General features: G+C 36.3%; 44 protein-coding genes, 2 tRNA genes and 2 pseudogenes. 24 read left to right on the top strand and 24 right to left on the bottom strand.

Annotated features, from left to right (window positions below; translation table 11 throughout):
- Window positions 1-227, bottom strand: a pseudogene (locus tag CRT24_RS09690) (transposase); the annotation flags it as partial.
- A gap of 149 nt (window positions 228-376) precedes the next feature.
- Window positions 377-450 (bottom strand) — tRNA-Arg (locus CRT24_RS09685).
- Window positions 451-735: 285 nt separating this feature from the next.
- On the opposite strand from CRT24_RS09685, the gene CRT24_RS09680 reads away from it, so the two are divergent.
- The 4 genes from CRT24_RS09680 (at window position 736) to CRT24_RS09665 (ending at window position 2,974) form a co-directional block, all read left to right on the top strand.
- Window positions 736-823: transfer RNA gene (locus tag CRT24_RS09680), tRNA-Ser, on the top strand.
- A gap of 191 nt (window positions 824-1,014) precedes the next feature.
- Entirely contained in the window at window positions 1,015-1,797 is a 783-nt protein-coding gene (locus CRT24_RS09675; RefSeq protein WP_099371039.1) for a helix-turn-helix domain-containing protein, read from the top strand.
- Between the two features lie 73 nt (window positions 1,798-1,870).
- Window positions 1,871-2,233, top strand: a complete 363-nt coding sequence (locus CRT24_RS09670; RefSeq protein ID WP_099371038.1) for a VOC family protein — start codon at window positions 1,871-1,873, stop codon at window positions 2,231-2,233.
- A 144-nt stretch (window positions 2,234-2,377) separates the two neighbouring features.
- Complete coding sequence (locus CRT24_RS09665) at window positions 2,378-2,974, top strand: hypothetical protein (RefSeq protein WP_099371037.1); 597 nt, start codon at window positions 2,378-2,380, stop codon at window positions 2,972-2,974.
- Window positions 2,975-2,990: 16 nt separating this feature from the next.
- Here the strand turns inward: CRT24_RS09665 and CRT24_RS09660 are convergent, their stop codons facing one another.
- Together CRT24_RS09660 and CRT24_RS09655 are read right to left on the bottom strand one after the other, a co-directional pair.
- Window positions 2,991-3,383 (bottom strand): VOC family protein, encoded by a 393-nt coding sequence (locus CRT24_RS09660; RefSeq protein ID WP_099371036.1) that lies wholly within the window; start codon window positions 3,381-3,383, stop codon window positions 2,991-2,993.
- 75 nt (window positions 3,384-3,458) lie between these two features.
- On the bottom strand, window positions 3,459-3,860 hold the full coding sequence (locus CRT24_RS09655) for a nuclear transport factor 2 family protein (RefSeq protein WP_099371035.1): 402 nt from the start codon (window positions 3,858-3,860) through the stop codon (window positions 3,459-3,461).
- A 126-nt stretch (window positions 3,861-3,986) separates the two neighbouring features.
- Between CRT24_RS09655 and CRT24_RS09650 the strand changes: the two genes are divergently transcribed.
- The 3 genes from CRT24_RS09650 to CRT24_RS09640 all read left to right on the top strand — a co-directional run bounded on the left by CRT24_RS09650 (window position 3,987) and on the right by CRT24_RS09640 (window position 5,772).
- On the top strand, window positions 3,987-4,304 hold the full coding sequence (locus CRT24_RS09650) for a helix-turn-helix domain-containing protein (protein WP_099371034.1): 318 nt from the start codon (window positions 3,987-3,989) through the stop codon (window positions 4,302-4,304).
- A gap of 3 nt (window positions 4,305-4,307) precedes the next feature.
- On the top strand, window positions 4,308-5,252 hold the full coding sequence (locus CRT24_RS09645) for an alpha/beta fold hydrolase (protein WP_099371033.1): 945 nt from the start codon (window positions 4,308-4,310) through the stop codon (window positions 5,250-5,252).
- A gap of 64 nt (window positions 5,253-5,316) precedes the next feature.
- Window positions 5,317-5,772, top strand: coding sequence for a GyrI-like domain-containing protein (locus CRT24_RS09640; RefSeq protein WP_099371032.1), 456 nt, complete (start codon window positions 5,317-5,319; stop codon window positions 5,770-5,772).
- A 53-nt stretch (window positions 5,773-5,825) separates the two neighbouring features.
- Here the strand turns inward: CRT24_RS09640 and CRT24_RS09635 are convergent, their stop codons facing one another.
- Window positions 5,826-6,452: a hypothetical protein gene (locus CRT24_RS09635; protein ID WP_099371031.1), complete on the bottom strand. Its 627-nt coding sequence runs from the start codon at window positions 6,450-6,452 to the stop codon at window positions 5,826-5,828.
- Window positions 6,453-6,834: 382 nt separating this feature from the next.
- Here CRT24_RS09635 and CRT24_RS09630 point away from each other — a divergent pair, with 382 nt between their 5' ends.
- From CRT24_RS09630 to CRT24_RS09610, 5 genes are all read left to right on the top strand, one after another.
- Window positions 6,835-7,830 carry an NAD(P)H-dependent glycerol-3-phosphate dehydrogenase gene (locus CRT24_RS09630; RefSeq protein WP_373604703.1) on the top strand — a complete coding sequence of 332 codons (996 nt, stop codon included), beginning with the start codon at window positions 6,835-6,837 and terminating at the stop codon, window positions 7,828-7,830.
- Window positions 7,830-8,726, top strand: a complete 897-nt coding sequence (gene hemF / locus CRT24_RS09625; protein ID WP_099371030.1) for an oxygen-dependent coproporphyrinogen oxidase — start codon at window positions 7,830-7,832, stop codon at window positions 8,724-8,726. Before CRT24_RS09630 ends, hemF begins: the two co-directional genes overlap by 1 nt.
- A gap of 13 nt (window positions 8,727-8,739) precedes the next feature.
- On the top strand, window positions 8,740-9,999 hold the full coding sequence (locus CRT24_RS09620; RefSeq protein ID WP_099371029.1) for a pitrilysin family protein: 1,260 nt from the start codon (window positions 8,740-8,742) through the stop codon (window positions 9,997-9,999).
- Entirely contained in the window at window positions 9,989-11,278 is a 1,290-nt protein-coding gene (locus tag CRT24_RS09615) for a pitrilysin family protein (RefSeq protein WP_099371040.1), read from the top strand. The genes CRT24_RS09620 and CRT24_RS09615 overlap by 11 nt, the downstream gene beginning before the upstream one ends.
- A gap of 181 nt (window positions 11,279-11,459) precedes the next feature.
- On the top strand, window positions 11,460-11,747 hold the full coding sequence (locus CRT24_RS09610; protein WP_099371028.1) for a hypothetical protein: 288 nt from the start codon (window positions 11,460-11,462) through the stop codon (window positions 11,745-11,747).
- Window positions 11,748-11,776: 29 nt separating this feature from the next.
- On the opposite strand, the gene CRT24_RS09605 is transcribed toward CRT24_RS09610, so the two are convergent.
- From CRT24_RS09605 to CRT24_RS20880, 4 genes are all read right to left on the bottom strand, one after another.
- Window positions 11,777-12,496 carry a ThiF family adenylyltransferase gene (locus CRT24_RS09605; protein ID WP_099371027.1) on the bottom strand — a complete coding sequence of 240 codons (720 nt, stop codon included), beginning with the start codon at window positions 12,494-12,496 and terminating at the stop codon, window positions 11,777-11,779.
- A 2-nt stretch (window positions 12,497-12,498) separates the two neighbouring features.
- A complete protein-coding gene (locus CRT24_RS09600) occupies window positions 12,499-13,146 on the bottom strand; it encodes a TatD family hydrolase (protein WP_099371026.1) in 648 nt (215 codons plus the stop codon).
- 43 nt (window positions 13,147-13,189) lie between these two features.
- Window positions 13,190-13,516, bottom strand: coding sequence for a hypothetical protein (locus tag CRT24_RS09595; protein WP_099371025.1), 327 nt, complete (start codon window positions 13,514-13,516; stop codon window positions 13,190-13,192).
- A gap of 67 nt (window positions 13,517-13,583) precedes the next feature.
- Window positions 13,584-13,754 (bottom strand): hypothetical protein, encoded by a 171-nt coding sequence (locus tag CRT24_RS20880; protein ID WP_180269105.1) that lies wholly within the window; start codon window positions 13,752-13,754, stop codon window positions 13,584-13,586.
- 178 nt (window positions 13,755-13,932) lie between these two features.
- Here CRT24_RS20880 and CRT24_RS09585 point away from each other — a divergent pair, with 178 nt between their 5' ends.
- The 3 genes from CRT24_RS09585 to CRT24_RS09575 all read left to right on the top strand — a co-directional run bounded on the left by CRT24_RS09585 (window position 13,933) and on the right by CRT24_RS09575 (window position 16,976).
- The gene (locus CRT24_RS09585) at window positions 13,933-14,700 is read left to right on the top strand and encodes a histone deacetylase (RefSeq protein ID WP_306473160.1); all 768 of its coding nucleotides are present in this window, start codon (window positions 13,933-13,935) and stop codon (window positions 14,698-14,700) included.
- A gap of 145 nt (window positions 14,701-14,845) precedes the next feature.
- On the top strand, window positions 14,846-15,901 hold the full coding sequence (locus tag CRT24_RS09580; protein ID WP_099371023.1) for a nucleoid-associated protein: 1,056 nt from the start codon (window positions 14,846-14,848) through the stop codon (window positions 15,899-15,901).
- 1 nt (window position 15,902) lies between these two features.
- Window positions 15,903-16,976: a DUF3810 domain-containing protein gene (locus CRT24_RS09575; RefSeq protein ID WP_099371022.1), complete on the top strand. Its 1,074-nt coding sequence runs from the start codon at window positions 15,903-15,905 to the stop codon at window positions 16,974-16,976.
- A gap of 29 nt (window positions 16,977-17,005) precedes the next feature.
- On the opposite strand, the gene CRT24_RS09570 is transcribed toward CRT24_RS09575, so the two are convergent.
- The gene (locus CRT24_RS09570; protein WP_099371021.1) at window positions 17,006-17,332 is read right to left on the bottom strand and encodes an iron-sulfur cluster assembly accessory protein; all 327 of its coding nucleotides are present in this window, start codon (window positions 17,330-17,332) and stop codon (window positions 17,006-17,008) included.
- Window positions 17,333-17,405: 73 nt separating this feature from the next.
- Window positions 17,406-18,575, bottom strand: coding sequence for a cysteine desulfurase family protein (locus tag CRT24_RS09565; RefSeq protein ID WP_099371020.1), 1,170 nt, complete (start codon window positions 18,573-18,575; stop codon window positions 17,406-17,408).
- A gap of 86 nt (window positions 18,576-18,661) precedes the next feature.
- Here CRT24_RS09565 and CRT24_RS09560 point away from each other — a divergent pair, with 86 nt between their 5' ends.
- On the top strand, window positions 18,662-19,516 hold the full coding sequence (locus CRT24_RS09560) for a mechanosensitive ion channel family protein (RefSeq protein WP_099371019.1): 855 nt from the start codon (window positions 18,662-18,664) through the stop codon (window positions 19,514-19,516).
- Window positions 19,517-19,664: 148 nt separating this feature from the next.
- Here the strand turns inward: CRT24_RS09560 and CRT24_RS09555 are convergent, their stop codons facing one another.
- Genes CRT24_RS09555 through CRT24_RS09545 form a run of 3 tightly spaced genes read right to left on the bottom strand, consistent with a single transcriptional unit; the run spans window position 19,665 to window position 23,502 of the window.
- A complete protein-coding gene (locus CRT24_RS09555) occupies window positions 19,665-20,417 on the bottom strand; it encodes an MIP/aquaporin family protein (protein WP_257214011.1) in 753 nt (250 codons plus the stop codon).
- Window positions 20,414-21,907 carry a glycerol kinase GlpK gene (gene glpK, locus CRT24_RS09550; RefSeq protein ID WP_099371017.1) on the bottom strand — a complete coding sequence of 498 codons (1,494 nt, stop codon included), beginning with the start codon at window positions 21,905-21,907 and terminating at the stop codon, window positions 20,414-20,416. The genes CRT24_RS09555 and glpK overlap by 4 nt, the downstream gene beginning before the upstream one ends.
- A 26-nt stretch (window positions 21,908-21,933) precedes the next feature.
- Complete coding sequence (locus CRT24_RS09545; protein WP_099371016.1) at window positions 21,934-23,502, bottom strand: glycerol-3-phosphate dehydrogenase/oxidase; 1,569 nt, start codon at window positions 23,500-23,502, stop codon at window positions 21,934-21,936.
- A gap of 509 nt (window positions 23,503-24,011) precedes the next feature.
- Here CRT24_RS09545 and CRT24_RS09540 point away from each other — a divergent pair.
- The 5 genes from CRT24_RS09540 (at window position 24,012) to CRT24_RS20875 (ending at window position 31,390) form a co-directional block, all read left to right on the top strand.
- Complete coding sequence (locus CRT24_RS09540) at window positions 24,012-25,280, top strand: Gfo/Idh/MocA family oxidoreductase (RefSeq protein WP_099371015.1); 1,269 nt, start codon at window positions 24,012-24,014, stop codon at window positions 25,278-25,280.
- 11 nt (window positions 25,281-25,291) lie between these two features.
- Entirely contained in the window at window positions 25,292-28,690 is a 3,399-nt protein-coding gene (locus tag CRT24_RS09535) for a family 16 glycoside hydrolase (protein WP_099371014.1), read from the top strand.
- Between the two features lie 90 nt (window positions 28,691-28,780).
- Window positions 28,781-30,364 (top strand): DPP IV N-terminal domain-containing protein, encoded by a 1,584-nt coding sequence (locus tag CRT24_RS21240; protein WP_257214010.1) that lies wholly within the window; start codon window positions 28,781-28,783, stop codon window positions 30,362-30,364.
- Between the two features lie 33 nt (window positions 30,365-30,397).
- On the top strand, window positions 30,398-31,159 hold the full coding sequence (locus tag CRT24_RS21235; RefSeq protein ID WP_257214009.1) for a S9 family peptidase: 762 nt from the start codon (window positions 30,398-30,400) through the stop codon (window positions 31,157-31,159).
- Window positions 31,160-31,216: 57 nt separating this feature from the next.
- On the top strand, window positions 31,217-31,390 hold the full coding sequence (locus tag CRT24_RS20875; protein ID WP_180269104.1) for a hypothetical protein: 174 nt from the start codon (window positions 31,217-31,219) through the stop codon (window positions 31,388-31,390).
- Between the two features lie 327 nt (window positions 31,391-31,717).
- Here CRT24_RS20875 and smc read toward each other — a convergent pair whose 3' ends face one another.
- From smc to CRT24_RS09510, 4 genes are all read right to left on the bottom strand, one after another.
- Window positions 31,718-35,260 carry a chromosome segregation protein SMC gene (gene smc / locus CRT24_RS09525; RefSeq protein ID WP_099371013.1) on the bottom strand — a complete coding sequence of 1,181 codons (3,543 nt, stop codon included), beginning with the start codon at window positions 35,258-35,260 and terminating at the stop codon, window positions 31,718-31,720.
- Between the two features lie 96 nt (window positions 35,261-35,356).
- Window positions 35,357-35,830: a DUF6882 domain-containing protein gene (locus CRT24_RS09520; protein ID WP_099371012.1), complete on the bottom strand. Its 474-nt coding sequence runs from the start codon at window positions 35,828-35,830 to the stop codon at window positions 35,357-35,359.
- A 101-nt stretch (window positions 35,831-35,931) separates the two neighbouring features.
- Entirely contained in the window at window positions 35,932-36,633 is a 702-nt protein-coding gene (locus CRT24_RS09515; RefSeq protein ID WP_099371011.1) for a DUF4397 domain-containing protein, read from the bottom strand.
- 94 nt (window positions 36,634-36,727) lie between these two features.
- The gene (locus CRT24_RS09510) at window positions 36,728-37,297 is read right to left on the bottom strand and encodes a suppressor of fused domain protein (protein ID WP_099371010.1); all 570 of its coding nucleotides are present in this window, start codon (window positions 37,295-37,297) and stop codon (window positions 36,728-36,730) included.
- A gap of 148 nt (window positions 37,298-37,445) precedes the next feature.
- Here CRT24_RS09510 and htpG point away from each other — a divergent pair, with 148 nt between their 5' ends.
- Entirely contained in the window at window positions 37,446-39,335 is a 1,890-nt protein-coding gene (htpG, locus tag CRT24_RS09505; RefSeq protein WP_099371009.1) for a molecular chaperone HtpG, read from the top strand.
- A 212-nt stretch (window positions 39,336-39,547) separates the two neighbouring features.
- Here the strand turns inward: htpG and CRT24_RS09500 are convergent, their stop codons facing one another.
- From CRT24_RS09500 to CRT24_RS09490, 3 genes are all read right to left on the bottom strand, one after another.
- Window positions 39,548-40,165 (bottom strand): hypothetical protein, encoded by a 618-nt coding sequence (locus CRT24_RS09500; protein ID WP_099371008.1) that lies wholly within the window; start codon window positions 40,163-40,165, stop codon window positions 39,548-39,550.
- 291 nt (window positions 40,166-40,456) lie between these two features.
- A complete protein-coding gene (locus CRT24_RS09495; protein ID WP_099371007.1) occupies window positions 40,457-40,705 on the bottom strand; it encodes a hypothetical protein in 249 nt (82 codons plus the stop codon).
- A 103-nt stretch (window positions 40,706-40,808) separates the two neighbouring features.
- Window positions 40,809-41,060 (bottom strand): hypothetical protein, encoded by a 252-nt coding sequence (locus tag CRT24_RS09490; protein WP_099371006.1) that lies wholly within the window; start codon window positions 41,058-41,060, stop codon window positions 40,809-40,811.
- A 129-nt stretch (window positions 41,061-41,189) separates the two neighbouring features.
- Here CRT24_RS09490 and CRT24_RS09485 point away from each other — a divergent pair, with 129 nt between their 5' ends.
- A complete protein-coding gene (locus CRT24_RS09485) occupies window positions 41,190-42,164 on the top strand; it encodes a D-glycerate dehydrogenase (protein ID WP_099371005.1) in 975 nt (324 codons plus the stop codon).
- On the top strand, window positions 42,164-43,321 hold the full coding sequence (locus tag CRT24_RS09480) for a glycerate kinase (RefSeq protein WP_099371004.1): 1,158 nt from the start codon (window positions 42,164-42,166) through the stop codon (window positions 43,319-43,321). The genes CRT24_RS09485 and CRT24_RS09480 overlap by 1 nt, the downstream gene beginning before the upstream one ends.
- Window positions 43,322-43,336: 15 nt before the next feature.
- Here CRT24_RS09480 and CRT24_RS09475 read toward each other — a convergent pair whose 3' ends face one another.
- The 3 genes and pseudogenes from CRT24_RS09475 to CRT24_RS20870 form a co-directional block, all read right to left on the bottom strand.
- Window positions 43,337-44,887 carry a hypothetical protein gene (locus tag CRT24_RS09475; RefSeq protein ID WP_099371003.1) on the bottom strand — a complete coding sequence of 517 codons (1,551 nt, stop codon included), beginning with the start codon at window positions 44,885-44,887 and terminating at the stop codon, window positions 43,337-43,339.
- Between the two features lie 40 nt (window positions 44,888-44,927).
- Entirely contained in the window at window positions 44,928-45,530 is a 603-nt protein-coding gene (locus CRT24_RS09470; protein ID WP_099371002.1) for a hypothetical protein, read from the bottom strand.
- A 179-nt stretch (window positions 45,531-45,709) separates the two neighbouring features.
- A pseudogene (locus CRT24_RS20870) lies at window positions 45,710-45,907 on the bottom strand (IS4 family transposase); the annotation flags it as partial.

Raw genomic sequence — 45,907 nt, 5'->3', positions numbered from 1 at the left:
TGTAGCGTAACTTTCTGGCCTCGAATGGGAAAGTCTGAAATTTCAGTAGAAGGCATAAAACCCTTTGACTCCAACTTGCTGTTCTCATAGCCTGTCGGAGCAATATTAAGTTCATCTAAATAAATATGGAGTTGATTGTCGACCTGATCGACTTCTAAAATCTGGAAGTATTCCAAAAGCCCTTCCGGCATCAATAAGGATAGTAATTTACGTTCGGCTTCTTGCAAGGGATATTTGTATTAAGGACGCTAAACTAAGAAATTTTTAACACTCCCCCCAAGAATTCAGCTTGATCCAAAAATAGATCCTTTTTTCTTTAGGTTTGCCGATGCGGAAATAAAAAAACCCGCCTTAAATAATTAGTGCGGGTTTTATGTACGCCAATTAGGGTTCGAACCTAAGACCTACGGTTTAGAAAACCGTTGCTCTATCCAGCTGAGCTATTGGCGCTTATTTTGTGAAGCAAAAGTAGGTATTTGGTTGATAAATGCAAAATAAAATATGTTTTTTTGGTACAATAATCATTAACTGATTGCCTTTCAAACACATATTTTTCAGGGTGGTGCGGTTTGCAGCTTATTAACAGCTTGTGGAATTCAAAAAGATCTTTTGGATAAAATTTTTTTGAGGTTTAATGTGTTAAAAATCAGCTTCATTGGGCATAGGAGGGGTTTTCAATTGGTTTTATTTTCACTTTTTATTTGGAGATCAAGTCAGAATTTGTACTTTTGTCGCGGAGAGTTGGCAGAGTGGTCGAATGCGGCGGTCTTGAAAACCGTTAACTGTCACAGGTTCGGGGGTTCGAATCCCTCACTCTCCGCCAAATAATTCAAAGCCCGACGTCAGTCGGGTTTTGTTGTTTCTGGGGTTTTGCTCAATTAGTTTTAGTAAAAGCAATAGCGCTACGATCATCCGAATTTCTACTCAATATTAAACTTCAATATCTATCTTAAGAGTCAGAATGGTTTTATTTTTCAGTCAAAATAATTACATTGATGGAATAAAAAAATGTAAATGTTTTATCAAAAAATTATTCCAATTAAGGCCTTACAGGAATACATCCGATATTTTTGGGTATTGGAAGATTATGCTTATAAAACTTATAAAATTATCCCTGACGGATTAACAGGATTGATTTTTCAGGAGGAGGCCAATCTCTTTCTTGATAAGGAAAATCAGATTTTACCTCAAATGTTTTTATATGGGCAAACCACTCACCATAGCGAACAGAATTCTGTAGGAAATTTTAGAAATATTGGTGTTTACCTACAACCAACTACGCTAAAATCCATTTTTAATATCGAAGCATTTGAATTAACCAACCAGCACATTTCAATTGATTACCTTACTAAAGAGCCAATTCTAGAGCAACTTGTTAATGCAGGCTCAATTAATGAAAAAATTGAGATTATTTCCAAGTTTTTTCTTGAACGTATTCAGCAAATAAAATATACATCCAAGAACGTTGATTTTGCAACAACACTTTTGCAAAATGGGAAACGATTAAAGGACATTCAAATTGAGATGAAATTATCTGAACGTTCTTTGGAAAGGTTGTTCATACAATTTGTAGGTATTTCCCCAAAGTCATTTTCTAGGATTGTCCGTTTTCAATCGGGATTACAGGCACTACGTCAAAAAAACTTCCACAACCTTACGGATTTAGCATACCAAAATGAATATTACGATCAGTCACACTTTATAAGGGATTTTAAAACATTTACAGGAGTGAGCCCTCGACAATTCCTTCAACAGACGAATGAACAGGTAGAAAATTTTCCGGAATGGAAAGTTTAGATACTGTCGGTTTTATCCAATTTAAAGATTGCCTATCAAATTAATTTTGTTGTATCACTAAAAAATAAAGAAGATGATCAACGTAATTAATTGGTTTGAACTGCCAGTAAACAATTTTAGCAGAGCTAAAAAATTCTATGAAAGTGTATTGAAAATTTCATTGACAGAAATGGAATTTGATGGATTTAAAACATTAACCTTTCCTTTTGATGGAAACAATGTTTCAGGTGCCTTGGTGGAAAATCAAAGTGGTGAACCCAACAAGTCTGCTATCCTGTATTTTAATGCCGGTGAAAAATTGAGTCATGCTCTTGAAAGAGTTAAAGAAAACAATGGTAAAATCGTGATGGATCCAATGCAGATAAAATCAGGTTTTATCGCGCAGGTTCTGGATAGTGAGGGAAATAAGATTGCTTTATTTGCATTGGGAGCTTAATTTCAAAAAATAATTTATGTTAGCCATTACTCGAATAGGTGGAAGAGTTTCTGTAAATTTTCAAAACTTTAAACGTTGTAAATAAATAGAATTGTTTGACAGAAAGCAGTTAGACTTGAAAATGTAATTTAAAGAGTTATAACTATGTTATTTAAGGAAATACATCTGCAAGGTATAAAGTCAGGAGAAATCACGTTGGCATTTCGTAAGTGGCAAAAGGTTTCCGTAAATAGCGGAAGCCTTTTACATACTTCAATTGGTTTGGTTGAAATTGGCGATATTCAAGTTGTAAACGAAGTTGATATAACCGAAAGTGACGCGCAACAATCGGGATTTACTGATAAAGAACATTTATTAAAATCATTTGGAAAAAATAGCTCTGGGACTATATTTCAAATTTCCGTTCGTTATCATTCTCCGGACCCACGGATTAAACTAAGAGAGCAAACGGAACTTTCTGATCAGCATTTTATGGACTTGAAAAAGAAATTAGAAAGATTGGATAACTACAGTAAGCAAGGGCATTGGACAAATAAAGTGCTTTTAACCATAAAAGACAATCCTAATTTACACGCTATTGGTATTTCAAAATTGACAGGATTTGAAAAGGATTGGTTGAAGCTTAATATCCGAAAACTGAAAAATTTGGGATTGACGATGAGTCACCATATAGGTTATGAAGTTTCGCCATTGGGAAATAAATATTTAGACAAGCTCAGTAAACTAAAGTTAAAGAGCTAACTTAAATGTCAAAACCCTACATATTATCCATCAAAAGCACATTAAATCTATGTCCATCAGGGTCTGAGAACACAAATCCAAAATAACCTTCTTTGTCTCTAATAAGTTCTTTAATAATTATTCCTCCAGCATCAACGACTTTTTTATACCATTCCTCTACCTCATTTTGTGTCTCTGCTGAAAGGGTGAACATTATCTCATTACTGGCATTTTCCCAAGCCGGGAGATATTCTTTAATTAATTCTTCTTGGAAAAAGTGGATTACAAAATTGTCCTTTCCAAATTTGAAACTAGCTAAGTTAGGGTCATTATTTGGTCCATTTGGCGTAAGACCTAGTTTATTGTAAAATTCCCTCGAGCGGTCGGCGTTTTTAACGCTGAAGTTTGCCCATATCATTGAAGATTTCATGATGTTTGTTTTTCAAAGCAACAAACAGAACTGGCATATTGTTCAATCTAACACAATATGCCAGTGTGATTTTAATTATTTGGAGGCAAAGTTCCAGAATTCATCTTCTTCATCAATTCTTTCAGAAAACAACCAAACTTCTTTGATTTTATCATCTTCAATCCTAAGTAGGTCTATTCCATTCATGGATAATGACTTTCCGTCTTTTTCAGCTTTGAAATGTACGGATACAGCTACCAAATCCTGATTTTCTGAAATAAATTTTATTTCATCCATAGCAAAGGTTCCGTCGCTCCATTTTCCGAAATTTCCCAGATGACCAAATAATTCCATCTTTCCGTTGTAGGTTCCAGATTGAACTCCCTTACCTGGTTGATGCCAGACCGCATCATCTGCAAATAGATTTCCTACGGTTTCAAAATCTCCAATAGCTACAGCATTAAAATAATCCTGAACAATCTTTACGTTTTTTGACATATCTTATTTTTTTAATTATCAATTGTTTAATACAAATGTCTATCTTTACTATACTATTGTCAAGTACCTACCTAAAAGTATGGTACTTACATAAAGTAAATAAATATTGATATTCAGGTTATTAAAATGGAAATAAATATTTCGGATGAAAACTGCCCATTAAGAAAATCTCTGGAAGTGATTGGAGGGAAGTGGACCATGCTTATCATATATCAAATAAATGAGCGTACCATAAGATACGGAGAACTTAAAAGAAGTGTTGTTGGAATCAGTGAGAAAATGTTGATCAGCCAGTTGAAGTTTTTAACGGAAAAGGGCATTGTTAACAAGAAATCTTACCCTGAAATTCCTCCACGTGTGGAATATACATTAACAGAAATGGGGAAGAAATTACTTCCGATAATTAATAAAATTATTGAATTTGGACTTAACAACAATATTTAGTTTATGGCAATCAAGAATTCAAGCTTTCATCAAGTAAAATTTGATAATACATCATTAGATATTTTCTACAATTTATATTTACCAGATTCTGATTACCTAAGAGGCACTATTATTATTCTTCATGGAATGCAGGAGCATAGTGGTAGATATCATGAGTTTGCTGATTTTCTTTCTAATTCTGGCTTTGCGGTTCTGACCTACGATCATCCAGGGCATGGAAAAACTGCAAAGGAAAAGGACGATCTTGGTTTTTTCCATGCGAATCAACCAGGCGAATTGATGATTCACACAGGTATTGTGATGTCAGAATTTTTGAATGGAAAGCATCCTGAATTACCACATTTTATTATTGGTCATTCTTTGGGATCCTTTGTTACAAGAAATGTTGTTCAGCGGATAGGGGAACAATTCCATGGTGTAGTATTGATCGGTACTGGACATGCTATGAAAGGGAGTGCTTTGGGAACAATGTTTTTGGGATTGCTGAATAAGGTTGTTCCTAAAACAAGATCTAGGTTTATGAATGATAAATTTGGTGAGATTAATAATAGAAAATTCAAAGATGAGGCAAATCACGAAAACCTGAATTGGTTAAGTTTGAGCAAGGAGAATCGCGACTCTTACCTTTCTGATGAATTGAGTGGGATTGATTTCACGGATAATGCATTTTATGGAGCGGCACAATTGATGCTGTGGGGTAGTGGGAGTGGGTGGTATAAGAAAGTTCCTAATAAGTTGCCTTTTTTATTGATAAGTGGCGAAGATGATCCAATTGGAGATTTTGGAAAAGGAGTAATAACATCGGCAGAAGAGTTGATAAAACATGGGAACAAGGATATAAAATATCACTTATACCCAAAACTTAGGCATGAAATATTGAATGAGGACATTAAAGAAGAAGTTTACAAAGAAATATTAAAGTGGATTGAAGATCGGATGGGTCGATAAATTCATGTTGACAATAGGCTGTCAAAAAACTTTTTTTCTTTGCTTAAAATAATAATTCAACCAGATGAAAGAATTCATTGAATCATTTAATGTAATTGGTATTTCAGTAAAAACTTGTAATACCGATGGCAGTGCCGCGAAGGATATTCCAGCTTTATGGGAAAAATTTGCTGGAGAAAGATTAGATGAAAAGATCCCAAATAGGATGGATGATGCCGTGTATTGCATTTATACTGATTATGAAGGAGATTTTCAGCATCCCTATGTTACTATTTTAGGTTGTAAGGTGAGTTCTATAGATGAAGTTCCAGAAGGGATGATTTCTAAAATTATTCCAACTTCAAAATATGAGAAGATTAAGTTGGAAGGTAACTTCTCTGGCGATGCTATTTATGATGCTTGGACAAAAATATGGGCATCTGATTTGAATAGAAGTTATTTGGCAGATTTTGAAGTGTATTCTGCAGAACAATGCCAATCAGAAAATCCTTCCGTTGATATTTATGTGTCTGTAAAATAATAATTGATTTAACACTGATAATAAACCTAAAAATTATTCCAAAGACTGTGGTTCTAATAATCTTTTGTAATTATGTTTTTTGAATAATCTCCAGGAAATTGAATTTTAATTCCGACTTCTTTTTGCTGGTCAAATAGGTTAATCGATAATCGAGTTATGTGATTTTCTTTAAAATTTACATTGCTAACGATTTTAGATGCGATTAATTTATGGTTGAAATCATAGGCTCGAATTTCAAAATCTTGACTTATATTGTTGTCCGCATAGATCACAGATTTCAAAATATTGCCAGATTTCTTTGTGAAGCTTAATGCTTTGAACCTAAGAAATTTAGGGCAGCTGTAATCAAAAGAATAAGTAGTTTTATATGGATATATTTTGGAAGGGAGATTGCCTCCAAAAAGAATATAACCAATATTATTTGGTATTTTATCTTTGATTAAAATCTCTATTGAAGAGTTTAGTCTGGTTAGTTTCAAAGGTAATATACCATCATCTTCCTCAAAATCTATAAAGCTCAATCTATGAATAAATGATTCTTGATTATTAATAATTTCCAAGCCGTTGAAATAGTAATTGTTGGAGTTTAAATCTAAATATTGGTTCTCGATATGAAATGAATCTGAAACTAAACCTCCCCAATGTGATATAATGCCGATTTTGATTTTTCCTTGAGGCACATTGTGTTTAAAATTCGAGATTTAAGAATTGGATTACCATATCCATCTTTTATCTTTTCTGATTTTATCTCCAGTTTATTAGATTCTAGATAATATATAAAATAATCTAATGAGGTTTGTTTAAGTAAATTACGCATTTATTTATGATAAGTCAGCTTGCAGCTAAACAAAATTATCAATTTTAGTAAAGATTTTATAATTACAGGTTAAAAAAATAAACCAATAGTGTCTTTTAAAAATTGTTGGATATATTGTTTTTTAGAAAAATTCATCACTTTTTTATTTCTATTTAATCAAAAGGATTAATTTTCACGCATAAATACCGTTCTAACAGCCTTTTTATTGGTATCTTTGAAGATTAATCAAACAAAGGAGGAGAGCATTGGCAAATATTGGAGTGATAGGTAGCGGAAGTTGGGCAACAGCGATGATCAAAATGTTGACTGACAATCAGCAAAGTAAACATGTAAATTGGTGGGTTCGCAAGCAAGAAGATATTGATTACATTGAACAGTATCACCACAACCCATCGTATCTAAGTGCTGTGGAAGTCAAATTGGACCATATTAGTTTGTACCATGATCCAAAGGAGGTGATTAAGAATTCAGATATTATTATTTTAAATACTCCGGCTGCATATCTAGAAGACGCGTTAAAGGATTTACAACCGTCTGATTTTAAAAACAAACTTTTAGTTTCTGCTATCAAAGGCATTGTTCCATCAATTAAATTAATTGTTGGTGAATTCTTAAACACTAAGTTTGAAGTTCCCTTTGAGGATATTGTTGTTGTTGGCGGCCCTTGTCATGCTGAGGAGGTTTCTTTGGAGAAACTTTCTTATTTGACATTTGCTTCCAAGAATACTGCTAATGCAGCGATCGTAGCTCAATATTTCCAAACCCATTATATAAAAACAGTAGTTTCCAATGATATTCTTGGAGTAGAATATGGAGCAGTATTGAAAAATATTTACGCTTTGGCTTGTGGCATCTGCCATGGCCTAGGATATGGTGATAATTTTCAGGCAGTTTTAATTTCGAATGCAATTCGCGAAATGGAATATTTTGTGAATGCCATAGATCCTCAACCTAGAGAAATCAATCAATCTGCATATTTAGGTGATTTATTGGTAACTGCTTATTCTCAGTTTAGTAGGAACCGTACATTTGGAAATATGATAGGCAAAGGCTACAGCGTGAAATCTGCCCAATTGGAAATGAATATGGTTGCCGAAGGTTACTTTGCATCTGATTGTATCCAGGATATAATTCTTGATCATCAATTAGAAATGCCAATCTGTAATACTGTTTACAATATTTTATATAAAAATCAAATAGCTACTGTGGCTGTCAAAAACTTAGCAGATAAATTAACGTAATGATTAGTAAAGAAGAGATTGCCGAAAAATATAAAGAAATTCAGGACGAGATCACCCAAGCCTTGGAGGCATTAGATGGTAAGGCTCGTTTTGAGGAAGAATTGTGGGAACGTGATGGAGGCGGTGGCGGTCGTACTCGAGTTATCCAACATGGTAATATTCTTGAAAAGGGTGGAGTTAACTTTTCTGCTGTCCATGGCAAACTTCCAGAGCAGATAAAAAAGGCTTTTGGTGTTGATGAGGATGAGTTCTTCGCAACAGGAGTTTCTATTGTAATCCATCCGAACAATCCGTGGGTTCCTATTATCCACATGAATATCAGATATTTTGAATTAAATGAGAATATTCGTTGGTTCGGTGGAGGAATAGATCTAACTCCGCACTATGTAGATGAAGATGATGCTCGATATTTCCATGGTGAATTAAAAAAAGTTTGCGATCAATATTCTGAAGCATTTTATCCAAAATTCAAGGAATGGGCAGACAATTATTTCTTCATCAAGCATAGAGATGAAACACGTGGTATCGGAGGTATTTTCTATGATAAGTTAACTCCTGAAAAAGCAGGTGTTTCGGATCAGGAAATCTTTGATTTTTCTTGCGATTTAGGGCATTTATTTCCAAAGGTATATAGTGAGTTGGTGAATAGGAGCAGAAATAAACAATTTACTGAAGCTGAAAAGAACTGGCAATTACTGCGTCGTGGACGTTATGTCGAGTTTAATTTGGTATATGATGCAGGAACGAAATTCGGATTGGAAACCAACGGAAGAATTGAGTCTATCCTGATGAGCCTACCAGAGCAGGCAAATTGGTTTTATAATTTTCAGACAGAAGCTGATTCTAAGGAAGAGAGAACCTTGTCATTATTGAAAAAAGGTATAAACTGGGTATAAAGTAATATAATCAATGATAAAATTCGAGAGATTCACTCTTAAAAACGGGTTGAAAGTACTTGTCCATGAGGATCCACATAGTCCGATGGCTTGTATGAATATCCTATATAATGTTGGTGCTAGAGATGAGCAGGAGGACAAAACAGGCTTTGCGCATCTTTTTGAGCATTTGATGTTCAGTGGTTCGGTCAATATTCCGAACTATGATCAGCCTTTGCAAAGGGTTGGGGGCGAAAACAATGCTTTTACATCCAACGATATCACTAATTATTATATCACATTACCAGCAAATAATATTGAAACTGCATTTTGGTTAGAGTCTGACCGAATGATGGGTCTTGCATTTAATGAGCAGGGCTTAGAAGTTCAACGAAATGTGGTGATAGAAGAGTTTAAACAACGGTATCTTAATCAACCTTATGGAGATGTTTGGTTGAAGTTGAGAGATCTTGCTTACAAAGTTCATCCCTATAAATGGGCAACTATTGGGAAAGAGATCAAACATATTGAAGATGCAAAAATGGAGGATGTAAAAGCCTTCTTTAAAAAATTCTATACTCCCAATAATGCTATTGTTGCTGTTACTGGAAATGTAAAACTTGATGAAATAAAAAGACTTTCTGAGAAATGGTTTGCGGACATTCCAGTTGGAGAACCAAATCTTCGCAATCTTCCTGAAGAACCTGCTCAATTTGAAGCTAGGGTTGAGGAAGTTACTGCTGATGTTCCAGTAAGCAGTATTTATATTGCATTTCATTCCGTAGACCGCTTAGATCCAAACTATCAAGTTATAGATCTGATAACTGATATCCTCGCCAGAGGTACTTCTTCAAGACTATATAGAAGATTGGTGAAAGACAAGAAATTATTCAGTGAAATCAATGCTTATGTCTTAGGAAGTTTAGACAGCAATTTAGTGGTTGTTGAAGGTAAGCCTATTGAGGAAATAAGTCTGCAGGATGCTGAAAAAGCAATATGGGAAGAATTGGATAAACTGAAAAATGAACCCGTATCGATAGAAGAACTCACAAAGGTAAAGAATAAGATAGAATCTACATTGGTATTTGCAGAGTTGTCTATATTGGACAAAGCAATGAATTTATCTTATTATGAATTGTTGGGGAATGCAGAATTATATAATCAGGAAGTAGATAAATATTTGAGAATTACTGCAGAGGATATCATCAAAGTTTCTCAGGCGACTTTTAGAAAAGAAAATTCATCTACGTTGTTGTATAATGCAAGAAAAAAGGAGGCAGCTCATGCTGAATAGATTAGACGCCCCATCGATTAATGGGATAGGTAACATCAGTCTTGAAAAGCCTGAAGAAATCAATTTTTCCAATGGATTGAAAGTTTTTGTTTTCAAAGCCCCCGAACAAGAATTGATCAAAGCGGAATTTGTTTTCAACAATATATTTGAGGGTGCTGAAAACCCTGTACGCAATACTGCTTTGAGTTCAATGCTGAAGGAAGGTACTTCGACAATCAATAGTGCACAGATAGCTGAGAATATTGATTTTTATGGTGCATATCTGGTACCGGAATTTAGTTTTGATCAAAATGCACTTACCTTATACACTTTAGGAAAGCATATAGACGCGGTATTACCTATAGTCAACGACATACTAAACAATTCCATATTTCCTCAACAGGAACTTGATACTTATATCAGGAATAATAAGCAGAGTTTACAGATCTCTATGGAGAAGACAGATTTTGTAGCTCGCAGAAGATTCTATAAACAATTATTTGGTGATACTCGGTATGGTAACGCGGTTACTGAACAGCTCTTACAGGATTTGGATAGGGCAGATTTAATTCGTTTATACAAGCAACAAATCCAGCCTAAGAATGCAACTTTGTTTCTGTCTGGTAACATCACCACTGAGGTTTTGAAGAGTTTTAGGAACTATTTTGAAGAGCAATGGACTGGAGATGTGCAAATAGAGAAACTACCTTTTGTTCAAAAGTTGGACCATTCGCCAGAAATCCTACAGATTGAAAAGAAGGGAGCATTGCAGTCCTCAATCAGACTAGGGAAAATCGGAATCCAGAGAGCACATGCTGATTATCCAGCGCTGCAATTTGTGAATACTTTGTTTGGCGGATTCTTCGGATCGAGGTTAATGAGTAATATTCGTGAAGATAAAGGCTATACCTATAGCATCGGTTCTATGGTTGCAAACCTAAATCATGCTGGTTTTATTTCTATTGCCACGGATGTAGGCTCAGAATATACTGAAGATACGCTTAAGCAAATAGGATTGGAGTCAAAAAGATTGCAAGATGAAAAGGTGAACGAAGAAGAATTGGAATTAGTAAGAAACTATATGTTAGGTTCTATGCTGGGCAGTTTAGAGTCCATTTTTTCTCACGTTGATAAATTCAAATCGGTATACTATTCAGGCCTGAATTTAGATTACTATACATATTACAGCAATGTGGTGAGGGGCATAACTGCAGATCAGGTGCAGGATATTGCACAGAAATATTTAGGTATGGATGAAATGGTGAAGGTAGTAGTAGGGAACTCTTTCAATAAAATTTAAAAAAGAGCTTAACTTTAAAAAGTTCCATTTGTTAATCAGATGGAACTTTTTTTTGCTTTGAATTTGCGGTTTTATTTAAATAAATTTTATTTGTATTTTTATTTAAGTGAAAGTTTGTTAACAGCACCGCCAATTAATTAAATTAGGGTATTTTATTGAACTAATTTTAAACACCTAAAGGATGAAAAAGCTCGCAGTTTTATTTACAATGTTCATGCTCTTGATTTCTTGTTCAAAAGATGAATTAGATCTCTCTGATCCAACGGTTTATAAGTGGAAAATAGAAACATTTAGTAGAGAAGCTCCTCCTAATTTTGAGGGTCAAAATATTAATGGAAAGTGGCTGGTAAGTGTTGAATTTGTTGAACTTACCAACGCACAAATTGCTGAACTAAAAAGAAAAACCAGTGAGGTTCAATCAGTCATTGTTTATGAGACTGTTTATACTAATTTGGGACCTGTAGATTAAGGCGTTGGTTAATGCTGCTTCAGACCTAATTATTCCATCAAATCTCTGATTACCACTGAAGCCAATGTTCCACCAAATGCTGCTGGAAGATATGACATGGTTCCATAAGCCGATTTCTTAAAGTTACTGCCATCAGTATATAGCAAAGAATCTTTGTCAGGTAGTTCAGTTGAGAATACGACTTTTACTCCTTTTTTGATTCCATGTTTTTTAAGTTTCTTACGGATATGTTGAGCCAATTTACAGTTAAATGTTTTTCCGATGTCACCTACCTTGATTTTAGTAGGGTCAACTTTACCTCCAGCTCCCATTGAACTTACAAATGGAATTTTAGCATCAAGTGCTAATCGAATAAAAAACAATTTAGGGGTGATACTATCAATAGCTTCCACACAATAGTCAGGTTTCAATTCAAGTAAGCCAGGGATAGTTTGTGGAAGAATAAATTCTTGGATAACATTTAGCTCAAGTTCAGGGTTTATTGCCAAAAGACGCTCTTTCATAATCTGTGCCTTTGGTTCGCCATGGTTGGTGGCCAATGCTGGTAACTGTCTGTTCCTATTGCTTGGATCAACGGTGTCACCATCAATAATTGTCATTTTACCAACTCCTGACCTTGCAATAAACTCAGCTGCGAAGGATCCAACACCTCCTAAACCCAGAACCATCACGTGCGAGTTTGCTAATTTTTCCAGTGCTTCTCTACCGACAAGAGCTTCGGTGCGTGAGAGCCATGATATATCCATCATTCCTATATTGTATAATTAAAAACCTTCTTGAAATTCAGCATGATCTGCTGCTCCAGTTGCTCCAAAGGCAATTTTCTGGCGCGGCAAAAATAAGCATAAATTTCAGAGATTTTTGTATCCTTATCGTCAGTTTCTAAGAAAAGACGGTCTAAAGGAATGTTTTGAATAACTTCTGTCATAGCACCTTTTAAAATATTAGGTCCTAAGGAAAAGTAGTAACCATGTTTTAGAAGTGTTTTGGCTAACTCCCAGTTTTTGGCAAAACCATGGATTAGTATAGGAACTTTGTTTTGTTTGGCAGTTAAGGATGTGAATACCTCAGAATATGCTCTTACACAATGTATTATCAATGGCTTATTGACCTGGTTGGCCAACTCAATTTGCTTTTCAAATGCATATACTTGTTTTTCCCAAGGAGTAGAAGTCATCTTGTCTAATCCACATTCTCCAACGGCAATAACTCCATCCTTTGATTGGTATTGTCTGAGTGTTTCAAACTGTAGATCAAAATCCGAATCGATATACCAAGGATGAATTCCGGCGCTACAAGGAGTTCTGTAAACGGAGTCTTTAGAAACAATTACATTGGGGATAGCCAATGTACCTTGGTCCGGTTCTGCATGTTTGTGGGTATGAATATCAATTAGCATTTTGTAGATATTTTTACTAAACTAATGATATTTTTTACAAAAATTAATCCACGAATTCACAGCTTTCGAATTCTAGAATTATTATTCCTGAGGTAGTGTCGATTTTAAATCTTTTTCGAGAATGGTCATTGTCAAAGGTCTTTTCAATTTCTGGCACAGTTTCAGAAATTTCCAGGATGACGGGGTATCCTTCATGAGCGATTTCTGAGCGTGAATAATGGGTTACCTGATCAAACCGCATAATCTTTTCAAATTCATGCTGATCAGATTCTCCATCCAACAATAGAGTTACCAGAAGAGTTTGTGTTTTGGAATCTTCTTCTGTTTTTACAATTTCTGCGCCTAAAAGGAAATCAATGTCAATTACCATAATGCTAAAATATCTAGGTATAACTACCTTAATAACAGCAATAAGGATATTTCGTTTTTAAAATGTATTAATTGTTGCTGAAAACATAGTTTTTGGATTTCAAATCCTCCATGATAAGTTTCATATAATCCTGAGACTTGTCAGCAATTAATTTGTCTTTGATTTTTCTGATAAATGGGTGCTGTTTCCCTTGATTCTGTGAATCTTCTTTAGAGGTATTGTTTTTTTTGTTGAACATGTTGCCTCCTTTATTTCGTTTATATTGGTTACGTCCTTGTAATCGTATAGGTTCTAGATCATTAGGACTCATATTAAAGTTAACTCAATGCAATGAGATTGTCAAGAGCTGAGAAGATTTTTAGACAAGGATTCCGATTTGATTTTGGATTCCATATCTTCGTTACAAATTTTAAGAATTGCTGAAAATCGCCCATCATACTGCTTATATCCATCCTTTGCCCGAGGGGCATCGTTTTCCAATGATGAAATATGAGCTGATTCCAGAACAATTATTATATGAGGGATTGGTGAAGATTGACAATTTTTTCGAGCCTGAATTGGTCGATCGACAAATTGTCTATTTAGCTCATGATAAACAGTATACGGATGATCTCTTAAACCTTCGGTTAGACCCTAAAATGATCAGGAGGATAGGATTTCCTATGTCAGAATCCCTGGTAAACCGTGAGCTGTATTTGATTGATGGTAGCATCAAAGCATCCTTAGAAGCAATAAAGACCGGAGTATCATTTAATACCGCTGGTGGTACACATCATGCTGGTAAAGACTTTGGAGAAGGTTTTTGTCTGCTTAATGACCAAGCGGTTGCTGCTGCATATCTACTTCATGAAAAAATAGCAAACAAAATATTGATTATTGACCTTGATGTGCACCAAGGAAACGGAACTGCCCATATCTTTGAAGATCATGACCAGATCATCACCTTTTCTATTCATGGCGAGAAGAATTTCCCATTTAAAAAGGAAAAATCTCATTTCGATATTGCCCTGCATGATGGTAGCGAAGATGAGGAGTATTTGAATATCTTAAATGATACCCTTCCAACGTTATTTGATAGAGTTGAGCCTGAATTTGTGTATTTTCAATCTGGCGTTGATGTCCTGGGGACCGATAAACTTGGAAAATTCAATATGACCCTTGAAGGTTGTCGTTTAAGAGACTAAATAGTTTTCCAAAATTGCAAAAAATATAAAGTACCTGTAGAAGTAAGTATGGGTGGCGGATATTCTTACCATATAAAGGATATAGTTAATGCGCATGTGAACACTTACAGAACAGCAATAGACATTTACGATTTATAAAAAATATATGTTTTTTCACCAAGATGCTAGTTTCCTGAATTTGATTATCCATCATGTAGGAAACAAAAGCCAAGACGAGTATTTTACATTATCTGAAGAAGAAGTTGACGTGAGATCTGATGAAACCTTGGCAGATTTGCTGATGCAATACTTTATGAAGCCTTTTGCAAAGGCAAATGAAGTATATAGATTTTATCATCCCAATGATACTCTTGAATTAAATGAAGTTTTTTACTTCTCTAGGCAGTATTTTAAAGGGGAGTTACCGTTCTTGGAATTCTCTAAATCCATTGCTAAGTTTTTATATGAGGTTACCGAACATCCGAAAATCAAATCTGGTGAACTCTATGTAGTGGCTTTGGATAATGTTCAATTGGAAGGGGAAGAACATAAAGCCATTGGGATTTTTAAATCTGAAAACAAAGAAGCTTACTTAAAAGTATATACCGAAGCATCAGGATTAGGTGTAAACTACGAGGAGAAAGCGATCAATATCAATAAGCTGGATAAAGGCGTTGTGATTGTGAACGTCGAAGAGGAGGAAGGCTACAAAGTGCTATGTGTAGACCAAACAAATGGTTCAGAAGCAGTTTATTGGAAGGATGATTTCTTGAAGCTTAAGACTCGAAACGACAATTTCCAACAAACTGGAAACCTGATGAAGGTATATAAAAACTTTGTTGCTGAAAAGATCGATGAAGTTTTTGAAATGGATAAAGCCGACAAAATTGACCTGATGAATAGGTCAATGAATTATTTCAAAACTAAAGAGACCTTTGATGAAAATGAATTTAATGAAGAGGTAATTGGTAACCCTGATGCTATTTCATTGTTCAAAGATTATAAAAGTAATTTTGAAGATGAATTTGAAACTCCATTCCAATCTAATTTTGATATCGCTGCTCCGGCAGTGAAAAAAATGGCAAGTAGCTATAAGTCAGTGTTAAAGCTTGATAAAAATTTCCATATCTATGTACATGGGAAACGTGAGCTTTTGGAGAAAGGATATGATGAGGATAAAGGAATGAACTATTACAAGTTATATTTCGAGAACGAAGAATAATATGGCCAAGAAGTCTAAAAATTGGTATTTCAAATGGATTGGCATATGTATATTGCTAATTATTGGGCTTCAGGTTTTCCAATCGAACTCACAATGGGTAGAGCACCTTTATAGTAGGGGATTCTACCCAATCTACGCTTACCTACCAAAACTACTTTTTGGATGGTTACCATTTAGCATAGGTGACATATTGTATGCTGTTATTTTTGTTGGTCTGGGGTATATCCTGATAAAGTCATTCATTTTACTTTTTAAAAAGCAGTTTAGAGAATCTGGAATTCAAGTATTACGTTTTATAGGTTTCTTGTTGACTGTGTATATTTTCTTCTATGCGGCTTGGGCAATGAATTATTTTCGTATTCCTATCAGCAAGCAGATGGAACTTAAAGTAGATACTATCTTGCTGGAGGACCATCTGGCTGTTTTAGATGAACATATACAAAAAGCAAATACGCTTAGGGAAGGTTTGATTTTTACAGACAAAAATAGGAGTGAGGCAGACGACAGGATTGAGAAATTGATGAAATCCGACAGCCTCTTTCAGATGCTTTCAAAAACCCAAGTAAAGATTAAGACACCAATAATAGGCTCCATGGCATCCTATTTTGGAGTATCGGGTTATTTTAATCCTTTCAGCAATGAAGCACATGTCAATGGACAAATGCCATTAACAAGCTATCCTTTTACTGTAGCACACGAGTTGTCCCACCAAATGGGAATAGGCTTTGAGGATGAATGTAATTTTATTGCTTTCGTGAAATTAAAGGAAAATGAGGACCCTTGGTTTCAATATTCAGCATATTATGAAAGCACCACCTACCTTTTGAGGACTTTGTATTTGGTGGATAGTATAGCATTTGAAACCTATAAAGCGAAACTTTCTCCTAAAGTAATAATGGATATAAAAACTGACCAAGAATACTGGAAGAGATATACTGGTTGGCTAGCAGATGCGTCCGGATTGTTCTACAACCAATATTTGAAGCATAATAATCAAGCCGAAGGAATGGCAAGATATGGCATGGTAAGCCGATTGATTATCGCTTGGGAACAAAAAAATAGGCAACCTAGATAGATTGCCTATTTTTTTCTGTTGTATATCTCTTAAACGGAGAAACTTTCTCCACAAGCACAAGTTCTTGAAGCATTCGGATTATGAAATTCAAAACCTTTACCATTTAATCCGTCAGAATAATCTAATTCAGTACCTGCCAAATAAAGGTATGACTTGATATCTAAACAGATCTTAACGCCTTTATCTTCAAAAAACTGATCGCCTTTTTTCTCTTCGTTGTCAAAATTCAATTTATAAGAAAGACCTGAACAACCTCCACTTTCAACAGCTACGCGCACGAAATAAGTGTCATCGTAATTCTCATCCTTCATTATCGAATCTATACGTTGTTTTGCTTTATCTGTTATGGTAACCATGATTTCCTTCTTTAATTATTTACAAAATTACATAAAACTAAATTCATAAATGAACTTAATCATCTGACTTCTGTCATATTAATCCTTCCTTATACATCTCCCAGATTGGAGAATTCTTTCTGATTTGATCTACTGCAGATTTAATTTGGCCGATAGCATCATCTATTTCTGCTTTGCTATTGTATTTGCTGAAGCTGAACCGTAAGCTACAGAAAGCCTCATCATCTGAATATCCCATGGCTTTTAATACGTGGGAGGGGTCCCTATCACCAGACACACATGCAGATCCAGAGGAAATCGCAATATTAGGCAATTTGGTCATTAATTCGGAACCTTTTACATGTTTGAAATGTATGTTACTTGTATTTGGTAATCTGTTGGCAGATTGGGTTTTGATTTCTACTTCTTCAATAGTTTCCAGAAGTATTTTTTCAAAATAATTTCTTAGATCTTCTAGGGTTTGGTCAAATTCAATTTGGGCAGCAGCTTCACCCAATCCTGCAATTTGATGAACAGCATAGGTTCCACCTCTAAATCCGCCTTCTTGTTTACCACCTACTATAAGTGCTGGTATCTGAATAGGCTTGGATTTACGGCGAATGTACAAGGCTCCAACACCCTTTGGGCCATGGACTTTATGTGCACTCACACATAATATATCAATAGGGATTTTTTGAACGTCCAATGGAAGTTTTCCATACCATTGGGTAGCATCGCTGAAGAATAAAACGTCCTTCTCCTGACAGATTTTAGCTATCTCATCTATTGGCTGGATCACACCAGTTTCATTGTTAGCAGCCATAATGCTTACCAGGACAGTTTTGTCATTGATTTCATTCTTCAACTCTTCCAAATCTATTAATCCAAACTTATTGACAGGTAAGTAAGTTGTAGTCATGCCTTCCTTTTCAACAGATTCACAAGCATTGATCACTGCTTTATGCTCTGAAGAAGATGTTATGATATGATTACCTTTTGATTTATAAGTTTTGCTAACTCCTTTTATAACTGTGTTTATAGCTTCAGTGGAACCTGATGTGAAAAAAATCTCCTTTGGATTTGCATTTAATGATTCAGCAACCTGGATTCGCGCCTTTTCAATGGCATGGCTAGATTGCCTTCCAAGTTTATGTTGGATACTGGAAGCATTGCCATAATGTTCTTTGAGATATGGCAACATGGTTTCTAAGACCTTTTCGTCTATTTTTGTCGTGGCATTGTTGTCGAAATAGCAGTAATCCATTTGTTAAAGTTATTTAAAATAATAGTCCTTTCGTTGTTTAGATAAGTATTTTTTTAAATTTGCGCTAATTTTAATCACATCGACTAATGAGCTTTGCAAACATTGAAACCAGTTTAGAAAAGTTATTTGATCTTGTTTTATTAAAGATCCCGAGTATTGCAGTAGGATTTGCAATATTGATTATTGGCAGGTTTGTAATCAAATATGTCCTGAAATTTGTTGACCGGAGGTTTATTAAAAGGGATGTAGATATTTCCATCCGTTCATTTGTGAAGAGCCTTTTGAAATTTGCAATGTACGCACTGTTGATTTTGACAGTGGCAAATACAATGGGTATCCAAACAACATCATTTATTGCGGCATTATCAGCATTCGGTTTGGCTGTTGGTATGGCTTTGCAAGGGAGTTTGTCAAACTTTGCAGGAGGTGTACTGATTTTAGTTTTCAGACCTTTTGAGGTAGGCGACTATATCTCTAGCGCGAATGGTTCCTCTGGTTCTGTTGAAAGAATTGACCTATTGTACACTACAATCATTGACGATGATGGAATCCGTGTATTTAGTCCTAACGGTACCTTGGCAAACTCTGTAATCAAGAACTTTTCCAAAATCACCTCAAGACGTATGCAATTTTCTTTTACCATTTCTTATGATACCAATATTAAACAGGCAAGGGAAGCAATATTAGCCATTTTGAATGCTGATCAGAGGATTTTGGATACTCCTAAAAAAGAAGTTATTGTGAGCGATTTAAAAGAAGCTGGAATCACCTTAGTTGTTCGTGCATGGGCTAACAGAGAAGTGTTTTGGGCAACAAAAAATGAAATAGGTGAGGAAATGAAGTATGTATTGTCTGGAAAAAATGTTGTTTTCCCTTCAAACATTGTTAAGATCATTGATGAAACTCCAGAATCAGGCGAGCCTGAAAAGACTCAAGCCTAATCCAGAGAATTCTTTAAGACAAAATATCGGTAAGCTACAACGGCCTGTTGTAGCTTACTTAGTTTTGAAGGGTCTTCCTTACTGTATTTAGGTAGTATTTTCTGATTAATCTTATTGAGTAATTTAAAAAATCCCTTTTTCATATTTTTTAATGTATTAACAAATTCAGTCCTACGGCTAATAAAGCCCCAATAATTGGACCAAGAACAGGGACCCAAGCATAGCCGGCGTCAAATCCTGCTTTATTTTTAATTGGAAGAATTGAATGCATGATTCGCGGTCCCAAATCTCTGGCAGGGTTAATCGCATAGCCTGTAGTTCCACCAAGAGATAAGCCAATTGCCCAAACTAGAAATGCAACGGGTATAGCGCCAATCGATCCCAATCCAACGATACCTTCATCAGGAAGCTTTGCATCTGTAAAATGTAGGATGGTAAAGATCAGTACAAATGTTCCCACGACCTCAGAAATCAAGTTTATAGGAAGATCTCTGATGGCAGGTTCAGTACAAAAAACTGCGCGTTTTGCCCCTGGATCTTCTGTAGCATCAAAATGGTTCTTGTAAACCAACCAAACTACTGTGGCCCCAATCATCGCACCCAGGAATTGAGCTGAGATATAAGATAGGGAAGTAGCCAAGTCCATTTTTCCTAAAGCAAGGTTTGCAATAGTAACTGCACAGTTCAAGTGGGCACCACTGTAAGGTGCCGCAATATTAACTCCCACAAATACGGCTAAAGCCCAAGCTGTTGATATTACAATCCATCCGGAATCATTTCCTTTAGTTTTATTAAGTACAACATTGGCAACTACTCCTCCTCCCAGAAGGATCATAACTGCAGTGCCGACAAGTTCTGCTATAAATGGCGTCATATTAGGTTTATGTTTTAAATAGGTTATTTGTTATTTGCCCAGTAGATAACAGCTTTTACTGCTCGATTCCACTCCTCAAGGTTTTTACTCAGTTTTAATGTTTTGTTAGGTGCTATTTGTTTATCTTCTTGCCAGATGGCTTGTAGTTCATTTAAGTCTTTCCAAAATCCAACGGCCAATCCTGCAAGAAATGCTGCACCCATTGCTGTTGTTTCAGTAACCTTAGGCCTTACAACTGTGGATTTCAAAATATCTGCTTGAAATTGCAACAGGAATTGATTTTCTGTCGCTCCTCCATCAACACGTAATTCCTTGATTTTTGTTTTCGAATCAGCTTCCATAGCTTTTAAAATATCATGGGTCTGATAAGCAATGCTCTCCAGTGCTGCTCTTGCAATGTGTGCATCTGTCGTTCCTCTGGAAATACCAAACAGCGTACCTCTAGCATTTGGGTCCCAATGCGGCGCTCCCAAGCCCGCAAAAGCAGGGACCAAATAAACACCATCAGTAGTGTCTACACTAGTTGCCAAAGCTTCTACTTCGCTAGATTTCTTAATGATTTTCAATTCATCGCGTAACCATTGTACCACTGCACCTCCTATGAAAATACTGCCTTCAAGTGCATAAACCACCTCTTTGCCAATCTGCCATCCGATTGTGGTAACTAGTTTGTTTTCAGATTTAACAGGTTTATTTCCAATGTTCATCAATAAGAAACATCCAGTACCATATGTGTTTTTAGCCATGCCCTTTTTGGTACACATTTGTCCAAACAGTGCTGCTTGCTGATCGCCAGCAATTCCCGCAATTGGGATTCTTCGGCTGCCCAATTCTGTAGAGGTTTCCCCATAAACCTCCGAGCTACTCTTAACCTCTGGCAACATAGATTCTGGAATATCAAATAATTCCAACAGATCTTTGTCCCATTTCAGGTCATTGATATTGTAAAGCATGGTTCTTGACGCATTGGTTACATCGGTAACATGTTTTTCGCCATTCGTTAAGTTCCAGATTAACCACGAGTCAATGGTACCAAAAGCTAATTCTCCTCGTTCAGCCAATTTTCTTGAACCTTTTACATTATCCAAGATCCACTTGATCTTTGTGGCAGAAAAGTAAGAGTCTATCAACAAGCCTGTTTTTTGCTGCACTTTTTCCAAATGACCATCCTTGATCAGTTTTGCACAGTAATCAGCAGTTCGACGATCTTGCCATACAATTGCATTATAGATTGGTTCACCAGTTCTTCGATTCCACACTACAGTAGTTTCCCTTTGGTTGGTAATTCCGATACCTTTAATGGATTCAAGCTTTGTTTTTGACTTCGCTAATACCTCAGTGAAAACTGCTAATTGGCTAGACCAAATCTCCTGGGGATCATGTTCAACCCAGCCAGATTTAGGATAGATTTGTTGAAATTCCTTCTGCGCAATATTAACGATGTCACCTTTTTTATTAAACAAGATTGCTCTTGAACTTGTCGTACCCTGATCTAATGCAATAATATATTCCTTCATTCTATATAGTTTTATAATTTATTGAATTACAAAGTGTAGCGTTTTGCTAATTCAATGTATTGGTTAACTTCATTCTGAGCCCATTCATCTGTTTTACCGAGCTCTTTTGCCATTATTTGCGCAACTTTAGGAGCTGCAGCCATCGATGCTTTGGCATCTAAAAGCAAAATTCGACAACGCCTAGCCAGAAAGTCCTCTACCTTTCTAACCATTTCGTAACGACATGCCCATACAACTTCTGCAGCATTATATTCATATCCTTCCACTAGCAATTCTCTTAAAGACTCATCCTCTTGAATCAATTGCTGAATTGCTTGGTAATCTTTTCCATATAAATTCCAATGTGCATGGTATACATCTGGAGTTGATCCGTGAATAGCCAATGTTTTTGTCTTACAAGGAACATCCTTCAACCCACCGATTCTTATGGCCATATTTACGGTATCCTCAGCCATTTTTCGATAGGTAGTCCACTTGCCACCGGTAATCGTAATCAAATCAGATTCACTATGAATAAGCTTATGGTCCCTGGAAATTTCTTTGGTGCTCTCATCATTGTCTTTTGGAGCAGCTAATGGCCTCAATCCTGCATAAATAGCCAAGATGTCCTCACGCTTAGGAGCAGGATTTAAGTAACTGTCAGCTGTCTTTAGAATAAATTCGATTTCATCCTCCATTGGACGAGGTTCAATCATATGCTCATTGATAGGAATATCAGTCGTTCCCAATAAAACTTTCCCATGCCAAGGAACACCAAACAACACTCGCCCATCGCTGGTTTCAGGAATCATCAATGCATCTATTCCATCCAAGAATTTCTGGTCAATCACTATATGAGAACCCTGGCTAGGTCTAACTAGATTTTTATGAGTAGGAGAGTCTAATTTCAAAATATCATCAACAAAGACACCTGTTGCATTGATAACAGTCTTAGCTTTAATTTCATAGGTCTCTTGAGTTTCAGTATCTCTTATGCTAATGCCGTTGACTTTTCCTGCTTCATTTTTATGAAAACCTATAGCTTCCATATAATTCAATACGGTTGCTCCATATTCGACCGCCGTCTGTCCAAGGTTAACAGCTAGCCTTGCATCGTCGAATTGACCGTCATAATATAATATCCCACCTTTTAATCCTTTAGGATTGATGTGCGGGAGTTTTTCGATTACTTCAGCTTTTGATAAAGATTGAGAATTACCTATCCGTAGGCTTCCTGCTAGCCAGTCGTACATTTTAAGCCCGACCAAATATTTTATCTTATCGAATAGGGTATAAACCGGAATAATAAAGGATTGGACTGAAGAAACGTGTGGAGCATTTTTAAATATCAATCCTCTTTCACGCAAGGCACCCATCACTAGTTTGATGTCGCCATTGGCTAAATACCGGACCCCACCGTGCACCAATTTGGTACTCTTGCTGGAGGTTCCTTTGGCAAAATCATATTTTTCTATTAATAGGACTTTAATGCCCCGGCTTGCAGCATCAACTGCAGTTCCTAGACCCGTAGCGCCACCTCCGATGACAACCATGTCCCAAATAATAGATTCACGAAGTTTATTGAGTTGATCTGATCTGTTGATTTCAGTGAGCATGTAAATGTGTTTTATGCTAAATGTAAGCATAATTAAGTAGAAAATAAATTGAATTGGTATAATTCATCTTAATTTAAAACCTCGTTATTGATACCTAGGAGAACATAATCAACTCATTTTTACCCAATAATTCATAATCTTTTACATACATTAATAATTATATTATTGGGGTAATTTGACATTAAACTTTATTTTCCTTAAATTTTCTTAAATATTGTTTCACTAAGAAATTGTATTAAATCATACATATTCATTAGGTAATAATTCATTTACGCAAACGATTGATTTGGTTCTATTTGGTAAAAATGGCTTTATATGGCTTAAAATAATAACGATATGACCGAATGTAATAAGCGAAAAATGAAAAGATTTCCTACACTTGTGAAACTAAATCTATTTATACAATTTTTATGATACAATAATCTAATGCTTGCTATAATACCCCACCTTTCAGAAGGTGATTATTCGCAATCAATTAGTTTGTTATATCCTGTTGAATCATAAATTTTATGAAAGAAAATAATAATAATTCTAGGCGCGATTTCATCAAGAAATCGTTGATTGGGGCAGCCGCTTTCACGATTGTTCCTCGTTTTGTACTTGGAAAGGGCTATCTAGCACCTAGTGACCATTTGACCAAAGGTGTCATAGGTGTTGGGTCTATGGGTAGAGGTCACTTCGGATATGCTGGTACAAAAACTGTTGCCATCTGTGATGTCGATACTAGACATTTGGCTTTGGCTCAAAAAGCATTGGGTGGTGGTGTTAAAGAGCACCATGACTTCCGTGATTTGATCAACAATCCTGAAGTGGATATAGTACATATTGCCACGCCTCCACATTGGCATGGTCTTATGGCTGTAGAAGCTGCTCGTTCCGGAAAAGATATCTGGTGTGAAAAACCAATGACTAGAACTATTGGTGAAGGTAAAAAAGTAAAAGAAGCTGTAAAACAGCACGGTAATATTTTTAGATTGAATACTTGGTTCCGCTTTGATGCCGATTTTTACGGCATGAACGTACCAGTTAAAAAAATCAAAAAATTAGTTGATACAGGTATGTTGGGATGGCCACTGAAAGTGACTATCAGTAAACACACAGGATTCGACTGGAAGTTCTATTGGGTAGGAAAGACTAATCTACCTGTTCAAGAAGTTCCAAAAGAACTTGATTATGAAATGTGGTTAGGTCCGGCACCTCACAAACCTTATAGTGCTCACCGTACTCATTTAACCTTTAGAGGATACTGGGATTATGATGGTGGTGGACTAGGAGATATGGGACAACACTACATGGATCCAGTTCAATATTTCTTGGGCAAAGACAATGAGAGCCCGATCAAGATCGAGGTTGATGCTCCGCAACAACATTCTGATGCGGTAGGTACTTGGAGAAAAATCACATATACCTATGCTGATGGTTGCCAAATCATCTTAGATGGTGAAGGAACGGAAGAAGGCAAGGCTTATATCGAAGGTCCTAACGGAAAATTATACAAAGGTTTTGTTTCTGATATTCCAGATATGGAGCGCAAATTAGCGCAATATCCAGAACCTGCACCTCAGGTAACTGATTTCGTAGAAGCAGTTCGTACGCGTCAGAAATTCGCTTTGAATGAGGAAAATGGTTATTACTCTTGTACTTTGGTCAACCTAGGGTTAGCGGCGCTTCGCCTAAACAGAACCCTTCATTACGATTCGGCAAAACAAGAGTTCGTCAATGATGAAGCAGCTAACAGATTAATTAACCAGCCTATGAGAGGCCCCTGGTCTTTCTAAAACCCCGAGAAATGAAAAAAGTATTTAACACCATAGCCGCATTATTATTTTTACAAGTTGCTGCTTATGCTCAACAACCTACTGGCCGTACAACGGCGACTAAGATTGCTGATGTGTTAGCTCAACAACCTGCTGAAGAGCAAGCCAAATTCTTAATGGCAATGAAAGAATTGGAAGGATTCACTTCCGAAGATGTTTCTGCTCTTTTACTAGGATTAAAACCTCAAGGTGGAAATAATGCACCGGTAGAGTATGCAACTAATTCTTATGCATTTTTTGTTATGCAACCCAATATGGAAGCCCAACGTGCTACCTATGTTAAGGGTTTATTGGATGCATTGGATAAATTGACAGATAAAAACAACAAAGGATATGTTTTTGAAGTGTTGAAATTCTGTGCTAACAATGATGCCATCGAGAAAGTTGCTCCTTACTTAGCAGATGAAGAACTTGCTGAAAAAGCAGCTCGCGTATTGAACGCTATTCATACTCCAGAAGCAGCAACCGCTCTTAACAATGCATTGAACAGTTCATCGACTGAAAAAACTGCAACAGCTATCGTTACTGCGTTAGGAGAAATTGAATCTGCAGATGCCGAAGCAAAAATTATTGAGCTGATCGGAAAATATACATCCGATAACTTCCAGTTAGCAGGTCTTACAGCATTGAGTAAAATTGCCGGACCTAATTCAGCTGAATTGTTCTTGACAAAAGCTGAAGAGAAAAGCTACCAATATGATAGAACAAATGCAGCTAGTTTAGCCGTAGATTATGCTGAAGGATTAGCTAAGAAAGATAAAGATGCCGAAGCAACAAGATTTGCTACAACTCTTTACAAAAACGCTGCTGCCTTCAAAGCACCAACTATCCAAGCAGGTGCCATTTCGGTCTTAACCTCAATAAACCCTGCCAAACAAAAGAAACAATTAATCAAATTGGCTTCTAATGAAGATAAATTACTTCGTAATGTAGCTTTAGGATTATTGGCTGAAGATGCTAAGGCGGGAGATCTTGTGAAATTGGCTGGTTCTATTAGGAAATTAGACGGTGATGCTCAGGAAAGCATTTTGAACTTTTTAGCAACTGAAGATGCTACAGGTTCAGTAAAGGCTATCGAGAAAAGTTTCCCGGCATTGAAAGATGAAGAAGCTAAAATAGCAGCTTTAAACGCTCTTTCAGTACTTACCAAAGGTCAAAACGCAGATTTCTTAATCAAGCAAATCCCTACAGCTTCAGAAAAAGAACTAGCAGTTATAAAAACTCTTTTACTTTCATCAAAAGATACTGGAACTATTGATGCTGTAAATGCAGCATTGGCGAATGCAGACGTTAAAACGGAAGTAGCATTATTGGAGGTCTTGTCACAACGTACAAATGCGGCTTCTGCAGCTGCGGTTTTACCTTTGACAGCTTCTGCTGATGCAGCTGTGAGATTGGCAGCTTTTAAGGCTTTGCCGACAACAGTAAATCCTGACAATCTTGAAGCGATCATACAATTATTAGACAAAGCTTCAGGTGATGAGGTTGCTTATGCTCAACAAGCTGCAATTCTTGCTATCAATGCTAGCCCAGACAAAGATGCTAAAATCCAACGTTTGGCTGCGAATATCTCACGTTCGGCAGCTCCTTCGGCAGGGAAGTACTTCCCTATATTTGCTGGAGTGGGTGGATCAGACGCTCTAAAAGCTGTAGAAAACTATATCGCCAGCAACGGCCCATTGAAGGCAGAAGCAATCCAAGCCTTGGCAAATTGGTCGAATGCAGAATCTCTTCCAATCTTAATTAGACTTTCAAAAACTGAAAAAGACCCAGCTGTTTTTAATACTGTTTTCAATGGATTGATCAAGCAATTGAACGCTAGTGATGTAAATCCTGAGCAAAAAACTTTGTATCTAAAAGATGCTTTTGCATTAGCTCAAGATGCTAAACAAAAAAAATCAGCACTTAATAATCTTCAATCCACAGGTACTTACCAAGCTTTGATGTTTGCTGCTAAATATATGAACGACCAAGAATTGGGCGGAACAGCAAGCAACGTAGCCATGAATATTGCTATGGACAACAAAGAATTCGTAGGTGAAGATGTTCGCAATATCTTAAATGCAGCGGCTGGTAAATTGTCAGGCAGTGAAAGTTCGTATTTGAAAGAAGCTATTGTACGACATTTAGCGGAAATGCCGAATGAACAAGGTTTTGTTTCCATGTTCAATGGTAAAGATCTTTCAGGTTGGCAAGGTCTAGTGGAAAACCCAATCAAACGTGCTAAAATGTCTAAAGCTGAACTTGCTAAAAAACAAGTAGAAGCTGATAAGAAAATGCGTGAAAGTTGGTCTGCACAAGATGGAGATTTAGTATTCAGTGGACATGGTGATAACATCGCAACCATCAAGAAATATGGTGACTTTGAGATGTTAGTGGACTGGAAATTAGATCCTAATGGTAAAGAACCTGATGCAGGTATTTATTTAAGAGGAACACCTCAAGTTCAAATTTGGGACATCTCACGTGTTGATGTTGGTGCTCAAGTAGGTTCTGGTGGACTTTATAATAATGCTAAAAATCCGAAAGACCCATCTAAAGTAGCTGATAATGCTCTTGGAGAATGGAACTCATTCAAAATAAAAATGATCGGTGAGAATGTATCCGTTTGGTTAAATGGCGAATTAGTGGTTGATAATATTCCTTTAGAAAACTATTGGGACCGCAATCAATCTATCTTCCCAACTGAGCAAATCGAACTTCAAGCTCATGGATCAAGAGTATGGTACCGTGATTTGTACATCAAAGAAATCCCTCGTAAAGAAGTCTTTCAATTGAGCAATCAAGAGAAACAAGAAGGTTTCGAAGTATTGTTTGATGGTACAAACCTAGATAAGTGGACTAATACTCCGGCATATGAAATCACCCAAGAAGGTTATATCCGTTCTAATCCAGATGCTAAATTTGGTAAGAACCTTTATACAAAAGAAGAATATGGAGATTTTGTATACCGTTTTGATTTCAAACTAACTCCTGGCGCTAACAATGGCGTAGGAATCCGTACACCATTAGAAGGGGATGCTGCATACGCAGGTATGGAAATCCAAGTATTGGATGATGGTGCAGATGTGTACAAAGATTTGAAACCTTATCAGTACCATGGATCGGTATATGGTATTATCGCTGCAAAGCGTGGTTCATTAAACCCTGTAGGAGAGTGGAATACCGAGGAAATCCGTGTCCAAGGTGATAAAATCAAGATCACTGTCAATGGAAAAGTTATTGTTGACGGCGATTTGAAACAAGCTACTAAAAATGGTGCTGCTGATGGCAAGAATCACCCAGGCTTAGACAACAAATCAGGTCATATCGGTTTCTTAGGACATGGAACAGAAGTGTTCTTCAGAAATATCAGAGTGAAAAGATTGTAATTAATTCTATAAATAGTAGAAGCGCCGGTTTTACTGGCGCTTTTTTTATGCCTAAATCGTAAAAAATAACTGACATAAACATTTATTCTTATGGATTCTCGTATACTTGCTGTTATAATCAAAAATCTATTTTCCATGCGTAAGATTAACCTTCTTATCTCTTTTTTATGTATTGCACCGATAGGTACTAGTTTTGCCCAATTGTCGCCTTTGACTGTGGAGAAAATCATGCGGGACCCAAAGTGGATGGGTACTTCTCCTTCCAATTATAGGTGGTCTGCCGACAGCAAATCCTTGTTTTTTGATTGGACTCTGGATAGCAACGATCAACCGTTGGTATATCAACTGGACATCAATACCAAAAAATATAAACTGAGTACAGATAGCATCGCAAGATTGGCAGAAAACCCAGATTATATCTTTAACAATGACAAGTCATTGGCAGTATACGAAAGAGAAGGTGATCTTTATTTGAAAAACAAACAAAACAAAATCATTCGACTGACAGAAACTGTTGAAAGGGAAAATCCGCTTTCATTTTTGATCAACAATGAATTGGTTTTTCAAAGAAATGAAAATGTATATAGCCTGGATTTAAATAACAATTCATTACGTCAATTGACAAATTTCCAAAAAGGATCTGCTCCAAAGGATCCAGCTAAATTGAGTCAACAAGATGATTGGTTGAAAAAGGATCAAGAAGAACTCTTTGAGGTTTTCAAGGAAGAAGACCGCAAAAAAGAAAAACCCAAAAATGAAAAGAAGAATAAAACTATCTATTTAGAAGATGCTTTTTTAGGAGGGGTATCGGTGAGTCCAGATGGAAAATATGTGAGCTACAGATTAATTTATCCTGCCAAAGGCAATAGAAACACCATAGTGCCAGATTTTATTACTCGTTCTGGATATGTTGAAGATCTAAATATGCGAACAAAAGTAGGAAATGCCCTGATGCAATTCAAATCTTTTATCTACCATGTTCAAGCGGATACGGCACTGGAGTTAAAAGCGGCTACTATACCTGGAATCAAAGACCTTCCAGCATATTTAAGCGATTATCCCGAAAGGTTGGAAGAAAAGAAAAAGGAAAATAAAGATAGAAATGTGAATTGGGGAATTGCGTCATGGTCTCCGGATGGTAAAACATCGGTAATCACTGCGAAATCTCAAGACAACAAGGATTTTTGGATTTTAAAAATAAATCCTGAAGATGCTAGTTTAGTTCAATTGGATAGGCAACATGATGATGCGTGGATATCTGGTCCAGGAATCGGAAGAGATGTGAAGTGGTTGGATGACCAGACCTTCTATTTCCAAAGCGAAGCGAGTGGATATTCTCACCTTTATACTTATAATATCAGGGATAACAGAAAAAAACAGCTAACAGAAGGTAATTGGGAGGTTCAATCGGTTCAATTAGCTAAGGATGGGAAGAATTTCTATATTTCAGGGAATAAAGAACATCCTGGAATCACACATTTTTATTCACTACCTGTAAAAGGAGGTAACCTTCAACAGATTACTTCTATGAAGGGGGGAAATGAAGTTACATTGTCCCCAGATGAACAATGGTTAGCCATCAATCATTCAACCATGAATACGCCTTGGGAGCTTTATTTACAGAACAATAAAGCTAATGCGAAAGCCAATCAAATTACAGAATCTGTAAGTTAAGAGTTTAAGAGCTACGATTGGCGCGAACCTGATATGATCAAATTCCAAAATAGACATGGAGATGATGTCTATGCTAGAGTTTATCCTGCAAAAAATCCTCACCCGAATAAACCAGCTGTAGTTTTTGTCCATGGTGCTGGATATCTTCAAAATGTACACTATTGGTGGAGTCAATATTTCAGGGAATATATGTTCAATAATATGTTGGCCGATAATGGTTATACGGTAATAGATATTGATTATACGGCAAGTTCTGGCTATGGAAGAAACCATAGAACTGGAATATATCGTCATATGGGTGGAAAGGATTTATCGGACCAAGTTGATGGTGTAAAATATTTAGTAGACCATTATGGAGTTAATCCTGCCAATGTGGGTATCTACGGTGGCTCCTATGGAGGTTTTATTACCTTAATGGGATTGTTTACCGAACCAGATGTATTTAAATCTGGAGCTGCATTACGTTCTGTGACAGATTGGGCACATTATAACCATGGTTATACTGCCAATATTCTAAATACACCAGTAGAAGATCCTATTGCATTCAAAAGAAGCTCACCAATTTATTTTGCAGATAAGCTCAAAGGGAATTTATTAATGTTGCATGGAATGGTAGATGTCAACGTTCAGTTCCAGGATATCGTACGATTAAACCAACGTTTGATTGAGTTAGGAAAAGAAAACTGGGAACTTGCAGTCTACCCAGTGGAAGATCATGGATTCGTACAGCCAAGCAGTTGGACAGATGAATATAAAAGGATATTTAAGCTATTTGAAAATACACTAAAGAAATAAATTCATGAAAATTAATTCGTAACTTAATAAGGTTATTCACCAATTAACCAACTTGTTATGAATTATAATCGACTTCTGCTGTTGATTATATCAATCGCAGCATGCATCACCATGTTCTATTTCCTCTTTGGCCCAGACCAACAAAACAAAGCCATTGGTTATCTCGCCATGCTAATTCTGATAGGAACAAATGCTCTCTATTTCCTGTATTCAAAAGATTGGATGAGGTAGGGGTGAGATGTGAGATGTGAGATGTGGGATTTGAGATATGAGATATGAGATAGCACCATACCACCACAGAGTGGTTCAATTATTCTAGCAAAATGTTTATACGGCGCTATGCAACCCTGTAGGGGTGTCACTATTATAGAAAAGGGTATTCGACGCCACTCAACCCTGTAGGGGTGTCACTATTATAGAAAAAAAATAAGGCCATACACCCCAAAAACCCCATCGGGGTTAAATGCCTACGGCATTTAACCCCGATGGGGCTTTTTGAGATTTCTGTTTTGAAATTTGATAGGCTCTCACATCTCACATCTCATATCTCATATCTCCCTACGCTACATCCCTCAAATCCACTGCTACTACTCTAGAAACTCCTTGCTCAACCATCGTTACGCCATAGATAATATCTGTGCTGGCAATCGTACGTTTATTATGTGATACAACAATAAACTGCGATTGATTAGAAAATTCACGGATAATATTGTTGAATTTATCGATGTTGGTATCATCCAATGGAGCATCTACCTCATCGAAAATACAGAATGGTGCAGGCTTCAATAGGTATAATGAGAACAGTAGGGCAGTAGAAGTCAAAGTTTTCTCTCCACCTGAAAGTTGATTGATGGATAATGGACGTTTCCCTTTAGGACGTGCAATAATATCTATATCTGATTCCAATGGATTGTTTGGATCACTCAATACAATGTCACATGAATCTTCTTCATTGAATAATGAACGGAATACCTTGATAAAGTTCTCACGAACAGTAGTGAAGGCATACATAAACTTATCATTGGCAGACTGATCGATTTCTTGAATGGTGCTTAGCAATGAAGCCTTGGCTTCCATCAAATCAGTTTTCTCTTTCTGAATAAATCCATGGCGTTCGTCCATTTCATCATAAGCCTCTTTTGCCATCGGGTTAATGCTGCCATAATCATCCAACTGCTTTTTAAGTTTCCGGCATGAAGTCTCCAGATCAGCCATAGCAGGACGTTCCTCCGGAATTTCAGACTCTAATAAATCTTGAAGTTCAATATTGAATTCTACAGAAAGTCGCTCCTTGAGCGCATTTAAATCAATCTGCAAAGTCGTTTTCTTGTCCTTTAATTCTGAAATTAGAGAATCAGAAATATCTTTCGATTTTCTCAATTGATTGATTTCGTCTTCTAAGTCATTGATTACTTTCCTTGATTTAAAGAAATCTTCTTCAACTTCCTGTAAACCCTTCTCCAGCAGCTCCTTTTGTTCATACATGCCACTCAAGTCGGTGTCGTTATTGTCAACATAACTTAAAGCCTCTTTCAAGTCTTCCTTCACCTTTTCCAATTCAGCATTGAATTTCTCGATTCTTTCCTCGAAATTCTCACGTTGAGTCTCACGGAATTCTAAATCCCTTTGAATGGTATTAACCTTATTTTGTTGTTGGTGAAATTTAATGTTTTCTTGATTGTAGACATTTGATTTTTCACTCAAAACCTCGGTCAAATCGTGGTAAGCATCTTCCAGTTCGCTAAGGACTGTTTGATTTTCCTTAGCAGTTTCCTTAAAATTGATCAATTCTGGTTCTGATTTTTCCAATTGAATCAGAATATTTGATACCTTTTCGGCAATATCAAGTCTCCTAGTTTGACTGTTATTGATGAAAGTTTGGTATTGTTCCTGTTTAGTTTTTACAGAAATCAACTCATTGCTCAATCTATTGAGCTGCAGTCGCTGCTCATCAATGAATTCTTTTTGCGAGCTACCTTTCAACCCAATCAATTGACCATTTAGTTCTTCTTGGTTCTCTTGGATTAAGTCAATTTGTAGGTTTAGTTCTTTAATTTCTTTGGCTAAGATTTCCAGGTTTTTTGCACGACCAATTCTTTTTCCTTCAAATAACCCTACTGAACCTCCACTGATTCCCAATTTATTTTTGGCATATTTTCCTCCTTTTTGGAGAATAACCATATTTTCGGACGGCAGATCAGCATCTAAATCAACGTCAGATTCTGAATCCAATAGGTAAACATCTTTTAATAGGATTTGACAAAGAGTCTTGTATTTTTCATCAACGGTAATGATATCCATGGCAGGAATCAATCCGGATTGAATTTTATTGGATAATTCCGGTTGATTATCCTTAACAGCTTCAAGAACAAAGAAATTAGCCCTTCCTCGTGAAGAATCACTTAATAGTTTTATCGCTTGAACGGCGTCCTCTTTTGACTCAACCACATAATGGTTCATGATAGGTTCCAAGAAATTTTCTACAGCTACTCGGTAATCCTCTTTACAGAAAAGTATATCTGAGAATAGAGGTGGATTCTTCTTCCAACCAGCATGCTTTCTTAAGAACTTGATAGATTCTGGAAATCCTTCAAGATTATCAACTAATGATTTCGTTAAGTTATATTCATTTTGTTTAGCATCAACAATACGAGCTTTCTTGCTCAGGTCTTCAGAGGCATCTCGCAATTTTTGCTCACATTGCTGTATCTGGCGCTGAATTTCCTCTTCAGTCCGTAATGCTTCATCAAATTGTTCTTGTTGGATGTTAACCCGTTCCTCAAGCTCTGCAACAACTTGATTGAATTCCCCCAATTCTTGTTCCTTAGATGCAGTATCATTACCAGTTCTTAAAGATTCCTGCTCTAATGCTTCTTTTTGAATTCCCAAGACGGCCAATTCCTTTTCCAAAGCATAGATTTGGCTTTGAAGGGCTTGACTGTTTTTAGAGAATTCATCTAGTTTTGCTTTCGCAGATAACTGCTGTGCTCTAAGTTCCTCAACCTCCGTCTTATTGCCATCCAAATCATGCTTTACAGCTTCAAGAGTATTTTGTTCTTCAAATAACTCCTCATTGAGCCTCTTTATTTGATATTCAACGTGGTTTAATTGCTGCTTATCATTTTGAAGATCATTGGTCAAACGAGTTTCTTTCTCTTGAAGATGAAGTAACTGAGCATTCTTAATCTTTTTCTCAGATTCATAAGACCTGATCTTGTTGATATATTCATTTGTCGCTTTCTGTTGTGCAGAAAGGTTTTGTTCCTTAGATAAAATCTCGGTTTTTGACTCCTGAAGAGTCTTTTCCTTTTGTTCCATCTTCGAAAGAACATCTCTCAATCGAGATTGTTGTTCCTCTTCTTGATCAGTGATTCGCTCTAAATCCGTTTGAAAACCCTCAAGTTTATAATAAGCTAGTCCAATACTTGCCTCTTTATATTCATCCTTAAGTTTAAAGTATTTATCAGCTTTCTTAGCTTGGTTTTCAAGAGATTTAAGGTTCTTGTTGATTTCAAATAGGAGATCATCTACCCTTGAAAGGTCAGCCTCGGTATCTTTTAATTTAGACAGGGTTTGTTTCTTACGAACCTTATATTTGGAAATTCCAGATGCTTCTTCAAATAAGTTTCTTCTGGAGTTGTCTTTATTTGCAATGATCTCATCGATCATCTTTAATTCGATAATAGAGTAGGTGTCCGAACCGATTCCAGTGTCAAGGAAAAGATCTGTAATATCTTTTAGCCTACATTTTACATCATTTAAACGATATTCGCTTTCGCCAGTTCTGAAAAGTTTCCTGGTGATGGTAACGGTAGCAAATTCAGTCGGCAGGATATTTTTGGTATTGTCGAAAGTCAAGGATACCTCAGCTAGGTTCGCGGCTTTACGATTTTTAGTGCCATTGAAGATAATGTTCTCCATTTTGTCAGAACGTAGGTTCTTGGTGCTCTGTTCTCCCAATACCCAGCGCATGGCATCAACAACATTAGATTTTCCACAACCATTGGGACCCACAATTGCGGTGACTCCCTCATTAAAATTGATCGTTACTTTATCGCCAAAACTTTTAAATCCTTTAATCTCTAACTTTGTTAACTGCATTAGCTTGAATTCGTAAAAAAATGTGTGCGAAATTAAGGATTTTCATCTATGAATGAAATACCTTAAAATGATGGTGCTCGTTTTGAGTAAGATAGCCTAAGTCAGTACTTCCTTAAAGTACACAAAATGTGCATTTGTATCTTGTTGGATCCTGAAAATACCCTTAGATATCCGTAGATATCCAGCTATGGCAGTGAGTGCCCATGCTATTGGAGTGGTTACCTCAAGCGAAGGGATCGTCAGATAACTGAAATCATAAAAGTCACCATAGTTCTTAATAATCTCTAGTTCTTCACGTTCTTCAGCACTAAGGGAAGGGTCATTCCATTTCCAAGACCATTTTGAGGTATCTGTTTCCAAAGTTCCTACTACTTGGAACGTCATTTTTAGACTTGAATTGTCTTCATTGTGAAAGGTAATTGAAGATTCATCCCAATCCACGCTGTAATTTGAAAATTGACCAAATCCAAAATCATCCTCCAATGTTTCCTGTTGGTCTGTAATATATTCATGCGCCTTTTCATGCAGAACACGAAAAGAATCATCTATCTTGGGTTTTTCAAGGCTCATAAGGTCATAAATATAGCAAAACCCTTAAAATAAGAAAAGCCCAAATAAATCGGGCCTTTCTGTTTTTATGGATGTATTGTAAAGCTGCCTATGTTGAAATATTAATCTGTAATGGTATAAGTGCTGTACCTCAATTGCAAAGGATATTCTGAATCTCCTTTTGTTCCGATTAATATAAAATTATAATGTTCTGTATTTTTTAGTTCAACCTCATCAATCTTGCCCAAAACTGTACCTTTGTCATCAGTAACTGTAACAGAAGTTTTGCCACTATTTGCAGGTCTGAATATCTGAGTTTGTGCTAATGTGGATGGATTCTCTTTCGAACGATTTGTCGATCCTGTGATTTCTTGATCGCCAATTTTAAAATTTACCTTTCCAACACCGTTCGCTAAGTGGAAAAATCTTACTCCAGTCTTTGTTCCTGCGTTTTCAATCTCAACATCAGGGACACGGATAAATTCCGGCTCAGCTTCAGTACCATAAACCATACAACTGTAAACAACACTGTCAGCAAAGGTTAAGGTTGTGTCAATTATGGCATTATTGTTTGATCGGTCAATCACTTGCAGTTTCTTGTTCCCAGGAATAGCATAGAAGAAGGAAACCCCTCCATACGCAGGATTAATACGATTCAGGAGATTACCATTCACCGCATATAAAACCCCTGTATTTTTTGGATAAAAATTAAATAAGGATACAGCAGGGTAGTTTAAATCTGGATAATCATCATTATCCTTCAAACAACTACTTAAGGTAAATAAACTTAGTGCAATGACTAATAATAAGCTAAATTTTTTCATTTTGTCCAGTAAATTCTATTGAATATCAAATTTTGAACGTTCAATACAAAAAACGGTGATGTTAACACTATCGCTACAGCTATATTGAAAAAATTTAAATTTTCTCCCTGAGAGGATTTAACTTATTGGGTTTTACACGATTTATAAATTCCGCCAATCCTAACCTTTGGATGGTCAAAACTTCTTCCTCATAGATCGGAAGCAGTTCTACCAATTGGATTCCATTGGACTTTCGACCATCTTTTATACGCTCCTGTAAAATTGTGGAATCTGGATTGATGACAACAAATGCATTTAAAGAAGATTCCGAACTGATCTTTTGTCCTATTCTAATGATTTCTCCCGTATTAAAAGGGCAATCCCCACGCAATTGATTAGATAAATATCCAACAATATGCGCCCATGCCATATCTTCAGAATTCATTTGGAGGAATAATTCAATTTTATTGTGCTGGTCTGGATGTGGAGCAAAGGATAAACCATAGGAAAAACTCAGTAATGGTCGTCCCTCAGTCTTAGGAAAAACTATAGTGTAGACAAATGGAAGCTTTTTTTTGACACTTTTCTCCCGGAAAACCGAGGATTTATCCTGAAATATCTCTTCCAAGTGAGACCTATAATGTTCCAAGGGTGACTTAAGAAAATCTGGTTTTTTTAAAATCATCTGAAGAATTATCCTGTTTTATAAGACTAAAGTAGCTAATTATGTAAAATTTTCAGCGAAAGCTGTCAAATTGACTTAAATATAACATTGGAATATTAGTTGATAAACTGTTAACGTATAAAATCTTAAAAATTATAAATTCAAACATATGCAAGAAGAGAAAGGTACTATTTCAATCCACACCGAGAATATCTTCCCGGTGATTAAGAAGTTCTTATACTCAGACAACGAAATATTTTTACGCGAATTGGTATCCAATGCCGTAGATGCTTCACAAAAAATCAAAAGATTAGCATCTCTTGGCCAGTACAATGGCGAGGTTGGAGATCTGACCATTCAAGTAAAAGTCGATGAAGCTGCGAAGACAATTACCATTTCTGATAATGGTATTGGTATGACAGCTGAAGAGATCAAAAAATACATCAATCAGATCGCATTCTCAGGAGCTACCGAATTCATGGAAAAATTCAAGGAAGCAAATGATGCAAATGAAATTATCGGCCGCTTTGGATTAGGATTCTATTCTGCATTTATGGTAGCAGACCAGGTTGAGATCGATTCTTTATCATACCAAGAAGGTGCAGAACCTGCTCATTGGGTATGTGATGGATCTACTTCTTATGAAATTTCAACAGGACAAAGAACAACTAGAGGTACTGATGTAATTCTTCATATCAATGAAGAATCATTGGAATTCCTTCAAAAACAAAGAATCCAACAAATCCTGAACAAATACTGTAAGTTCTTACCGATTCCAATTCAATTTGGAACGAAATCAGAATCTGAACCTGATGGGGAAGATGCAGACGGTAAACCGAAATATAAAACAATTGAAGTCCCTAATATTATCAACATTACGCATCCAGCTTGGACGAAATCTCCATCTGAATTAACTGATGAAGATTATATTAAATTCTACCATGAGCTATATCCACATACTATGGATGAGCCATTGTTCTGGATCCACTTAAATGTAGATTATCCATTTAATCTAACGGGTATTCTATACTTCCCGAAAGTGAAGAACGAATTAGAAATCCAACGCAACAAAATCCAACTTTACTCACGTCAGGTATTTATTACGGATGAAGTAAAGGATATTGTTCCTGAATTCCTGATGTTACTTCAAGGGGTTATTGATTCACCAGATATTCCATTGAACGTCTCAAGATCTTTCCTTCAAGCGGACAGCAACGTGAAGAAAATCAACAACTATATCACCAAAAAAGTGGCTGATAAGTTGAATGAAATCTTTAAGTCTGACCGTAAAGGATTTGAAGAAAAATGGCCAGACATCAGCTTATTCATTAAATATGGAATGCTGAGCGATGAGAAATTCGCAGAAAAAGCAAATGACTTCTGTTTATTACAGAATGTAAATAAAGAATACTATACATTCAAGGAGTACTACGAAAAGGTAAAAGACATCCAAGTTGACAAAGACGGAAATATTGTCTACCTATATACCCAAGACAAATCTTTACAAGACGGATATATTTCAGCTGCCTTGGCAAAAGGATATGATGTTTTAAACTTTGATGGACCTTTGGATACCCACTTCGCAGGCTATGTAGAACAACACGGCGGCGAGAAAATTCAAATGAAACGCGTAGACTCTGATGTTATCGATAAGTTGATCCCTAAAGACGAACAAATCGAGCAAACATTGTCAGAAGACGAAAGCAAAAAAGCCACAGAAGTATTCGAAAAAGCAATTTCACGTCCTGACATGAAGGTCGAAGTAGACGCATTGAACGCTTCAGACTTACCTGTATCCGTTACAATCGACGAATTTATGCGCCGTATGAAAGATATGGCCAAAACTGGCGGCGGCATGGGCTTCTATGGAACATTACCAGACAACTACAAAGTAACTGTCAACGGTAACCACCCATTAATCAAACGCATCTTAGAATCCCCAGAAGAAGACGGCGAAAAACTTGCAAAACAAGCATTCGACCTTGCACTACTTTCTAGAGGCCTTCTGACTGGCGCAGAACTAACGGCATTCGTAAAAAGAAGCGTAGACTTGATCTAATAAATACATTATCAAATATCATATATCAAAAAAAGAGTTGCATTTTGCAACTCTTTTTTATTTCCAATATTCTTCAAAGCAATTTTTCAACCTACCATCCAGTTTTATTTCTGCCTTCTATCCAATTTACCTTTCCACCATTAAAATCATAGTTCATCATGTAAATCAGATTAATCACAGTTTAAGACAGATAATCAGTTTAATCACAGTTTTTAATTAAGCCCCAGCTGTTTATCATCCATATATTTCAACATCTTTTTCAATTCCGGATCATTGAAATAAGCTAGGCTCTCGCTAGCAATTTTCCGAGCTGTCCTGAATTCTTTCTTTTCCATTTGGTCTGCAGCTAAATTAACAGCCATAGAAATCAAGTCTTTGTTATCCTTTAACCCTAAACCCTCATTCTTCGATAGCTCTTCGATAACCAGGTCATGGTATGCTAAAGACTTTTCAATATTCTTCTCTTGAAAACTTAAAAATGCCAATTGATTCGCGTTAATCGTGTAAATTTTACGAACTTGCTTATCATCCTGTAAGAATGGAAATTTAGCAGTCCATGAATCAATAGTATCTAATGAACCCTGAAGGTTATTCTTGTCCGACACTAATGAAATCAACGATGCAGAAATCATAGTTTGAACCTCCTTGTCTTCCATGTTTTTAGCATAGCATGAAGTCAATAGGGGAAGGGCCTCGGTTACATTTTTATTGACAGCTAATTTAATAGCCTTTTCTTTTGTCTCTTTATATTCTACTGAATCAGATTCCTGTGCGAATGCTGTTGTTGTCAAGCTTAATCCTAATAATACGGCAGATAATTTTAAATACATATGTCTTTTTATCATGTTAATCATTGTAACAAAACTATAACATTAACAAACAAAAACCATACTCTTAACTTTTCTTAACATGTTCAACTGTGTTGAGATTCAATAAAAGTCGATTTCAACCCGCTATTTGTAACAAACTTAATATAATTTGATGATTTAAAAATTCCTTAAATAAAAAACATGCCCTGGAATACATGTATAGGATGTTTTTAAGCATTGGAAGGAATGCTGAGGCGATGAGTTCCTTGGCAATACTTTGATTGCTAGGAACATCAGGTTAAGACGAGGGTATTATATTACATTTTTCCTGATTTCAAATTCTTCTTTAATTTCATTCATAGTTTTGAAATTAAGGATGAGAATAGGAAAAGAGATGATTGTGAATAACCACACGTACATATGGTCAACTACAATCCCCATTGCTATTGATGAAACCCAATAAAGACCTAGTGCAAAAACATGAATTACGGTTAAGGTCCTTAATCTGCTCAGCTTCTTTAGCAATTCAGCTTCGCTTAATTCTTGAATCTTATTTGTCATGTGATGATCGTATCTATTTGATTACTAGTGTAAATTTATCAATAGATTATCAACAATTTCTGCCGTATTCAAAACTTAATAGAACCTTAATGATTGGATAATATTAGCGCTCAGCTAATTTCCTTTCCACTTCTTCCAATCTTGCTTTTATCCCTTTTTGATTCTTGTAGTTCATGTATAAAGAACCTCCGATAATAGCGATCACCACCCAGTTATTGAAGCTGTACCAACCCATGGCTACATTCACAGCTACCACAATTATAAATGCTATCAATTGAACAATCCATAGCGCTCTTAAGGTTTTGTAACTTCTGTTTAACTTTTCTCGTTGTAGAATTTCGTATGCTTTTTCCATGGGTTGTCATTTTGTTCTTACAGCATTCAATTTAAAGTTTTTTATTGACACCGTCTGTATTTGAACATCAACAATAGGTAAACCATACATTTTTAGTATATTAATACATTCACATAAAATAACCTTGACATGAAAATTTTTATCAATAAATTGATTCCAAAAGCAGGGATGGAAATATTGGAACATCCAGACATTGATCTCTTAATGCCTGAAAATCCTGAAATTTCTTATGATGAATGGATCTCTTATTGTCAACAGTGTGACGCTATATTAAATATTGGTGCCTATAAAATAGATGCTAAATTTTTTGATCTGTGTCCTTCTGTAAAAGCGGTATGTCTGTTTTCAGTTGGATATGATCAGGTCGATCTGGAGGAAGCTACTAAAAGAGGAATCCCGGTCTCCAATACACCAGACGTACTCAGCAAAGCAACATCGGATATTTCATTTATGCTGATGCTAATGGTTTCTAGGTTAGCATCTTTCAATACAAATCAGATTCGATTAGGAGTGCGGTTTAAGTATTTCAATCCTGTTGCCAATCTGGGGCAGGAACTATATGGCAAAACCTTGGGCATATTTGGTCTAGGTAGGATAGGTTATGAAATGGCAATAAAATGTCAGGCAGCATATCAGATGCCGATAATTTATCATAATAGGAACCGAAATGAAGAAATGGAGGAAAAATTAAATGCTAAATATGTGAGCTTTGAGGAATTGCTTGCCCAATCGGATGTCCTATCTATCCATGCTAACTATTCCCCCGAATATTTAGGGCATTTTGATGCCAAGGCATTCAATCAGATGAAACCAAATTCTATCCTTATCAATACAGCAAGGGGAGGATTTATCGATGGAGATGATTTGAACCAAGCATTAAGTGATGGCAAGGTCTGGGGCGCCGGATTAGATGTGACCAATCCAGAACCTATGCTGCCTGATAACCCATTATTGAAACATGAAAGGGTTTGTGTTTTGCCACATATCGGATCGGCAACCATTGAAGCTAGGTCTGGAATGGCAAGGATAGCTGCAGAAAATGTGGTATCCTTTGTGGAAGGTAAACAATTAAAAACCTGTTTGAACCCTGAGGTTTATAAATAATGGTGAATATTCTCATCGCACCAAATAGCTTTAAGAATAGCTTGACTGCCGAAGAGGTTGCTGATGCAATTGCGCAGGGAATTCAAAATAGCGGCATCAAGGCGAAAGTCTTAATGCATCCCATAGCTGATGGAGGTGACCATACCTCTTTTTTGCTCACCAAATTACAGAATGGGGCTATGCATACCGCCAAGGTTAAAGGTGCTTATTTAAAACCTACCCAAGCCTCTTATGGATTGATCAACAATGGAAAAACTGCCATCATCGAAGTTGCAGAAACATCCGGCTTTAAATCCATAAAACAGAAATTGAAAAGTCCCCTCGAATCAAGTACCAAAGGGTTGGGGGAACTTATCAATATATGCATTAAATCAGGAATCACAGATTTTATCATCTGTCTAGGTGGATCAGTAACTGTAGACGGTGGAATTGGGATGCTCCAAGAATTAGGGTTAGAATTTTTTGATGGTAATAAAAAATTAGTCCGGCCATTGCCTAAAGATTTTGACAAGGTAGATGCTATGGACCGAGGGAAACTGAAAGAGCAAACCTCAAAATGTAAGTTTACGGTTTTATGTGATGTTAATAATCCATTGCTGGGAAAAGAAGGTGCTGCTCATGTTTTTGGTCCCCAAAAAGGAGCTTCTGCAGACGACATCAGAATCCTTGAGGAATTTTTGCAAAATTTTGAATCATTGACCTTCGATAGTTCTAAAAAATCATTAAACAAGGTGCTGGGGGGCGGTGCAGCAGGAGGACTTGCAGCAGCTTTTTCTGTTTTTTTGAATGCGGATCTAAAGAAAGGCGCTGAATATTTCTGTGAAATTACTGATTTTGAAAAATCGCTTCAAAAGGCCGATATTTTGATTACGGGCGAAGGAAGCATGGATAGTCAATCGTTAGAAGGAAAGGCTCCAATCACAGTTGCAAAATTAGCTATACAGAAAAAGATCCCTTGTATAGCCATCGCTGGAAAAATACCTCTGGAAATACCGGATGAATTGCAACAATATTTTACGATGCTCATGCCTATTGGTAACCAACCTGAAGAAATAAAGGAAGCAATGGCTAATACCAAAAATAATATCGTTCGAACCATAGAACAAATCAGTAAACTAATTCATTTCTTTCATAACAAAGGTCAAAACAAAGACTAATTAGGAATATAGTTTTTAATGTCCATGGTACAGGTATAAAGCTCCATAAGTCCATTGTGGTCCTTGTATGCCAGGGTAATTGATTCTATCCATCATCAATGCAATATATTTGGCGGGATACCCATCAGGTAATTCCACTACATTTGGCCATACTCTGGTATTTGCCTGTTTGTCCCACGGCGGTAAATCCATTTTCATGGTTCCCAATTCTTTTAAATCAGGGTAGGAATAGATAAATATCTCTCGCTCAGAACTCCCCGAAAAGCAATATAACTTGCCATCTATTCTTTGAATAGAAGTGCCTGTAGAATTCTGCTTCACCGGTCCTGCAATCTTTTTAAAACCTTTGTCCCAATCATCAGATTCCAAAATTATAGCTTTATATCCATCTGAATTTTCACAGGTTAAGATTCTGTATTTCCCATCTTTTTCATCAAAAATAATATGTGGATCTTCAATATCTCCAACTTGACCCATTGGTCTAGCTTTCATTATTGAAAATCCAAACCTTGGATCCTTTTTGCTCTCAACAGCTAAAAGTTGTTTCTTTTCGCCTTTTTTAGCGTAAGCACTGAAACCCGTCGTGATCCCTTTCCAAGTCGAATCCCTGCGATCGTAAAAAATATGGGAAGCGACTTCATTGCGCCAAAGTCCATCTTCACGATCAAACACAATAATCCCTTCGAATTTTATATCAAATACCGAAGGATTCATACTGAATACTCCCTGTAATGGGTTTGGAAGTCCACGACCTCGAATACTCATCGTATACCATATTCGACCGCCATCCAGTATAGGCTCCCCATTTTCATAAGTCATCGCTCGAATATCTGCCAAACCCATCCCTGCATTGATATCAACGGAAATGTCCTTAATTTTTATGGTTCCATTTTCTGCCGATGTGTACAATAAAGACTGAAACTTTTGAATCCTTTTGGTTTCTCTTAAATCAAGAAGTTCACTGAATTCAAATTGTCCTATAAGCTTGGGATATTCTTTATCTTGCAAAAATAGATTCAATCCGCTCCCTAACATTTGAAAAATTAATTTGCCTTGAAGGAATGGTTTGCCAATTCCTTGAATCATCATAGACTGTTTGGAAACATTTTCCCCATCAATTATCAAATTGTATTCAGCATCTACCAAGACTGCATTCTCGTAAGAAACTATTACCAAAACTACTTCCTTTCTATTTGGATCAGAAAATTGAAACCCCAGTTTCCCTTTGCCACTGATTTCGCCCAGGTCAATGTTATAGGTTGCAAATGGATTAAATCCTGCAAGCCACATCAATGCTGCTGCATTATTTTTAGAGTCTATTTGCAATGTTCCTTCATGAATCTTAAAGTCAACTGAGTCCTTACCAAGTTGAGTAATAGGATTCATAATAGGCATTCCAATTGTTTGTGAAGGGGAAAAAGAAGCTAAAGGAATACTTTGATTGGAATCAAAAATAATACGCTTGGAGGCTTGACGCACGAATTGGATATCTGTTGGCAAAGTTTGGCCACAACATAAAGAGGAGCAAAGCACAATTACTAAGGTGATCAAGAAATTCTTTGTCATAGGTTAGGTTTACATTGAAACCCCAAAATACAAATAATTCCTAATTGATGTTAAATCTCTTTACTAACCAATGGTCAGCATGATTTTGAACAATATCTTCCTTTAAATTCTCATCTTTGGTCGACATATATTGATATACTTTTAAAGGTATGGCATCTGGGTATAGTTGCCTTGATTCTTCCAATACCAATGCTGCTTGATCAATTTGTTTTGATGCATTATAAGCTTCAATCAGATAGATGTATATTAAGACTGGAACACTATTGTAAATTGCTTTGTATTCATTAGCTAAGGTTTCCATCAATTTCACTTGTAAATTTGGAATTGTTTTTCCAGTTTCAATAGATTCAGAAATATGTTTTTGATAGATCGTAAATAGACCTAATAAATGGTGATTTTTAGATTTCTCATTCATTAATAAACTCTGGAATTTTTTGATCGTATTTTCGCTTAAAGTGGGATTGTTGGTTTGTAAGTTTTCGTTAAAAAAATCATCCATCAAAGAATAAATCTGTTTATCTGTACTATCTATAATACTTTCTGATTTAAGGGTTTTTGTCAGTTCGGCGATATAGTCAGGTTCTTGAGAAAAGCCAATGACAGGGATGATAAAAAACAATAGGATCGTGAGGAGTGATTTCATATTTGGATTAATTAATTGTCCTAAATATACTTTATTTTCTCTACTATTAAGTGCTGTATCAATAAATTACATTTGGCCAGTACTGTCCTAAATAAATTTTTTGGCATAAAAAATCCTTCTCCATTTGTGTTCAATTGAAGAATTTGGTTAATTACTGGAAAGGTATCCTATGTGTGTTACTAAAAGAGCACATATTGTCCTTTTTTATCGGGAGGTTTTCCTGAAATGAACGGATCATCAGCCCATTTCCACAGATCAATTTTCACGAATATGTTCATCCTGATAAAGTTGACCAGATTCGAGAGGTTCCAATTGTATTTTGCCTTCTTCTGGATGTACTTAAAGAGCAGGATCCCGATAAGTGCAGTCCATATTTT

The organism is Sphingobacterium sp. 1.A.5 (assembly GCF_002734235.1).
Classification (GTDB): domain Bacteria; phylum Bacteroidota; class Bacteroidia; order Sphingobacteriales; family Sphingobacteriaceae; genus Sphingobacterium; species Sphingobacterium daejeonense.
This window is presented reverse-complemented; position numbering and strand designations above follow the sequence as displayed.

What these genes read in the sequence shown, in the direction of transcription:
- CRT24_RS21240 (WP_257214010.1), top strand. Translation starts at nt 28,781, where the DNA reads ATGGATTCTCGTATACTTGCTGTTATAATCAAAAATCTATTTTCCATG.
- CRT24_RS20875 (WP_180269104.1), top strand. Translation starts at nt 31,217, where the DNA reads ATGAATTATAATCGACTTCTGCTGTTGATTATATCAATCGCAGCATGC.
- CRT24_RS09475 (WP_099371003.1), bottom strand. Translation starts at nt 44,887, where the DNA reads ATGACAAAGAATTTCTTGATCACCTTAGTAATTGTGCTTTGCTCCTCT.
- CRT24_RS09600 (WP_099371026.1), bottom strand. Translation starts at nt 13,146, where the DNA reads ATGCTAATTGATATTCATACCCACAAACATGCAGAACCGGACCAAGGT.
- CRT24_RS09515 (WP_099371011.1), bottom strand. Translation starts at nt 36,633, where the DNA reads ATGAAAAAATTTAGCTTATTATTAGTCATTGCACTAAGTTTATTTACC.
- CRT24_RS09665 (WP_099371037.1), top strand. Translation starts at nt 2,378, where the DNA reads ATGTTATTTAAGGAAATACATCTGCAAGGTATAAAGTCAGGAGAAATC.
- CRT24_RS09580 (WP_099371023.1), top strand. Translation starts at nt 14,846, where the DNA reads ATGTTTTTTCACCAAGATGCTAGTTTCCTGAATTTGATTATCCATCAT.
- CRT24_RS09535 (WP_099371014.1), top strand. Translation starts at nt 25,292, where the DNA reads ATGAAAAAAGTATTTAACACCATAGCCGCATTATTATTTTTACAAGTT.
- CRT24_RS09545 (WP_099371016.1), bottom strand. Translation starts at nt 23,502, where the DNA reads ATGCTCACTGAAATCAACAGATCAGATCAACTCAATAAACTTCGTGAA.
- CRT24_RS09575 (WP_099371022.1), top strand. Translation starts at nt 15,903, where the DNA reads ATGGCCAAGAAGTCTAAAAATTGGTATTTCAAATGGATTGGCATATGT.
- glpK (WP_099371017.1), bottom strand. Translation starts at nt 21,907, where the DNA reads ATGAAGGAATATATTATTGCATTAGATCAGGGTACGACAAGTTCAAGA.
- hemF (WP_099371030.1), top strand. Translation starts at nt 7,830, where the DNA reads ATGATTAGTAAAGAAGAGATTGCCGAAAAATATAAAGAAATTCAGGAC.
- CRT24_RS09660 (WP_099371036.1), bottom strand. Translation starts at nt 3,383, where the DNA reads ATGAAATCTTCAATGATATGGGCAAACTTCAGCGTTAAAAACGCCGAC.
- CRT24_RS09540 (WP_099371015.1), top strand. Translation starts at nt 24,012, where the DNA reads ATGAAAGAAAATAATAATAATTCTAGGCGCGATTTCATCAAGAAATCG.
- CRT24_RS09480 (WP_099371004.1), top strand. Translation starts at nt 42,164, where the DNA reads ATGGTGAATATTCTCATCGCACCAAATAGCTTTAAGAATAGCTTGACT.
- CRT24_RS09495 (WP_099371007.1), bottom strand. Translation starts at nt 40,705, where the DNA reads ATGACAAATAAGATTCAAGAATTAAGCGAAGCTGAATTGCTAAAGAAG.
- CRT24_RS09645 (WP_099371033.1), top strand. Translation starts at nt 4,308, where the DNA reads ATGGCAATCAAGAATTCAAGCTTTCATCAAGTAAAATTTGATAATACA.
- CRT24_RS21235 (WP_257214009.1), top strand. Translation starts at nt 30,398, where the DNA reads ATGATCAAATTCCAAAATAGACATGGAGATGATGTCTATGCTAGAGTT.
- CRT24_RS09490 (WP_099371006.1), bottom strand. Translation starts at nt 41,060, where the DNA reads ATGGAAAAAGCATACGAAATTCTACAACGAGAAAAGTTAAACAGAAGT.
- CRT24_RS09520 (WP_099371012.1), bottom strand. Translation starts at nt 35,830, where the DNA reads ATGAGCCTTGAAAAACCCAAGATAGATGATTCTTTTCGTGTTCTGCAT.
- CRT24_RS09650 (WP_099371034.1), top strand. Translation starts at nt 3,987, where the DNA reads ATGGAAATAAATATTTCGGATGAAAACTGCCCATTAAGAAAATCTCTG.
- smc (WP_099371013.1), bottom strand. Translation starts at nt 35,260, where the DNA reads ATGCAGTTAACAAAGTTAGAGATTAAAGGATTTAAAAGTTTTGGCGAT.
- CRT24_RS20880 (WP_180269105.1), bottom strand. Translation starts at nt 13,754, where the DNA reads ATGTTCAACAAAAAAAACAATACCTCTAAAGAAGATTCACAGAATCAA.
- CRT24_RS09640 (WP_099371032.1), top strand. Translation starts at nt 5,317, where the DNA reads ATGAAAGAATTCATTGAATCATTTAATGTAATTGGTATTTCAGTAAAA.
- CRT24_RS09615 (WP_099371040.1), top strand. Translation starts at nt 9,989, where the DNA reads ATGCTGAATAGATTAGACGCCCCATCGATTAATGGGATAGGTAACATC.
- CRT24_RS09500 (WP_099371008.1), bottom strand. Translation starts at nt 40,165, where the DNA reads ATGTATTTAAAATTATCTGCCGTATTATTAGGATTAAGCTTGACAACA.
- CRT24_RS09485 (WP_099371005.1), top strand. Translation starts at nt 41,190, where the DNA reads ATGAAAATTTTTATCAATAAATTGATTCCAAAAGCAGGGATGGAAATA.
- CRT24_RS09560 (WP_099371019.1), top strand. Translation starts at nt 18,662, where the DNA reads ATGAGCTTTGCAAACATTGAAACCAGTTTAGAAAAGTTATTTGATCTT.
- CRT24_RS09670 (WP_099371038.1), top strand. Translation starts at nt 1,871, where the DNA reads ATGATCAACGTAATTAATTGGTTTGAACTGCCAGTAAACAATTTTAGC.
- CRT24_RS09610 (WP_099371028.1), top strand. Translation starts at nt 11,460, where the DNA reads ATGAAAAAGCTCGCAGTTTTATTTACAATGTTCATGCTCTTGATTTCT.
- CRT24_RS09595 (WP_099371025.1), bottom strand. Translation starts at nt 13,516, where the DNA reads ATGGTAATTGACATTGATTTCCTTTTAGGCGCAGAAATTGTAAAAACA.
- CRT24_RS09655 (WP_099371035.1), bottom strand. Translation starts at nt 3,860, where the DNA reads ATGTCAAAAAACGTAAAGATTGTTCAGGATTATTTTAATGCTGTAGCT.
- CRT24_RS09620 (WP_099371029.1), top strand. Translation starts at nt 8,740, where the DNA reads ATGATAAAATTCGAGAGATTCACTCTTAAAAACGGGTTGAAAGTACTT.
- CRT24_RS09570 (WP_099371021.1), bottom strand. Translation starts at nt 17,332, where the DNA reads ATGGTTACCATAACAGATAAAGCAAAACAACGTATAGATTCGATAATG.
- CRT24_RS09565 (WP_099371020.1), bottom strand. Translation starts at nt 18,575, where the DNA reads ATGGATTACTGCTATTTCGACAACAATGCCACGACAAAAATAGACGAA.
- CRT24_RS09470 (WP_099371002.1), bottom strand. Translation starts at nt 45,530, where the DNA reads ATGAAATCACTCCTCACGATCCTATTGTTTTTTATCATCCCTGTCATT.
- CRT24_RS09605 (WP_099371027.1), bottom strand. Translation starts at nt 12,496, where the DNA reads ATGATGGATATATCATGGCTCTCACGCACCGAAGCTCTTGTCGGTAGA.
- htpG (WP_099371009.1), top strand. Translation starts at nt 37,446, where the DNA reads ATGCAAGAAGAGAAAGGTACTATTTCAATCCACACCGAGAATATCTTC.
- CRT24_RS09675 (WP_099371039.1), top strand. Translation starts at nt 1,015, where the DNA reads ATGTTTTATCAAAAAATTATTCCAATTAAGGCCTTACAGGAATACATC.
- CRT24_RS09510 (WP_099371010.1), bottom strand. Translation starts at nt 37,297, where the DNA reads ATGATTTTAAAAAAACCAGATTTTCTTAAGTCACCCTTGGAACATTAT.